The organism is Natronorubrum sp. A-ect3 (genome assembly GCF_041821125.1).
Classification (GTDB): Archaea; Halobacteriota; Halobacteria; order Halobacteriales; family Natrialbaceae; genus Natronorubrum; species Natronorubrum bangense.
Map to the genome: position 1 here is coordinate 1 of NZ_JBGUBB010000008.1, position 55910 is coordinate 55910.

General features: G+C 62.0%; 54 protein-coding genes. 16 read left to right on the forward strand and 38 right to left on the reverse strand.

Features of this window, described 5'->3' with window-relative positions; all coding sequences use genetic code 11:
* Window positions 1–241, forward strand: a 241-nt coding sequence (locus tag ACERJA_RS17115; protein ID WP_373609459.1) for a nucleic acid-binding protein, incomplete at its 5' end; no start/stop codon positions are given.
* On the opposite strand, the gene ACERJA_RS17120 is transcribed toward ACERJA_RS17115, so the two are convergent.
* The gene (locus ACERJA_RS17120) at window positions 238–987 is read right to left on the reverse strand and encodes a hypothetical protein (RefSeq protein ID WP_373609460.1); all 750 of its coding nucleotides are present in this window, start codon (window positions 985–987) and stop codon (window positions 238–240) included. The two genes, ACERJA_RS17115 and ACERJA_RS17120, sit on opposite strands and share 4 nt — an antisense overlap.
* A gap of 104 nt (window positions 988–1091) precedes the next feature.
* Here ACERJA_RS17120 and ACERJA_RS17125 point away from each other — a divergent pair, with 104 nt between their 5' ends.
* Entirely contained in the window at window positions 1092–1844 is a 753-nt protein-coding gene (locus tag ACERJA_RS17125) for a ribonuclease H-like domain-containing protein (RefSeq protein ID WP_373609461.1), read from the forward strand.
* 59 nt (window positions 1845–1903) lie between these two features.
* On the forward strand, window positions 1904–2314 hold the full coding sequence (locus tag ACERJA_RS17130) for an acyl-CoA thioesterase (protein WP_373609462.1): 411 nt from the start codon (window positions 1904–1906) through the stop codon (window positions 2312–2314).
* 30 nt (window positions 2315–2344) lie between these two features.
* Here the strand turns inward: ACERJA_RS17130 and ACERJA_RS17135 are convergent, their stop codons facing one another.
* On the reverse strand, window positions 2345–2635 hold the full coding sequence (locus ACERJA_RS17135) for a HalOD1 output domain-containing protein (protein WP_373609463.1): 291 nt from the start codon (window positions 2633–2635) through the stop codon (window positions 2345–2347).
* Window positions 2636–2941: 306 nt separating this feature from the next.
* On the opposite strand from ACERJA_RS17135, the gene ACERJA_RS17140 reads away from it, so the two are divergent.
* Window positions 2942–3349 (forward strand): MoaD/ThiS family protein, encoded by a 408-nt coding sequence (locus ACERJA_RS17140; RefSeq protein WP_373609464.1) that lies wholly within the window; start codon window positions 2942–2944, stop codon window positions 3347–3349.
* 62 nt (window positions 3350–3411) lie between these two features.
* Here the strand turns inward: ACERJA_RS17140 and ACERJA_RS17145 are convergent, their stop codons facing one another.
* From ACERJA_RS17145 to ACERJA_RS17175, 7 genes are all read right to left on the reverse strand, one after another.
* A complete protein-coding gene (locus tag ACERJA_RS17145; protein WP_373609465.1) occupies window positions 3412–5244 on the reverse strand; it encodes an acetyl-CoA carboxylase biotin carboxylase subunit in 1833 nt (610 codons plus the stop codon).
* 334 nt (window positions 5245–5578) lie between these two features.
* Window positions 5579–6403, reverse strand: coding sequence for a carbon-nitrogen family hydrolase (locus tag ACERJA_RS17150; RefSeq protein WP_373609466.1), 825 nt, complete (start codon window positions 6401–6403; stop codon window positions 5579–5581).
* Window positions 6404–6405: 2 nt separating this feature from the next.
* Window positions 6406–6852 (reverse strand): SRPBCC family protein, encoded by a 447-nt coding sequence (locus ACERJA_RS17155; protein ID WP_373609467.1) that lies wholly within the window; start codon window positions 6850–6852, stop codon window positions 6406–6408.
* Window positions 6853–6931: 79 nt separating this feature from the next.
* Window positions 6932–7156 carry a hypothetical protein gene (locus ACERJA_RS17160; protein ID WP_006067615.1) on the reverse strand — a complete coding sequence of 75 codons (225 nt, stop codon included), beginning with the start codon at window positions 7154–7156 and terminating at the stop codon, window positions 6932–6934.
* 93 nt (window positions 7157–7249) lie between these two features.
* Window positions 7250–7432 carry a hypothetical protein gene (locus ACERJA_RS17165; RefSeq protein WP_049889965.1) on the reverse strand — a complete coding sequence of 61 codons (183 nt, stop codon included), beginning with the start codon at window positions 7430–7432 and terminating at the stop codon, window positions 7250–7252.
* A gap of 104 nt (window positions 7433–7536) precedes the next feature.
* Window positions 7537–7896: a hypothetical protein gene (locus ACERJA_RS17170; protein ID WP_373609468.1), complete on the reverse strand. Its 360-nt coding sequence runs from the start codon at window positions 7894–7896 to the stop codon at window positions 7537–7539.
* Window positions 7897–7898: 2 nt separating this feature from the next.
* Window positions 7899–9443, reverse strand: coding sequence for an acyl-CoA carboxylase subunit beta (locus ACERJA_RS17175; RefSeq protein WP_373609563.1), 1545 nt, complete (start codon window positions 9441–9443; stop codon window positions 7899–7901).
* A 158-nt stretch (window positions 9444–9601) separates the two neighbouring features.
* Between ACERJA_RS17175 and ACERJA_RS17180 the strand changes: the two genes are divergently transcribed.
* Window positions 9602–10999, forward strand: a complete 1398-nt coding sequence (locus ACERJA_RS17180) for a sodium-dependent transporter (RefSeq protein ID WP_373609469.1) — start codon at window positions 9602–9604, stop codon at window positions 10997–10999.
* Window positions 11000–11025: 26 nt separating this feature from the next.
* On the opposite strand, the gene ACERJA_RS17185 is transcribed toward ACERJA_RS17180, so the two are convergent.
* Both ACERJA_RS17185 and ACERJA_RS17190 read right to left on the reverse strand, forming a co-directional pair.
* On the reverse strand, window positions 11026–11748 hold the full coding sequence (locus tag ACERJA_RS17185; protein WP_373609470.1) for an SDR family oxidoreductase: 723 nt from the start codon (window positions 11746–11748) through the stop codon (window positions 11026–11028).
* 85 nt (window positions 11749–11833) lie between these two features.
* Entirely contained in the window at window positions 11834–12283 is a 450-nt protein-coding gene (locus ACERJA_RS17190) for a response regulator (protein WP_373609471.1), read from the reverse strand.
* A gap of 285 nt (window positions 12284–12568) precedes the next feature.
* On the opposite strand from ACERJA_RS17190, the gene ACERJA_RS17195 reads away from it, so the two are divergent.
* Window positions 12569–13231, forward strand: coding sequence for a glycerophosphodiester phosphodiesterase (locus ACERJA_RS17195; RefSeq protein ID WP_373609472.1), 663 nt, complete (start codon window positions 12569–12571; stop codon window positions 13229–13231).
* Window positions 13232–13238: 7 nt separating this feature from the next.
* Here the strand turns inward: ACERJA_RS17195 and ACERJA_RS17200 are convergent, their stop codons facing one another.
* From ACERJA_RS17200 to ACERJA_RS17225, 6 genes are all read right to left on the reverse strand, one after another.
* Window positions 13239–13637, reverse strand: a complete 399-nt coding sequence (locus tag ACERJA_RS17200) for a secondary thiamine-phosphate synthase enzyme YjbQ (RefSeq protein WP_373609473.1) — start codon at window positions 13635–13637, stop codon at window positions 13239–13241.
* Between the two features lie 42 nt (window positions 13638–13679).
* Window positions 13680–14699, reverse strand: a complete 1020-nt coding sequence (locus ACERJA_RS17205) for a HEAT repeat domain-containing protein (protein WP_373609474.1) — start codon at window positions 14697–14699, stop codon at window positions 13680–13682.
* Window positions 14700–14774: 75 nt separating this feature from the next.
* On the reverse strand, window positions 14775–16802 hold the full coding sequence (locus ACERJA_RS17210; protein ID WP_373609475.1) for a SpoVR family protein: 2028 nt from the start codon (window positions 16800–16802) through the stop codon (window positions 14775–14777).
* Window positions 16795–18120, reverse strand: coding sequence for a YeaH/YhbH family protein (locus ACERJA_RS17215; RefSeq protein WP_373609476.1), 1326 nt, complete (start codon window positions 18118–18120; stop codon window positions 16795–16797). Before ACERJA_RS17215 ends, ACERJA_RS17210 begins: the two co-directional genes overlap by 8 nt.
* Entirely contained in the window at window positions 18111–20399 is a 2289-nt protein-coding gene (locus ACERJA_RS17220) for a PrkA family serine protein kinase (RefSeq protein WP_373609477.1), read from the reverse strand. The genes ACERJA_RS17215 and ACERJA_RS17220 overlap by 10 nt, the downstream gene beginning before the upstream one ends.
* A 1-nt stretch (window position 20400) precedes the next feature.
* On the reverse strand, window positions 20401–22473 hold the full coding sequence (locus ACERJA_RS17225; protein WP_373609564.1) for a PrkA family serine protein kinase: 2073 nt from the start codon (window positions 22471–22473) through the stop codon (window positions 20401–20403).
* Between the two features lie 635 nt (window positions 22474–23108).
* Between ACERJA_RS17225 and ACERJA_RS17230 the strand changes: the two genes are divergently transcribed.
* The 5 genes from ACERJA_RS17230 to ACERJA_RS17250 all read left to right on the forward strand — a co-directional run bounded on the left by ACERJA_RS17230 (window position 23109) and on the right by ACERJA_RS17250 (window position 26477).
* A complete protein-coding gene (locus ACERJA_RS17230) occupies window positions 23109–23558 on the forward strand; it encodes a DUF5820 family protein (RefSeq protein ID WP_373609478.1) in 450 nt (149 codons plus the stop codon).
* Window positions 23559–23642: 84 nt separating this feature from the next.
* Complete coding sequence (locus ACERJA_RS17235; RefSeq protein ID WP_373609479.1) at window positions 23643–24089, forward strand: UPF0179 family protein; 447 nt, start codon at window positions 23643–23645, stop codon at window positions 24087–24089.
* Between the two features lie 89 nt (window positions 24090–24178).
* Complete coding sequence (locus ACERJA_RS17240; RefSeq protein ID WP_006067600.1) at window positions 24179–24865, forward strand: PHP domain-containing protein; 687 nt, start codon at window positions 24179–24181, stop codon at window positions 24863–24865.
* Window positions 24862–26001 (forward strand): asparagine synthase C-terminal domain-containing protein, encoded by a 1140-nt coding sequence (locus tag ACERJA_RS17245; protein WP_373609480.1) that lies wholly within the window; start codon window positions 24862–24864, stop codon window positions 25999–26001. The genes ACERJA_RS17240 and ACERJA_RS17245 overlap by 4 nt, the downstream gene beginning before the upstream one ends.
* A 227-nt stretch (window positions 26002–26228) precedes the next feature.
* Complete coding sequence (locus ACERJA_RS17250; protein WP_006067598.1) at window positions 26229–26477, forward strand: amphi-Trp domain-containing protein; 249 nt, start codon at window positions 26229–26231, stop codon at window positions 26475–26477.
* 109 nt (window positions 26478–26586) lie between these two features.
* Here ACERJA_RS17250 and ACERJA_RS17255 read toward each other — a convergent pair whose 3' ends face one another.
* The 7 genes from ACERJA_RS17255 to ACERJA_RS17285 form a co-directional block, all read right to left on the reverse strand.
* Entirely contained in the window at window positions 26587–27681 is a 1095-nt protein-coding gene (locus tag ACERJA_RS17255; protein ID WP_006067597.1) for a P-loop NTPase, read from the reverse strand.
* 168 nt (window positions 27682–27849) lie between these two features.
* The gene (locus ACERJA_RS17260; protein ID WP_006067596.1) at window positions 27850–28188 is read right to left on the reverse strand and encodes a hypothetical protein; all 339 of its coding nucleotides are present in this window, start codon (window positions 28186–28188) and stop codon (window positions 27850–27852) included.
* Complete coding sequence (gene nrfD, locus ACERJA_RS17265) at window positions 28185–29552, reverse strand: NrfD/PsrC family molybdoenzyme membrane anchor subunit (RefSeq protein ID WP_006067595.1); 1368 nt, start codon at window positions 29550–29552, stop codon at window positions 28185–28187. Before nrfD ends, ACERJA_RS17260 begins: the two co-directional genes overlap by 4 nt.
* A complete protein-coding gene (locus tag ACERJA_RS17270) occupies window positions 29549–31324 on the reverse strand; it encodes a 4Fe-4S ferredoxin N-terminal domain-containing protein (protein WP_373609481.1) in 1776 nt (591 codons plus the stop codon). The genes nrfD and ACERJA_RS17270 overlap by 4 nt, the downstream gene beginning before the upstream one ends.
* 427 nt (window positions 31325–31751) lie before the next feature.
* Window positions 31752–32426, reverse strand: a complete 675-nt coding sequence (locus ACERJA_RS17275) for a helix-turn-helix domain-containing protein (RefSeq protein WP_373609482.1) — start codon at window positions 32424–32426, stop codon at window positions 31752–31754.
* A gap of 225 nt (window positions 32427–32651) precedes the next feature.
* Window positions 32652–33566: an alpha/beta fold hydrolase gene (locus tag ACERJA_RS17280; protein WP_373609483.1), complete on the reverse strand. Its 915-nt coding sequence runs from the start codon at window positions 33564–33566 to the stop codon at window positions 32652–32654.
* Between the two features lie 294 nt (window positions 33567–33860).
* Entirely contained in the window at window positions 33861–34838 is a 978-nt protein-coding gene (locus ACERJA_RS17285) for a transcription initiation factor IIB family protein (protein WP_373609484.1), read from the reverse strand.
* Between the two features lie 175 nt (window positions 34839–35013).
* Between ACERJA_RS17285 and gatC the strand changes: the two genes are divergently transcribed.
* Together gatC and gatA are read left to right on the forward strand one after the other, a co-directional pair.
* Window positions 35014–35292 carry an Asp-tRNA(Asn)/Glu-tRNA(Gln) amidotransferase subunit GatC gene (gene gatC, locus ACERJA_RS17290; protein ID WP_008164459.1) on the forward strand — a complete coding sequence of 93 codons (279 nt, stop codon included), beginning with the start codon at window positions 35014–35016 and terminating at the stop codon, window positions 35290–35292.
* 2 nt (window positions 35293–35294) lie between these two features.
* Entirely contained in the window at window positions 35295–36569 is a 1275-nt protein-coding gene (gene gatA / locus ACERJA_RS17295) for an Asp-tRNA(Asn)/Glu-tRNA(Gln) amidotransferase subunit GatA (RefSeq protein ID WP_373609485.1), read from the forward strand.
* Between the two features lie 92 nt (window positions 36570–36661).
* Here gatA and ACERJA_RS17300 read toward each other — a convergent pair whose 3' ends face one another.
* The 13 genes from ACERJA_RS17300 to ACERJA_RS17360 all read right to left on the reverse strand — a co-directional run bounded on the left by ACERJA_RS17300 (window position 36662) and on the right by ACERJA_RS17360 (window position 53732).
* Window positions 36662–37012 (reverse strand): hypothetical protein, encoded by a 351-nt coding sequence (locus tag ACERJA_RS17300; RefSeq protein WP_006067587.1) that lies wholly within the window; start codon window positions 37010–37012, stop codon window positions 36662–36664.
* Between the two features lie 72 nt (window positions 37013–37084).
* Complete coding sequence (locus ACERJA_RS17305) at window positions 37085–37873, reverse strand: NRDE family protein (RefSeq protein WP_373609486.1); 789 nt, start codon at window positions 37871–37873, stop codon at window positions 37085–37087.
* Window positions 37874–37911: 38 nt separating this feature from the next.
* Entirely contained in the window at window positions 37912–39468 is a 1557-nt protein-coding gene (menE, locus tag ACERJA_RS17310; protein ID WP_373609487.1) for an o-succinylbenzoate--CoA ligase, read from the reverse strand.
* Entirely contained in the window at window positions 39468–40565 is a 1098-nt protein-coding gene (locus ACERJA_RS17315; protein ID WP_373609488.1) for a mandelate racemase/muconate lactonizing enzyme family protein, read from the reverse strand. Before ACERJA_RS17315 ends, menE begins: the two co-directional genes overlap by 1 nt.
* Window positions 40562–41500, reverse strand: a complete 939-nt coding sequence (locus ACERJA_RS17320) for a 1,4-dihydroxy-2-naphthoate polyprenyltransferase (RefSeq protein ID WP_373609489.1) — start codon at window positions 41498–41500, stop codon at window positions 40562–40564. The genes ACERJA_RS17315 and ACERJA_RS17320 overlap by 4 nt, the downstream gene beginning before the upstream one ends.
* Window positions 41501–41596: 96 nt before the next feature.
* Complete coding sequence (locus ACERJA_RS17325; RefSeq protein ID WP_373609490.1) at window positions 41597–42247, reverse strand: cohesin domain-containing protein; 651 nt, start codon at window positions 42245–42247, stop codon at window positions 41597–41599.
* Window positions 42244–43494: a hypothetical protein gene (locus tag ACERJA_RS17330; RefSeq protein ID WP_373609491.1), complete on the reverse strand. Its 1251-nt coding sequence runs from the start codon at window positions 43492–43494 to the stop codon at window positions 42244–42246. The genes ACERJA_RS17325 and ACERJA_RS17330 overlap by 4 nt, the downstream gene beginning before the upstream one ends.
* A gap of 23 nt (window positions 43495–43517) precedes the next feature.
* Complete coding sequence (locus ACERJA_RS17335) at window positions 43518–44777, reverse strand: Tat pathway signal protein (protein ID WP_373609492.1); 1260 nt, start codon at window positions 44775–44777, stop codon at window positions 43518–43520.
* Between the two features lie 294 nt (window positions 44778–45071).
* Window positions 45072–46016, reverse strand: a complete 945-nt coding sequence (locus tag ACERJA_RS17340) for a 1,4-dihydroxy-2-naphthoyl-CoA synthase (protein WP_373609493.1) — start codon at window positions 46014–46016, stop codon at window positions 45072–45074.
* A 50-nt stretch (window positions 46017–46066) separates the two neighbouring features.
* Window positions 46067–49561 (reverse strand): PAS domain S-box protein, encoded by a 3495-nt coding sequence (locus ACERJA_RS17345; protein ID WP_373609494.1) that lies wholly within the window; start codon window positions 49559–49561, stop codon window positions 46067–46069.
* Between the two features lie 307 nt (window positions 49562–49868).
* Window positions 49869–51671 carry a 2-succinyl-5-enolpyruvyl-6-hydroxy-3-cyclohexene-1-carboxylic-acid synthase gene (gene menD / locus ACERJA_RS17350; protein ID WP_373609495.1) on the reverse strand — a complete coding sequence of 601 codons (1803 nt, stop codon included), beginning with the start codon at window positions 51669–51671 and terminating at the stop codon, window positions 49869–49871.
* Between the two features lie 4 nt (window positions 51672–51675).
* On the reverse strand, window positions 51676–53025 hold the full coding sequence (locus ACERJA_RS17355; protein WP_373609496.1) for an isochorismate synthase MenF: 1350 nt from the start codon (window positions 53023–53025) through the stop codon (window positions 51676–51678).
* 59 nt (window positions 53026–53084) lie between these two features.
* Window positions 53085–53732 carry a sulfite oxidase-like oxidoreductase gene (locus tag ACERJA_RS17360; RefSeq protein WP_373609497.1) on the reverse strand — a complete coding sequence of 216 codons (648 nt, stop codon included), beginning with the start codon at window positions 53730–53732 and terminating at the stop codon, window positions 53085–53087.
* Window positions 53733–53966: 234 nt separating this feature from the next.
* Between ACERJA_RS17360 and ACERJA_RS17365 the strand changes: the two genes are divergently transcribed.
* Window positions 53967–54266 carry a hypothetical protein gene (locus tag ACERJA_RS17365; protein ID WP_373609498.1) on the forward strand — a complete coding sequence of 100 codons (300 nt, stop codon included), beginning with the start codon at window positions 53967–53969 and terminating at the stop codon, window positions 54264–54266.
* Window positions 54267–54480: 214 nt separating this feature from the next.
* A complete protein-coding gene (locus ACERJA_RS17370; RefSeq protein WP_006067573.1) occupies window positions 54481–54702 on the forward strand; it encodes a ribbon-helix-helix domain-containing protein in 222 nt (73 codons plus the stop codon).
* Between the two features lie 27 nt (window positions 54703–54729).
* Here the strand turns inward: ACERJA_RS17370 and ACERJA_RS17375 are convergent, their stop codons facing one another.
* Window positions 54730–54918, reverse strand: a complete 189-nt coding sequence (locus tag ACERJA_RS17375) for a hypothetical protein (protein WP_373609499.1) — start codon at window positions 54916–54918, stop codon at window positions 54730–54732.
* A gap of 124 nt (window positions 54919–55042) precedes the next feature.
* On the opposite strand from ACERJA_RS17375, the gene hisF reads away from it, so the two are divergent.
* A complete protein-coding gene (gene hisF / locus ACERJA_RS17380; RefSeq protein ID WP_373609500.1) occupies window positions 55043–55858 on the forward strand; it encodes an imidazole glycerol phosphate synthase subunit HisF in 816 nt (271 codons plus the stop codon).
* The last annotated feature ends 52 nt before the right edge of the window (window positions 55859–55910 follow it).

Below are 55910 nucleotides of genomic sequence, written 5' to 3' on the forward strand. Positions count from 1 at the left end.
GGTAACCTGGACAAAGAGCACAGCCACACCGCCCGGCGTCCGCGAGCCGAACACGCTCGCAATCGTCGAGTTCGACGTAGAAGGGACGGCGGTGCGGGCGATCGTTCAACTCACGACCGACGACGTCGAGACTGGTGACGAAGTCGAGCCAGTCTACGTCGAGGAACTCCGCGAACCTGGCGCCGGCATTCGCGAACCTGAGAGTCAAGACTGGGACGGCTACCGGTTCGAGCCGGTTTAAGTAGCAGAGCTGGATCCGTCAGGATCGTCGTCATCGTCGTCTGCGGATGCGGACGTCTCGTCGTCGGTGACCTCGTTTTCGCCGTTTACATCGGTCTCAGCGCCGTCAGCCTCGCTCTCGTCCCCATACTGGTCTTTCAACGTCTCGAGTTCGGCATCGACGTCAACTCGAGAGTCGCGGTTGGCGGTGGTGTCGCCGTCCTGTAGTGTGTCGGGATGGCCCTCCTGAATATCGATCCGAACGGCGTCCGTCGCCGCCGTCTGTCGCCGTTCGACGTCGGCCCCGACGTCTCGTAGTCGGCTGTCGACGTCGTCGCGTAACTCGCGGGCCTCGGTAAGCAACTCGCGTGCGCCTTCGTCAGCAGGCAGTGTCCCATCGCTTGCGGCCTGCTGTAAGCGGGCTAAGACGCCGTCGAGCTGTGAGAGGGTTGTCTGCCGGAGCTCGCTGGCTCGCTTGCTCGTGGCGCTTGTCGCCTCGGTCGTTCGATCGCGAACGTCTCGCTCGGTCCGTGCGAGTGCAAGCGCCCGCTGGAATCCCTCGAGTGCCCGCACACTCGTCTTGAGGACGGCGATCGTCGTGGGTACCGCCACCTCATCGGTAAAGGCGAGGAGCTCTCGCGGCGTCGGCGGCCGCAGTGGCGGCTGGAACGGTCGGCGCTGGGTGGACTCGAGTTCCTGTTGGAGGTCATCGATCGTCCGCGTGAGTTCACGGACGGCCGCGAGGAGTTCGTCGTCGTGGTCGACCATACGCAGTCTACGGCGCCCGGTATGAAAAGCCGGACGGTGAGAACGACCGCCGATCTGGCGCTCGATCCAATCGCTTTTAGTTCACTCGCCACCCTGAAACTGGTGTGCGAATCGAGAACAGCTTCATTCCCGTCCACGGCGTCGGGGAGACCACCGAACGACGCCTCTGGCAACAGGGGATCACCCACTGGGACGAGTTCGACGGCAGCGTCGTCGGCGACACGGTAGCTGACCGGATCGAGACGTTCATCGAGGAAGGTCGAACCCACCTCGAGCGCGGCGACGTCGCCCCGTTCACCGAGGCATTGCCGGCAGCCAGCCGCTGGCGATGTTATGAGAACGTCAGTGAGCAGACCTGCTTTCTAGACATCGAGACGACCGGGCTCGACGCGGCGAGCAACGACGTCACAACTGTCAGCGTCCACCGCGGCGGCGAGACGAAAACGTTCGTCAACGGCCGCGATCTGACAGCCCGACGGCTCGAGGCCGAACTCGAGGCGTCGTCGCTGCTGGTGACGTTCAACGGCCAGCGCTTTGACGTCCCCTTCCTCGAGACGTGTTATGACCTCGACGTGCAGACACCCCACGTCGACCTCATGTACCCCTGCAAGAAAATCGGCCTCGACGGCGGCCTGAAAGCGATCGAGCGGGACCTCGGGATCGACCGCGACCTGCCCGACCTCAGCGGCCGCGATGCCGTGCGCCTCTGGCACGAGTACGAACGCGGCGACGACGGCGCACTCGAGACACTCATCAGATACAATCGCGCGGACACGCAGAACATGGAGCCGCTGATGGAGATCGTCACGGATCGCCTCCACGAGACCGTCTTCGAAGCTGCCTGTGCTGAGGAGTAACGCCCCATCTGTGCGTCGATAGGTACCTATACGGCGATTGATACCGTTTGCAGGCGATAATGAGCGACAGCGACGATAGCTACGACTATGTGGCGGAGATCGACGTTCGGCTCCGAGATATCGACTTCATGGGCCACGTCAACAACGCAACGTACGCGACGTATCTCGAGGAAGCCCGGCAAGCGTACTTCAGCGACGCCGTTGGCGTCTCACTGGTCGACGTGGGCACCGTCCTCGCGAACATGGAGATTGACTACAGTAGCCCGATCGAGGCCGACGCGGATGTCACTGTTGCACTTCGAGCGACTGAGATCGGCACCTCAAGTCTCCCGATAGAGTATGAGATTCGGGCTGATGGGGAGCAGGCGGCGACGGCACGAACGGTCCAGGTACTCGTCGACCGGGAGACAGGCAACTCGGAGCCGATTCCGGACGACTGGCGAACACGGATCAACGCGGCTGGTGACTAACGGTCGGGGACCGAGACACCGACGGCTGTCTTATCGGAGATCGTCTTGCTTGACGGCGCTGACCTCGCCGTCACTGTCGACAACGATCTGATAGCCACAGAACGGGAATTCGACGCGGCCGTCCGCACGTTTCGAACCGTCTTCTCGCTGTGCAAAGAGTGAATCGAGCGCTTCCGGATTGATGACATCGTACAATGCGTCGTACTCCGGCGGTTCGATATCCATCGGATCCACACCCTCTTGCTCGGCAACGGCAGCGATAACGTCGAAACTTACTGAGTGCACATCGGCAGTGTCTGAACGATCGACTGAGAGTAGCATTGGGCGGACTCTTACGGTCATCGAATATAAACCCTCTGGCGTCAACCCACTGTTTATGGACCGATCTGAGCTGTAATGTATACACCTGGCTGTTAATGTATATAATTTGTTCCTGGATAGTACTGATATTAGTATCGTCCTCTCCGTTGAATATATTTGAGAAGGAATATTCAATTTACAGGCACTCATTGTAGACAGACATCCCGTTCTCACTCCGTGCAAATTCGTCCGCCGCCGTTCGGTGACCGACGCGATGTCGAACATGTTCGCAACTGGAGTTTCACCAGTTGCGCTCGTCTTCCTCGTATGGCACCCGAAACGGCCCACGAGGAACGACGAGCACAAACGCAGTCACAAACGACCGTCACCGTCCGTTGTACCGGGCACATCCGCGATGCTGTCGGAACCCACGAACTCGAGTTCACGTTTGCGGGCGACCGGCTACGGGACTTTCTCGAGGCGTTTTTCGAGGTTCACGACGTCGAAGAGTTGCTCATCGCCGAAACGGAGGCTGATGCGACCGCCCACGGCTGGGCACCAGCGCCCGACGATTTGCCGGGTACCTGGCGCAAAAATCCCGAAGGTGAGCAGACCCGGACGTACGCCCGCGTCTGTATCAACGGTCGGTTCAACGAACACTACGAGGGGTTTGAGACGACACTCGAGGACGGTGACCGGGTTGCGCTGATCTATCCGTTCATGTTCTGTTGCTAAGGATCGCGTCTGTAGACGGCGTCAAAAATCGAAGTGGACGGCAGCGTCGCCAGCGAGACGGGTTACTCGAGGACGACCAGCACGTCGCCCATATCGACGCTCTGTTCTTCTTCAACGGCGATTTCGGTGACCGTGCCGCCGTTCGAGGCGACGATGTCATTTTCCATCTTCATCGCTTCGAGGACGACCAACACGTCGCCAGCAGCGACCTCGTCGCCGACTTCGACCTTGATGTCGAGGATCGTCCCCTGCATCTCGGCGTCGACGGTCTCGCCGTCACCTTCGATCTCGACCTCGTCGCTCGAGCCACCGGCAGGCTCTGGTCGGCTTGCCTGTGCATTACCACCAGCGTCGATGTCGCCGGCTGGGATCGCGGGCGCACCGTGTTCCTCGAGTTCGACCTCGAAGCGTTTGCCGTTGACTTCGACAGTGAACTCGCGTTCGACGCTCTCTTCGTCGTCGCCTGCGCCGTCACCGGTGTCGCCGCCCCACTGCTGTTGGGCGTCTTCGATGCGGCTCGGATCGAGTTCATCGTCGAGATACTTCGTCGTGTGTGTGCTCTCGACGAAGCGCTCGTCGGTGAGCATCAGGCGGTGGAACGGGATGATCGTCGGAATGCCTTCGATCTCGTACTCCCGCAGGGCACGCAGCGAGCGCTCGATACACTCGTCACGATCCTCGCCCCAGACGACGAGTTTGGCGATCATCGAGTCGTAGTCGGTGACGAGTTCGTCACCCTGGCGCAGCGCGTCGTCCATCCGAACGCCGACGCCGCCCGGTGGGTCGTACGTTTCGAGCGTGCCACCGGTCGCGGGTGCGAAGTCGTTGGCTGCGTTCTCGGCGTTGATTCGGAACTCGATCGCGTGGCCGTCGATCGAGACATCGTCCTGCTCGAAGTCGAGCTCCTCGCCGGCGGCGATTTTGAGCTGTCGTTTGACGATATCGATCCCCGTGATCTCCTCGGAGACGGTGTGTTCGACCTGAATCCGGGTGTTGACCTCGAGGAAATAGAAGTTCGTCTCCGGCCCGAGCGGGCCCTCGCGGCCGGGTTCTTCTTCGACGAGGAACTCGACGGTGCCGGCGTTGGTGTAGTCGGCTGCGGAGACACCACGACGGGCTGCTTCGCTGATCTTCTCGCGCAGTGCGTCCGACAGCGCTGCCGATGGGCCTTCCTCGATGACCTTCTGGTGGCGGCGCTGGAGCGAACAGTCACGCTCGCCGAGATGGCGGACGTTGCCGTGCTGGTCGGCGACGATCTGGACCTCGATGTGACGCGATTTCTCGAGGAAGCGCTCGAGATAGACCGAGTCGTTGTCGAAGTAGGCCTCACCCTCTCGCTGGGCGCTCTCGAGTTGGTCTTCGACGTCGCTTTCGTCTCGGACGACTTTCATCCCGCGGCCGCCACCGCCGCCTTCGGCCTTGATGGCGATGGGATAGCCGTGTTTCTCACCGAACGCCTTGACTTCCTCAGGGTCGGTAACGGGATCGGTCGTCCCGGGCACGATCGGGACGTCTGCTTCGTCCATGATCGATCGGGCCTTGGTCTTCTCGCCGAGGGCTTCCATCGAGTCGCCGGATGGGCCAACCCAGGTGATGCCCTCGGTTTCTTCGACTTTACGGGCGAACTCGGCGTTCTCCGCGAGGAAGCCGTAGCCGGGGTGGATGGCGTCGGCATCCGCTCGGCGTGCGGCATCGATGACGGCCTCGTGGTCGAGATACGAGTCGGCCGCACGCGCGGGGCCGACGTTGTACGCCTCGTCGGCGTAGCGGACGTGGCCCGAATCTTTGTCGGCTTCGGAGTAGATTGCAACAGTCCCGACGTTTAGCTCCTCGCACGCACGCATTACTCGAACGGCGATTTCCCCACGGTTCGCTACCAGAACCTTCCTGAACATTCCTGTGAGAACCAACGCGAAGCCCCTACGTTACTTTTTCGCAACGGGTCTGTCGAGGATGGATGTCACAGCCGATACCGAGAGCCGGGGCTGACCCGAACGGAGTGTGTAGCGTCATTTGTACGTCTGTGACAGTCTTCCCGTCTGAAAGGCGGTGCGAAGGTGAAGACGAAGATGAGGAGGCGGGTGTGGAGTCCGCTCGTTCCCGGGAAACGAGCGTGCGACGGGCCGGAGCGACGCGCAGTGCCGGTCGTGACGTGAAAAGCGCCGTAAACCGGCATCCGTACTATCGGGCCATAGAATAAAAAGACAGCGGTCGAATCGCCCACCGCGGCTACAGTCGTCGGTCGCGAAGCGCCGGGAACTCCTCCCGGACGCGAGTCAGCGCCCCGAGGTCGAGGTCGGCCATCACCAGCGCCGACTGGTCGCCGCTCGAGGCGAGCGTGGTTCCCCACGGGTCGTATGCGGTCGACCGTCCAAGCAGCGTCGCGTCCGCGCGCTCGAAGTGGCCGGAGCCGTTTATCGTCGCGACGAACGCCTGGTTTTCGATCGCACGCGCACGAGAAAGCGTCTGCCAGTGTTCGACGCGTGGATAGGGCCACGCACTCGGAACGAGGACGAGCTCTGCGCCGGCGTCGATCAGTTGCCGGTACAGTTCCGGAAACCGAAGGTCATAGCAGGTCGTCGCGCCGACGGTGACGCCACGGATCGTCGCCGTCTCGATTCGCTCGCCAGGGACGAGCAGCTCCGACTCCGCCGACTGGTAGCCAAAGAGGTGGTGTTTCCGGTAGACAAGCTGTCGTTCGCCGGTCGAATCGAACAGCACAGCGGTGTTTGCAAGCCCCTCGTCGGCAGGCGTTTCGACGGCCTCGGTCGCCGCTAGATCTTCGACGATACTCCCCGCGAGGACGGCAATCTCGTGGTCGGCAGCAGCCTCTCGCAACTGGGTAACCGTCTCCCCCTCGAGCGGTTCGGCGTGGCGCTCGTAGCTATCGAACGCGAAGTAGCCTACGTTGAACAGTTCGGGCAACGCCACGAGGTCCGCACCCCGGTCGGCGGCACGCGACACCGCCTCGAGTGCGCGCTCGACGTTCGCCTCGATTTCGGTTGCCTCGATGTGAATCTGGGCGAGTGCAACGCGAAGTGTCTCGTCAGCCATCATTATCGATCCTCGGAACGGGTCGTCTGCAGGTCACGCTCGAGCGCACGCCGGAGGTTCTCGAGTTCGCCGTCCAGGTTGCGTTTGAAGAACTTCTCGACGCCGGGGAGCTTGCCGTCGACGACGAAGTGGTTCTCGAGGCGCGTGCCGGTGTCGGTCTCGACGATCTCGTGTTCGCCGGTGACGGTCATCACCTTCGATTTGCCGACGAACTTGACGTACGTCGGCGGCTCTCGTGTGACGTCTTCGGTTTCGACGGAGACCGTTTTGCGCACGAGTGGAATCGGCAACTCGACGTGCCAGGTTACGTGTCGACCGTCCGGATCGTTGACGGTGTACTCCTGGACGACGCTGATTGCCCGCGCACGGTTTTTCGGATCGGCAATAAATTCCCAGACGTGCTCGGGAGCTGCCGACAGCTCGAACGAACGGTCGACCCGTACAGTCATGCTACTAACTGAGGCCGTCTGTAATAAAAAGACCGCGGCCCGAGGTCAAACACCGAACCCGATGTTTCGATCGGAATAGTCAGCTAAGTGTTACTTTCCAGGTGGTTGAACGAGCACGGCCCCACTTTTCGATATCGACATCGTCCGATTTTTCCGCAAGGTGGGGGAGCCGAACGCCGACCTGTTTTGATGAAAGTCCGATCGCGTCGGCGATGTTTTTCGCCCGGAAGTACTGTTCACCTCGGGCGGCACTCTCTCTGAGATACGAGAGAATTCGCTGCTCTTCGTCGGAGTAGTCGGTCATCGTCCGTACCCGTCCATACGGCGCCGTCGCTCTTAACTGTTGGCGGATGTGCGGTGGCCAATCGCCGGACAGAACCGGGATTGGGCGACGGTTCTAATAGAGGTGAATGCCGACGATTGCCAGCGCGCTAAAGATCATCGCTGCTGCAAAGCCCCATGCTGCGGTCATATCCGGTGCACCGGCAAACATCAACAGTGCACCAATGGTTGCGGCCGCACCAAGCGCAAGCGCCAGTCCAACATTCATATCCGTCGATGATTCGGATTCCGTGGCCATACCCGGGGATTGTGAGTGATGTGTCTTAATAGCATCCATTACGCGTCAGAATCACATCCACCTGAAACCACACGCAGGAACGACGGCCGGGTTCGCGACCCGACTCAGAACCGACTTGTCCGCCCGGCAGCCGACCACGGATCGGTCGGCGCATCGCGTGGGACGCGAACGGTCCGACTCTGGTGGGACTGGACGCGGCCAGCAAACGACCAGCGTCTACCATCCCACGTCTCCTCGCCGCTTGCCGCCGCTGCCGCGGCGACTGCGAGCGCGTGATCGTGAAGATGCGCCCCAACTGCAGCGGCGATTGCCGCCGCCTCTTCCTCGGAGGCATCGTCGGGAATGTCGAGTTCGATATTCGATAGGACGCCGTCCTCGAGTGTGGCGTTGCCTGCCGATGGCTGTGGGCCTGACTCGGCGGCGTGTCCGTCGTCGACTTCGACGTTCGACTGTTGTGATGTCATCCTTAGAGCGGGATGTTCCCGTGTTTCTTTTCCGGTTGCTCCTCGCGTTTCGTCTCGAGCATCTCGAGGTCCGCGATCAGGCGTGGGCGCGTCTCGGTTGGGACGATGACGTCGTCGAGGAAGCCTTTGTCCGTCGCTGTGTATGGGTTGGCGAACTCCTCGCGGTACTCTTCGATGAGTTCGTCTCGCAGTTCGTCCGGGTTGTCGGATTCAGCGAGTTCGTTCCGGTAGAGGATGTTGACGGCACCCTGTGGCCCCATGACGGCGATTTCGGCGGTCGGCCAGGCGTAGTTGACGTCTGCGCCGAGGTTCTTCGAGGCCATGACACAGTAGGCCCCGCCGTAGGCTTTCCGAGTGATGACCGTCAGCAGCGGCACGGTCGCCTCGGAGAAAGCGTACAGCAGCTTTGCGCCGTGGCGGATGATCCCACGGTGTTCCTGATCCGTGCCGGGCATGTAGCCGGGAACGTCGACGAATGTGACGATCGGGATATTGAACGAGTCACAGAAGCGGACGAACCGCGAGCCCTTCATCGAGGCGTCGACGGTGAGCGTACCGGCGTTGACTCGAGGCTGGTTGGCGACGACACCGACCGAGCGGCCATCGAGTCGACCGAAGCCGACGACGATGTTCTGTGCGAAGTTGTCCGCGACTTCGAAGAACGAGCCCTCGTCGACGACCGAGTCGATGACGTCAGTCATGTCGTAGGGCTTCTGTGGGCTCGGTGGGACGATGGTTTTGAGATCCTCGTCACGCCGATCTGGGTCGTCCCACGGCTCGACACGTGGTGGGTCCTCGACGTTGTTCTGGGGGAGATACGAGAGTAGCCGCTTGATGTCGTCGAGCGCCTGCTCTTCGCTCTCGCAGGCGAACTGGGCCACACCGGTCTTGCCGGCGTGGGTCATCGCCCCACCGAGTTCCTCGTGGGTGACCTCTTCACCGGTGACGGTCTTGGTGACGCCGGGGCCGGTGATGTACATGTGGCTCGTGTCTTTCACCATAAAGATGAAGTCGGTGATCGACGGCGAGTAGACCGCACCGCCCGCGCAGGGACCCATAATACCCGAAATCTGCGGGACGACGCCGCTTGCTTCCTGGTTCCGGCGGAAAATCTCCGTGAAGCCGGCGAGACTCTTGACACCTTCCTGGATACGGGCGCCAGCGGAGTCGTTCAGGCCGATAATCGGCGCGCCGACCTCCATCGCCATATCCATGACCTTACAGATTTTCTCGGCGAACACCTCACCGAGCGAGCCGCCAAAGACGGTAAAGTCGTGTGCGAAGACGAACACGGTCCGGCCGTTGACCTCACCGTAGCCCGTGACGACACCGTCGCCCGGCACTTTCTTCTCTTCCATGCCGAACTGGCTCGTCTGGTGGGTTCGAAGCTGGTCGAACTCCGTGAAGGTTCCGTCGTCGAGGAAGTAATCGATCCGCTCGCGGGCGGTCATCTTCCCCTTGTCGTGTTGTTTCTCGATTCGCTCTTCGCCGCCACCGAGGCGAGCCTCCTCGCGAAGATCCTCGAGTTCGTCGATGCGCTCTTCCATCGTCATGCTCGAAGCACCCCTGTCGGATTCATACGGGTTTCTGCGAGGACCAACAGGAAAAGGATTCCGTAACTCTTTCACGATTAATAACCGGACGAGGGGAACTGATAGGGGGGTCACAAAAAGTTATATATGACCGCCTTTTTAATGAGGTGGATATGGTGCAACGAGAAACGTGGGCAACGAGAACAGGCTTCATCCTGGCTGCAGTCGGGAGCGCAGTCGGATTGGGGAACATCTGGAGATTTCCGTTCGTTACGGGTGAGGGAGGTGGTGCAGCGTTCTTGCTGGTCTATCTTCTCTTCGTCGCATTGATCGGCTTCCCAGCGATTCTGGCTGAGTTCGTCGTCGGCCGGAAAACCGAACGAAACCCCGTCGGCGCACTGATGGAACTGGGTGGGAGTGCGTGGAAATACGTCGGTGGCGTCTTCGTTCTCACTGGCTTCGTCATCCTTTCGTTCTACAGCGTCGTCGCAGGCTGGTTCATCCGCTACTTCCTCGAGGGCTTTCGTGGAAGCTACGGCAGTCTGCTCGCGGGATACGAGGGTGCTGCAGCCGAAGCAGAACTCCCGGAAGCGGCAGTCATGTTCGGTGACGTGTCGACCGGTCTCGATGCGTTCGTCTTCCATACGCTGTTTATGGCGGTGACGATCGGCGTCGTCGCACTCGGCATCCGTCGCGGCATCGAACTCGCGGTGAAGGTGATGGTGCCAGCCATCATCGTGTTGCTCGTCGGAATGGCAATCTGGGTGGCGACGCTGCCCGAGGCCAGTGCCGGCTACTCGTACTATCTCTCGCCGGAGTTCGGCGTCATCGCCGACAACTGGGCGACGCTGCTGCCAGCGGCCGCCGGACAAGCCTTTTTCACGCTCTCGCTCGGGATGGGTGTGATGATCACGTACGCGTCCTACCTCGGTGAAGACCGCAATCTGACCAGAGACGGCACTGCGATCATCGGCTTCGACACCGGAATCGCGTTCCTGACCGGACTGGTCGTCTTCCCCGTCTTCTTCTCGGCAGGCATGACCGAACCTGGCGATGGTGGGCCCGGTGCGATTTTCGTCTCGATGACCGAGGCGTTTGCGACCATCGGCGGCGGCCACGTTCTCGGTCTGCTCTTTTTCGGCACGGTTTCAATTGCCGCGCTCTCGAGTGCGATCTCGTTGCTCGAGGTCGTGACGGCCTACGTCATCGACGAGAAAGGCGTTGATCGATGGAAAGCAGCACTCGGCATGGGCGGAATCATCTACCTGCTGGGTGTGCCAGTCACCTACGATCTGATCTTCCTCGACCTGCTCGATGGCTTCGCTGACGGTATCCTGCTGGTGTTCGGCGCACTCATGCTGGTGATCCTCGTCGGCTGGATCGCACCGAAAGTCGCCGTCGAAGAACTCGAGAAAGGTATCGGTGATCTCGGTGGACTCGGTCAGGCCTGGATCTGGGCGGTTCGCGTGCCGATCCTCCTCGTGCTGGTCATCACGCTGTATCTCGGCGTCGAAGGCTACGTCGGATTCCTCACTGGCGACTTCGCCGACTGGATCAGCGCGAACCTGTAACAGACGCCAACGCTTTTTTCCGGTTTTTACGCCTCGCCGTAGACGGGCACCGCAGCACCGCTTGTCACCGCCGCACCATCGCTACAGAGGACGGCAAACATATCCGCGATTTCGGCCGGCTCGACCCACGAGTCGTGATCAGCGTCGGGCATCATCTCCCGGTTCATCGGCGTATCGATCACGCTTGGCATCACGCAGTTCGCTCTGACCGTCCCGCGATTCTCCGCAGCAAGCGTCTCCGTCAGCAGGCGAATGCCGGCTTTCGTGATTCGGTAGGGACCATCGCCCTCGCCGCCCTCGAGTGATGACCGCGCACTCACGCTGACGATCGACCCCGACGTCTCCTGCAGATGAGGCAGGGCGTGTTTCGAGGCCAGAAACGCCGTCTTCAGGTTGATGTTCATCAGCAACTCGAACGCCTCGAGGTCGGTGTCCTCGATCGGGTCGCCGCCGCGCCACGTGCCCGCGATGTTACAGAGATGGTCGATTCGGTCGTGGTCGTCGACGATGGCTGAGACGAGCCGCTCGACATCGTCCTCGTCGGTCAGATCGGCCTCGTAGAACTGGACCCCCGAATCGGGGTCGAGCAGGCTGTCCTCGTCGTCGGGAGCGACGATGTCGACGGCACAGACGGTCGCGCCGGCCGTTCGGAATCGGTCGACGACAGCACTCCCGAGCGCGCCGCTTGCGCCGGTCACGACAGCAACAGTGTCATCGAAGTCGACATCGAATTCGGTGCGTGGTGACATACGACACTCTTCGACGCCCTCGCAGATTAATGACGGGGTGACCACCTACGGACACGACGAGTCGGTCGACCGATGGCACCGACGATCAGGGAGTTATCGGCGGTAACGCAGCCTGTTCGAACCAAAACCCCACAATGGCTTCGGCCATTGCAGCGTACTCGTCGGGAGCCGTCGGCCTAGTGAGACAGGCGTTCGCCGCGAGATCGTAACTCTCGAGGATATCCGTAGTGGCGCCCGAACCCGTTACCACGAGAACGGGCACCAGCCTGAGTTTCAAATCATCTTGAATCGTCTCGAGAAACTCGAACCCATCCATTTGAGGCAGATCAAGATAGAGGAGGATGAGGTCGGGAAGGGAGGCCGACTCTCGGTCGTGTCGCCTCGAGAGTAACTCGAGTGCATCGTCCCCATCGGTCGTCACGTGAATCCGCGTCTCGATCGAAAGCTGCTCGAAGGCGTCCCGAATCAGTTGGATCTCGCCAGTATCGTCCGCGACCAGCAGTAGTTCAGTCGGGTTCTCGAGTGGAGTGGTCATCAATCAGTCACCAGACACCAACACACCGTTGGGGACGCGTCGGAACGATCAAGAACTGTAATCACTCCCTCATAGCGACGGGACCCCATTAACGATATGTACTAAGTACTTTGGTACTCACACCACGTTTCGGCTGGAAACCAAGCGGCTGCGAGCAGTCCGGCCACTGAATCGTGGATCCACTACTGACCAGTGTGCGAGTGCCGACTGACAGGATTTCATACCGACGCAAGAACGCCGGCCCCAGCGAGTCACTAAAGCCACTTGCCACCCTTGTACCACCGAATGCGCTTGATCGCCCACCGTGGGTTTGCTGCCACGGCACCCGAGAACACGATCACAGCAGTCCAATCCGCAGCCGAGTACGCAGACGCCGTCGAGTTCGACGTTCGCCGCTGTGGCTCGGGCGAACTCGTCGTCATCCACGACGAAACAATCGACCGCGTGACCAGCGGCGCCGGTACTGTAGCTGATCTGACACTCGAGGAGTTGCAAGCCTACACCATCCTCGACTCCGGGGAACGAGTACCGACACTCGACGCAGTGCTCGATGCCCTCCCACAGGGGGTCGAGGTCAATCTCGAAATGAAGGCATCCGGGATTGCAGCGGACGTCCTCGAGGCCATCGCCGATGTCGAGAACCGCGTTGTCACGACGTCGTTTCTCCTGTCCGAACTGCGGGCGATCCGCGAACTCGATCCGGGCCAGCCGACGGGTCTCCTCGTCAACCGCCACCTCGAGATGCCCGTCACGACCGCCGTCGAACTCGACTGCGACGTTATTGGCGCGAACTACTGGCGATGTCTGTCGACGTGGCTCGTCCCGCGTGCGAAGGCCGTCGGTCTCGAGATCCACGCGTGGTCGCTCGAACGTCGTGCGGTAGCAAAGCTCCTCGAGTTGCGAGGCGTCGACTGTGTGTCGGCGGATCGACCGCTCCGGGTCGCATAAGGCTTGGCTACTCGCCGACGGTCGTCACTGAGACGGTTCGCGTTCGCGGGCCATCACACTCGACGAACAGCACCGACTGCCACGTCCCAAGTGCGAGCTCGCCATCTTCGACCGGAATCGTCACGTCCGGCCCGATAAGTGCCGCTCGGAGATGGGAGTCAGCGTTTCCGTCCAGCTGGTCGTGAGCGTGTCCTTCGTCGGGAACGAGTTCCCGGAAAAACGACTCGAGATCGCCACGCAGTCGCGACTCGTTCTCCTGAACGAGGAGTCCAGCGGTCGTATGTCGAACAAAGGCGGTCACAGTCCCTGACTCGAGGTCGTCTGGAACGGCGTCGGCGAGGCGGTCGGTTACGTCGACGGTCGTTAGCCAGGCGTCTGTCTCGACGGGAAACGTCGATTGGGGCATACGAGCGCTGATGCGGGCCAGCCTCGATTAGTTTGGGGTCAGTTAGGAGAGTCGATCCAACGCCCAGTCGGCCCGCTCACGGACAGTCGGTTCGGGATCCTCGCTTGCAAGCCTTGCGAGCCGATCCGTCGCCGTCTCGAGGCCCCCGTGGGCGAGTGCAACGCATGCGTTCGCACGCACGCGGTCGTAATCATCCTCGAGCAACGCGAGGAGCTGTTCCTGTGCAGGGTCGACAGCTGTCGGTGTCTCCACGGCGAGACGAGCCAGCGCCACCGCAGCATTGGCGCGTGTCGTCGGCTCGTCGTTCTCGAGTGCGGCCGTCAGCTCGGGCCGGGCCGGTTCGACAGCGCCGGGAACAGTGTGTGCCACATCGGCGAGACAGCCGATGGCGTTGTTCCGCAGTGCGTCGTCGTCGTGATCGATGAGTGCGATCGCGTGCTCGACGAACTCGAGTGTCGGCAACGACGCCTCGGATGTCGCTAGCCGACCCAGCGCAGAGAGTGCAGGCCCGCCTTTTCGTTCCGGATTCGTCGCAATCGCGTCGGTCAACACTGGTACGGCTGGCTCGATCGCCGCCGGCCGTTCTTTCGATAGCGCTGTGAAGACGCGAACACCCCAGCGGTCGTCTGTCGGTCGGTGGTCGGCTACCTCGACGATCGCCGTGACGTGATCGACGACCGCGGCTGGTTGCTCGGCTGCGATAGTCTCGAGACAGCGAAGGAGCTCACGTGTTGCCGGCTGGTCCGGATTCTCGGTGGCAAACGAGACGATTCCGTCGACCGATGGTGCGACATCCGTTGGTGACTCATCCGCAAGCTCTGCCAGACAGTAGGCAACGTCCTCGTGACAGTCGAGTGCAGGCTGCTCGAGGAGGCCTCGGAGCTTCGGGACGGTCGGAATACACGCGCTCGGCTGATCGGCTACGGCGTCGTGGATCGTCTCGACGGCTGCCCGTTGCTCGGTCGGTTCGTGCGTATCGAGTTGTGCGAGAACTGACGGGAGATCGAATGCCGACACCGCAGTTCGTCGCTGTTGGATCGCGTCGCCCCCTTCCCCATCCATAGTATCCCCAGCATGTGCGATCGACGGCAAAAGCTTTCGGGAATTGAACTGAACGCTACTGGAGAAAAAAACAGATCAGGCGAGCCACTCGTCCGGCTTCGTATCGTAATCGACGTCATCGGCCGCGAGATGGTCGACGTCCTCCCATGGGACGTCCTGAACCGTTGTGTCGGTACCGTCATATCTGATCAGTTTGCCTCGCTCTTCGGGTTCTGGTTCGCGGTTGCGACGCTTTGCCACTTCGATATCGTGTTCGTCGACCTCTTTGACGATCGTGAGCAGGTTCACCGGTCGACCCCAGAGTTCGAAGATCCGTTTGAGTGTCTCGCGAGCCTGGCCGAGATCGAGCATGACACCATTGTACTGGTGGCCCAACAGGAGTTCGTTCGCGTTGTTGTAGTTGCCGTCGTAGACTGCGATCGTCGGCTTCCCGAAGTTGGTAAACTGCAAGAGCAGCTTCTTTTTGACATCTTCGGCCGCATCGCTGGCAACATGGAACTGGCCGGTCGCCTGGGAGTGTTCGTAGGTGAAGTAGTTGTTCTCCGTGATGAACTCCTGGGTCAGGAACTCATCGAGGAAGGTGACGTCGTTGTGACTCTCACGAATGTCGAACATCCGATCCCAGCCCGCAGTGAACTCGACGTCTGCGAGTGCTTCCTCGACGGTTTCATAGCGCGCATCGTCGAAGAGGTAGCGGCCGATCTGTTCGATCTCCTGTTGACTCACTCGAGCCAGGAAGCCACGATGCTGGCGTTTGACAAGCGAGTAGTGGCGGCGAGCCAGCCCTTCGTACGTCAGGACTTTCCATGGATATCGGTCAATATCGATCTCGCCCTTGCGGGCTGCCGCGAGCGCCTCGTGGTCGACCCATTCCTCGGGGACGTCCTCGAGGTCGTCGAGCGTCTCGGGCGTGATCACATCGATCGCTTCGGGCGGCTCGAGCGTCTCGAGAACCGCCTCGAAGTCGACGACATCCATCAGATTCCGCCAGGAGACGCCCTCGACGCGCAGCAGGTGTTCTAAGACGTCCCGACGGTTCGTCCGGTTCTCGACGTACTCCCAGAGCTCCATCCCGAGGCTGTAGGGGTTGAGCCCGCCCGACGCAAGGACTTTCGCCATGTGGTCGGCGTAGTTCATGAACTCGTCGTCACCGGCGAAGGTTTCGTCGGTCATCATCGTCGACTCCCAGTAGGCCGCCCAGCCCTCGTTCATCACCTTCGTCATCTTCTGGGCGGCGAAGTAGTACGCCTCCGCGCGCATCATATCGAGGATGTCGCGTTGCCACTCCTCCATCTCGACTGCGCGTCCAGTCTCGTCGTCGTACTGTTTGCCGTGTTCACGGACGAACGCAAGGACATCTTTCTGGGGCGTCTCGGGGAAGCTGACGCTTTCGTCTTCGGCCTCGAGTTTTTCGAGCCACTCGTCGTCGAACACTTCGCCCTTGATCTCCTCGGAGAGGCCGAGTTCGTCCAGCTTTTCCGCGAGGTCTTCGTCAATCTCCTCAGCTGGACCATCGACATCGAGGCGACGTTCGAACACCTGATGCTGGTTGATGTTGTCCTCCAGCGAGAGACAGTGATCGATCCACTTCTCGACCTCTGCACGGTCGATCTCCGGATCGGACATGTATTCGTCGATCGCCCGGGCGTGGCGTTCTAACATGGCCGCGGCGTTGACCGCCGCCTGGTCGGCGCGGCCGCCGGTAAAGAGACCGAACCACTCGTTGTTCGCGAAGAAATCGGAGTGGGCCTCGACGTGCGTGATGACCGCCTTCTGGTCGGCGATCGTGTTCGACTCTTGGAGGAAGGCGTGAGCCGGATTATCGTTGTTGACGATCTCGAAGGCTTTCCCGCCCCCGTACTGGCCCTGTTTCTGTTGTTTGTCGTACTGCATCCCCCATCGCCAGTGTGGGTACCGACTCTGGAACCCGCCGTAGGCGATGAGTTCGTTCATCTCGTCGTAGTCGATGATCCAGTACTTGACCGCGTAGGGCTCGAGGCCGAGCTTTTCGGCTAGGTTTCTGGCCTCTGTCACCGGCTCCTCGAGTTCGCTGGCGATCGCCTGTTTGTGGAATCGATCCGCGTTGGAGTTGCGTTTAGTCATTTGTCTCACCCTCCGTCGAGAGGATCTCGTAGATCGCGTCGGTCACGTCGTCTTTCCCGTTGACGTACGCCACCGCGACGTCGTCGGCGTCGGTCCCGAAGTGACGTTCGAGTTCCTCCGCGTGGGTCGCGTTGATCGCGTTCCCGCTCGGCTGTGTCTCCACGTAGGCGTGGAGGTTCGCGGGAATCTGCTCTATCATCGGGATCACCCGCTCTTCGGTGTCGTTGCTCGAGTTCTCGGAGTCACCCGCCGCGAAGACGTAGCGGTTCCAGTCGCTCCAGGGATACTCCTCTAACAGCTCCGCCGCGAGTTCGTACGCGCTCGAGATTTTCGTCCCGCCGCCGGAGCGGATCCCGAAGAAGTCGTCGCGTTCGACCTGCCAGGCGTCGGCGTCGTGAGCGATGTAGATGAACTCGGCGTTGTCGTATTTCCCCTGGAGATACCAGTCCAGTGGCGTAAACGTCCGCTCGACGAGTTCGCGTTTCTTCTCGCGCATCGAGCCCGAGACGTCGCGGATGTTGACGACGACGACGTTCTTCTCTTTCTCCTCGATGATCTCGGGGTAGCGGTAGCGTTCGTCTTCACGCCGGAACGGGACGTGTTTGATCCCTTCCCGGCGAATCCGCTGCTGGACGCTCTCGCGTTCGACGTTCGCTTCGACCTCCTCGATCGAAGCCCACGTGCCCCGTTCCTCGTCGGGGACGGCGCTGTAGGCCTCTTCGACCCACGCCATCGACACCGGGAGGTTCTCGCCGCGGGCCCACTCGAAGACCTCGCGTGGCTCGATGCCCTCGACCTTACAGAGCTCGCGCAGGAACTCCTCGTCGAAGTCCATCGCGAGTTTGCGCTTGAGCCCCTCCTTGAACATCCGCTCGAAGTCGAGCGTGCTGTCGGGACCCGACCGGGTGAGGTCGGTAAACGGCCCTTCTTTCTCCTCGATCACGCGCTTGCCTTTCGGCTCTAAGTCGAGGCCGAGTTCCTCGTCGAGTTCTTCGGCGAACTCCTCGGGATCCATCTCGTAGTACTCGTGGTCGCCGCCCTCCTCGCCGGGCTCGCCGTCGTCGCCGTCGTCGTCGCCCGGCTGTGGCTGGGGCTGGCCGACCGGTTGGCCGGTATCGGGGGTTCCGCCGTCGCCCTGACCGACGCCACCCTGATCGCGCTGGTCGTACTCGAACTCCGGCAGCGAGACGATCTTGACTGGGATCTGGATCGATCCACGGCCGCCAGCGAGGTCGCCGTACTGGATGAAATCAGCCAGATCCTCGCGGCGCTGTTCGCCCACCTCACGGAATCGCTCGAGGTCGTCTCTCAGTCCCATCTGTAGCTCACCTGTCCCATAATGTGTCTGCTGGTCAGTTCGGCCGACGCTTCGGAGTAATCGAAGTGTTCGACCATCGTCTCGATCGTTTGGTCTTTGACTGTTGCCGTCTCCGTCCCGCTTGGTGGGTCATCCCACTGCCGGGGGTCGAAGTCCTCGAACGTTCGCTCGACGTCGTCCCAGTCGTGGCTCTCGAGGACGGATTTGATCACCGGAATCGCGGTGAGATCGACGTCTTCGACGGCGAAGTCCTCGTCGCGGTGCTCCCAGGCGTGGCGATTCAGTGACGTGATCACTTTCTCACGGCGGAAGTTCCGGACGCTCTCTCGTGGCCGGTTGCCGTCGTATTCGGCTTCGGAGAACCGACCGAGATGTTCGACCTCGAAGAGTTTCATTTTCAGGGGATCCGGCTCGACGCGCTCGCCACGGTCGTTGTACAGCGGTTCGTCGGTCTCCCACGCGTAGACGTTTTCGACGTACTCGGCGACGGTCTCCTCGTCGACGCGTTTGTCGTGCATGATCGCCTCGATGACGTCCGACTCCTGCCGGTCGAAGATGTAGTTTTTCACGGGGACGATTCGGTTTTCGAACTCCGAGCGCTCGCCCATCGAGAAGACGGGTGCAGCCGCAAGCCCCTCTGCCATCGTGTTCAGCACGTCTCGTGGCATCACGACGTCTTCGACCGACAGCTCAGGGTGGTGGCGGTCACGATCGGTCTGGAGAAGTTCTGCGAGTGTATCCCGCGTGTAGGTCACCGGGATCCCGTGTTCGCCGTCATGAGTTTCACTATCGAAGTTGAACTCGTCTTTTTCCCGGCGGGAGTCTCCCTCCTGGAGGTATCCCTGATCGAAGATCAACGCTTTGTCGACCAGATCGAGCCCGTTTGGCAGGCTCTCCTCGTCGAGTCTGGTGACGACCGCATACAGCGCGGCCGCCTCGATCGCGTGGGGTGCAAACTCCTGGTCGCGCGTCTCACCGGCCTGATCTTTGACTGTCACCGTCACTGGCTCGCGGATCCGTTCCTCGAGTTCGGCGTAGCTCTCAGCCTCCCAAACCGACGTCTCGTTGGTCAGTTCGCGGCGAATGAGCTCACACTCGAGGCTCAGATTCGTCAGGTAGCCAAACCGGTGTTTGTCCAGGCGGCGCTTGAGCGCCTTCAACGGGTCCATCCCGTTCCGGTCGGAGTGTTGGTTCAGTTGGGCCTCCAGATCGGGGTTCGAGATGATCAGCATCTGCGTGTCGACGTCCATCCCGATTCCTTTGTCCAGTTTGACCGACTGCTCGTCGGGGACGTTCAACAGCTTCTGGAGCAGGTCGGCGTGCTGGGCTGCGTCCTCGACGATCGTCAGGACGCTGTTGCCCTGCGAGAGGACGCCGTCGTAACTGAACGCCTGCGGGTTCTTTCGTCCCCGCGAGTCCAGTTCCTGCAACATGCCGTGCATCCACGAGCCGACGAGCCGCTCTTTCGGCGACCCATCGTCTTCGGAGTGGAGGACGCCCACACCCTGTCCGACGTCGACGACGTAGTTTTTCACCCGGAGGTGATCGTCGTCGGCAATCGCCGAGAACAGTGCCTCTTTGCCCTCTCGACGGTACTGTTCCTCGAGGAAGTCATACGCCTCCCGCGAGAACGGATCGAGCGCCGCATCGACCCGGACAGGAACATGGTCCTCGAGCGAGTCGTTGAGGTCGTCGAGGAGCGTCTCGCGAACGTCTTCGGGGAAGACCGACAGCGGATGGGCTTGCACCGGGCTTTCGTACCAGTGTTTGTCGTCCATCGCGGTCGGATCGCCGTCGCCGTAGCTCAGCCCACGGTTGTCCGGAGTGGCCGTCGTAATATTCCACTCAACCGTATATCGTCGTCCTTCGGGCGTTTTCGAGTACTCACGCAGTCCGTTGACCAGACAGCGCTTGAGCTCCGATTTGCCCGTCGCTGTCGGTCCCTCGAACCAGATGATCTTCTCGTCTTTCGCCCGGCCCGAAGCGATCGACCGAAGATCGTCAACGAACTCGTTCAACACCTCGGTGTTGCCCAAGATCGCGTGTTCGCCGTCGTTGTGTGGATCGTCGAAGAAGCGATAGCGCTCTTTCTCCTCGCCCTCTTCGACTACGGTTCGGGTGCCCGCGGCTTCGATCGCCTCGAGTAAGTACTTCGAGGCGTGGGAGGCAATCGTCGGGTTCTCGAAGATCCGATCGACGTACGCCGCGAGGCTCATCGGCTCTTCGTAGGTCTCTTCTAGCGTGCGGTCAGCCTCGGTGACGTAGTCGTTTCCAGTCATATTACTCTTCGATCTCTGCTTTGGCGACCTCCGCGCCAGCGAACTCGAGTACCTCTTTTGCTCCGTCCTCGGAGTAGCCCTGTTCGATCAGCGCGTCGATCCACGACGAGCGCTCGTCGTCATCGAACTCGTTGGCGCTGACCAGCGCCGAGAAGTTGATGTTGTGTTTCTTGTCCTCCCAGAGCTTTCGCTCGAGCGCGCGGCGCAGCCGCTCGTTGTCCTGCGGGTTGAACGCCTCACCCTCGCGAGCACGGCGGGAGACCCAGTTCGACACTTCCTGCCGGAAGTCCTCTTTGCGGTCTTCGGGAATGTCGAGTTTCTCCTCGACGCTTCGGAGGAACGTCTCGTCGGGTTCTTGCTCGCGACCCGTGAGTTCGTCCTCGATCGTGTCGTCGTCGATGTAGGCCATCACGTGATCCATGTACTTCTCGCCCTGGCGCTGGATCTCGTCGATATCGTAGGCCAGCGCGTGGCGGACGTCCTCGATCGCCCGTTCTTTGTACTCCTCGCGGACCGTCTCGAGGTAGCGGTAGTACTTCTCGAAGTTGTCTTCGGGGATCGAGCCGTGGTGCTCGAGATTCTCCTCGAAGAAGTTGAACACCGTCAGCGGCGAGAGGAAGCCCCGCGAGCGGTGTTTCGAGTCCATGATCGCTTCGGCGATCTCGTCGCCGATAAACCGCGGCGAGATGCCGACCATCCCTTCGCCGATCTCGGCTTTCGCAGCGGCTTCCTCGCGGAGCTTCTTGACGTCAATGTCGTCGCCCTCGTCGATCTCGTCGTTGTACGCTTTCGCTTTCGAGAGCAGATCGACCGTCTCGGTGTCGGGCTCTTCGATCCGGGTGAGGACGCCGAACAGCCCCGCCATCTCCAGGGTGTGGGGCTCGACGTTGATGTCGGGCACGTCGGCGTTGTTCAGCATCTTGTTGTAGATCTGGGACTCGTCCTCGTAGGAGAGGACGTACGGGAAGTCGATGCGTTTCGTCCGGTCGTTGAACGCCTCCATCTTCTCGTCGCCCTTTTTGTCCTTGTACTCGGGCATGTTCGTCCGGCCGACGATCACCTGGTCGATGTCGATCCGCGGGTTGTTCTTCGGTTTGATCGTCTGCTCCTGGGTCGCATGCAGGAAGTCATAGAGGAACTCCCGCTGGAGTTTGAGCAACTCCTCACCCGAGAAGATCCCTCGGTTTGCGTTACAGAACGCCCCGGAGTAATCGAACGCCCGCGGGTCGCTTTCCCCGTAGATGGCGATCTTCGAGTAGTTGACGTCGCCCGTCAGTTCGGTCTCGTCCTGATTTTTCTTGTCCTTGGGCTCGAACGTCTCGAGTCCCTGGCGCTTGTTCTCGTCGGCGATGAGTCGGATAATCTCGACGTGGTTCTCGAGGACGGCCTGGAGGTCGTCATCGTAGTACGCCAGCAGCTTGTCCATGTAGAACTCGCTTTCCGGATCGAGCGCCTGCTCGTTCTGGATGGTGTACGGCGCATCGAGTCGCTCGTTTATATCGTCGATTACGCGCTGGCGCTGCTCGACGGGCAAGAGCACGAGCGGGTCCTGGTTCATCGGCGACCGGACGGTGTCGTCGGCCGGATCCTGATCTTTGATGACGTCACAGAGGTTGGTCCAGCGGAACGTGTACATCCGCCCGTCCTCTCGCAGCGTGTAATCCTCGAAGTAGGTCCGGACCTGCTTGTCGAAGTGGGACTTCCCGGAGCCAACCGGTCCGAGCAGGAGCTTGATCCGCCGCTCTGGACCGAGTCGGCGAGCACCCGACTTGACTTTGTTCACGAACTCGTGAATCGACTGATGGATCACCTTCCCGTAGAAGGTGTTCTCACCGTCGTTTAGCGGGTCCTCCGAGGCGAGGTGGTACTCCACCCGGCCTTCGGTCTCGTCGTAGGACGTCCCGTAGTAGTCGAACATATCCGCAACTCGCTGGTGAGCGTTGCGGGTGATCTTTGGGTCCTCGTACACCGCTTCGAGGTACCAGTCGAACGACTTGGTCTCCCGCAGGTCTGCGGGCATCGACTCTTTGTAATCGGTACTGAGCTTCTCGAGTGTCTCGATGTCACCGGTCATGGTATCATTGCCAGTTGCGGTTTCCCCCGTCTGCATCGCCCCTGAGTAGATGGGGCGGTTCTAGAGCGGACGTCGTTCGACCAATCGCGGCACCGTGGTCGAACTGTCGGAATCCGTCGAACCGCATCAGCGACAGACACGCGGAACGACAACGTTTGGTTCGCGCTGTGAGTGGCAGGCTCACAGTGCGTTCCGAACCGCAGCGGGCGGCAGTCTGTCGTGTCATGTGTGGTCGGTTGCCACTCGTCGTTGCGCGGTTCCCATCTCAGGGACTCGGGCAACGATGCGTCGGGGACGAACGCGGAGTGGATCGATTGTCGGACGGATACCGATAGTGTTTAATGAGTGAGTAATCCAGCTACTTAGCCTTAGCCCCAAAAGATATTTATCAGGACCTTTTTCCAGGCAAATACTACCAGAACAGTAGACCGTTATTTGGTACCATACCGCTATTTCGAGCGAGTGTCATATAAATCGACGGCCTGCAATGGCCGGGAATGCTCGCGCGCGGTCGTCACACAAGTCATACTGCACGGCCCACGGTAGCCGAAGAAACAAGTCGATCCTCAGACGGACAGTAGTCCGCATCACGCGTTGGCGACGAAGATTTAGGGATGCCAGCGGTAGCCGAGAGTATGCCCGACACGCCGGCCGACGACGACATCGAACGCGCACTCTCATCACTTGCAGACGGGTGGACCATCTGGAACCATGGTGAGGACGGCCGACTCGTTCTCGCGTACCGTCCGGACGTCTTCAACGCCGACGACTTTCCGGCAGCCTGCCTGCCGACGCTGTATCTGACCCACGGCAAGCGAACCCGCCGCCCCGGCACCAATCCAACCAGCCGAACCGACGATACCGACTGGTACGTCACACTCTATCTCGAGCCGGACGTCTCCGCCGAGAACGAGCGATTTCCGACACAGAGTGACGCCGTTTCCCGAGCGCTCGAGTTGGCCAAAGCGTTCGACGACGGTGAGATCGACTACCGCGAGCTCTATCAGGTCCCCCGTGAGACGTACTTCGACCGATTAGACGAACTGACCGGCTCGGATGACTGCGACGAGCGATCCGATCACTGAACGACGTGACTCGCCTGCCACACGCTGTTCGTTCCCACCGGCCCGGACGTGAGTCTTAACCGCGGCCGGAAACTACGTGTTCCTATGTCGACCGTTACACTCATCGGGACGCGGCTCGCCGAGCCGGGGACCGAGTTCGTCTACCACGGCGAGGCCGATGCCTGTGCTGGCTGTCCATACCGGAGCCAGTGTCTCAATCTCGAGGCGAACACCAAATACCGCATCACGTCGATCCGGGAGAACGCCCAGACGCTCGAATGTGCCATGCACGACGACGGCGTTCGCGCTGTTGAAGTCGAACCCGTCTCGGTGCGCGCAAACATCACCTCCAAGGGCGCGTTCGCCGGCAGTAAAACGAGTCTCCCTGGCCCCTGTCCGTACATCGACTGTCCGAGCCACGAGTACTGCGAGCCCGACGCTGTCGAGTTCGATGAGGAGTATCGCATTCGCGACATCCTCGGCGACCCGCCACACGACGTCTGTCATCTCGATCGATCACTCGAGTTAGTCGAGCTAGACACCCAGGAGTAGGCGTCTCTGCCGTTCAAAGCTGCGTTCAGAGATGGACGAGACGGACCGGGGTGTTTTTGATCGATCCGATCTAATCGTGAGACATACCCGTGCTGTCGGTTGAACTCCACGCTCACTCGTCGTTGTCCTATGACGGTCGTGACCCGGTCGAACTGATCTTAGAACAGGCCGAAGCCGTCGGCCTGGACGCGATCGCCGTGACCGACCACGACGAAATCGATGCCAGCCTCACTGCCGTCGAACGCGCCCCCGAGTACGGGCTCGTCGGCATCCCAGCGATGGAAATATCGAGCAAGGCCGGCCACATTCTGGGATTCGGACTCGAGGAAGCCGTTCCACCGGGGCTTTCCTACGAGTCGACACTCGAAGCGATCCACGACCAGGGCGGACTCGCGGTGATCCCACACCCATTCCAGGAGTCGCGCCACGGCGTGATGGCTCGCATCTCTCGAGCGGAACTCGCCAAGGGTGATGCGATCGAGATCTACAACTCCCGGCTGTTGACCGGCCGAGCAAACCGGCAGGCCGAACGCTTTGCGACCTCCCGCGGGCTCCCCGTGACTGCAGGCAGCGACGCACATATCAGCGAGATGGTCGGCCAAGCAGTCACCCGCGTCGACGCCGAAGAACGCTCCGCCGACGCGATTCTCGAGGCGATCCGCCAGGGTCGAACCACCGTCGAAGGCAAACGAACGCCGTGGCGGATCAGCTTCCGGCAGGCAGCTGGCGGTGTCTCGCGACGTGTCAGAAACGGGTTCGTGGGGCTCTTTCGATGAGCCAGCCAGTCCGTGGAGCTGATCCCGACACCGTCTATGACGCACTCGAGAGCGGCGATGCGCTGCCGGGGACGGCCGGGTTCGCCGGCGAACTCGACGGGATGCTCGTCCGTGACGTCCTCGGTCGCGTCCCGCTGTACGTCGACGCCGAGCGCAATCTGGCGGACACCACAGCCACCCAGTGGGCGTTCGAGCCGACCGCCCTCGAGACGCCCGAACTCGTCCCACCAGGGACAGCGGTGGATCTGACCACAGCCGCGGCCGACCCCGAGCGTCGCTGGACGCTTCCTGACCCACCCATCGAAGCAGATCACGACATCGCCCTCGAGACGCTCTCGGACGCGATTCAGACAGCAGTGGACGAGGCGCGAACGCCAGCCCGCGACGTTGCCGTCGCCTTCTCCGGCGGTGTCGACTCCGCGCTGGTCGCCGAACTACTGGATGCACCGCTTTTCGTCGTCGGCTTCCCGGACAGTCACGACGTCGAGGCAGCCCGGACAGCCGCCGACGCGATGGGTCGGGAGCTGACCGTCGTCGAACTCGAGCCCGAAGCCCTCGAGCGAGCCGTTCCCGCGGTCGCCCGTGCGATCGGCCGAACGAACGCGATGGACGTCCAGATTGCCCTGCCGCTGTATCTCGTCGGCGAACACGTCGCCGCCGAGGGGTTCGACGCGTTGGCAGTGGGACAGGGAGCCGACGAGCTGTTCGGCGGCTACGAAAAAGTCGTCCATCTCGATCACCGCGTCGAAGCCGAAACGACCCGCGGAGCCGTCCGTGAAAGTATCGAAACACTGCCCAACCAGCTTCCACGGGACGTCCACGCGATCGAGGCGACGGGACTCGAGCCAGTTGCACCGCTGCTCCACGACGCCGTCGTCGACGCCGCGCTTCGACTCCCCGATTCGTTGCTGGCCGACGAGCGCGAACGCAAACGCGCGCTTCGGCTCGTTGCCGCCGACGTCCTTCCCGACGAAGTCGCCACACGAGACAAAAAGGCCGTCCAGTACGGGAGCCTCGTCGCCCGCGAACTCGATCGCCTCGCCCGACAGGCCGGCTACAAACGCCGGATCGACGACCACGTCACCAAGTACGTCCGGTCACTACTCGAGGCCGAGCCAGTTCCGCCGAAAGAGTGACGGCAACGTTGGAGCCGACCGTTCTCGTCGCTCTCGTGGCGAGCACTCGCCGCCGTTGTTATAGTACCAACTGCAACGATGTACACCTGATCGCACAGCCGTCGTGCGATCAGATATGCAGTGGCTACTATACTGGTTGATAGCTTCGCTACTGGACCGCGCTGATCAGCGTTCTGCCTGCCGATTCGCCGCCAATCTATTTATGTCCGCTCGGTGGTTGAATGCCTATGGCAGAGACAACCGACCACAGCCAGCAGGCGTCACGGGACGAAGCTGCAGACCTGGTACAGGAACTCGCTCAGGAGCTTCGAAGCGAGGGCGGTGCCGAGGTTCGAGTCGGAAACAAGATGTTGACGCTCTCACCGCCGCCAGAACTCGAGTACGGAATCGAAGTCAAAGAGCGCTCTCCAATGCTCGGTGGCCCTCGAGAGAAAGTGACCGTAACACTCGAGTGGAAACTCGAAACAGAAAGCTAACACGACGCCGTTGTGTCCGGTCGATGATCCGCTCAGCCAGTCGGAAGCGACAGCCCGCGATCTGATCGTCGCTGTCGGCTCGACCCAGCCGTCGACGCGTGGACGGTGACTAGTCTTCGGTTTCGGTCGGCAGTGCGTCGTCAGGTTCTCCGCCACCGACGTTTTCGGCGACCGTGCGGCGGTTGATCTCGCCGATACGATCGGAGACCTCTGCGACGAACTCCTCGACGGTCTCCTGGACGGGACTCGAGTCGTCTTTGACGAGTGCCCCTTCGCTGCCCTCAGCACCGAAGTCGGGGTGGATCGGGATCTGACCAAGCAGCGGGATGTCGTACTTGTCGACGATCTGTTGGGCTCCGTCAGTCCCGAAGAGATTGTACTCTTTGCCGGTGTCGGGCGCAATGAACGAGCTCATGTTCTCGACGACGCCCAGCACTGGCGTGTCGTGTTTGTTGAACATCTGGATTCCTTTTCGGGTGTCGTCGAGCGCCATCTCCTGGGGTGTCGTGACGACGACGGCGCCCGTCACGGGCATCGACTGCAACAGATTGAGTGTTGCGTCACCCGTTCCCGGTGGCAGGTCGACGATGAGGTAGTCGAGGCGACCCCACTCGACGCCTTCCAAGAACTTCAGCATGAACTTGTTGACCATCGGGCCACGAAGAATCGCAGGATCGTCCTCGTTTTCCATCATAAAGCCCATGCTGATAATCCGAACACCGTCCGAGCGCGGCGGGACGATGTCCTCGCTTGGCGTGACACCAGGCTCGCTCTCGACCGGCAGGATACGTGGGATGTTCGGGCCGTGAATGTCTGCATCGAGCAGGCCAACCATGGCACCACGCTTCTCGAGACCCGCCGCAAGGTTTGCAGCGACCGTCGTCTTCCCGACACCGCCTTTCCCGGAAGAAACGGCGATGACGTTGCGTACCCGTGGGAGCACTTCGTCGTCGAACCCGTGTTCCGAGCCGACGTGTGCTCGCAGGTCCGCCGTGAGTCCAGCCTCGCTGACGACCTCACGGATCCGGTTGCCCAGTTCCATCTCCGAGGGCGCATAGGGGGCGTTCAGCGCCAGCGAGATTTTGGCCGTCTCGTCCTCGATGGTGACGTCGTTGATCAGCCCAAGCGAGACGATGTCCTCGCCGATGTCTGGGTCTTCGATCCCTTCGAGTTCGATCTTGAGTTCGTGTTCTGTGAGACTCATGGGTGTGGTGTGCGTTACTCGAACGTAAGGCGACCGAACGGGATACGTGTGATGGTTTGAGAGTCGATCCGTGTATCAGTTCCGTGAACGACAGCGAACGCTGTGGGGCAGATAGCGTCGCCGATAAAAAACGAATCCTGGAAACCGGATCCAGGAACACCGCGTGGCTTACAGGAAGCCGAAGATCGGTGAGTCGTTGGATGGGCCGGCCGCACCGAGCGGCTCCGGCATCCCACCGTAGAAGACGAGACCGATGATCACCGTCAGGATGAACATCCCAATCCACATCTGTGCGGCGATGCCGACGAGATAAGAGACACCGAGCAGTCCGGTCTTGGTGTCTCGTGGCTCGCCAGCGAACCAGGAGATGACCATGATGTAGATCGGAACCAGAATGACGCCGAAGATCAGGTAGGTCCCGATGTTGGGGAATCCGGTTACGTCTCCAGTGGCTTCGTAGCCGTGGTAGAGGACTGTCTCGAGTCCCATCGAAAGTGCAACACTCATGCTTTCACCTCCGGTTCGGTTGCAGCGTCATCTGCGTCGTCGTGGCCGTGGTCATGGTCACCGTTCAGGTGTTCGATCGCGTGGAGTTCGACCACGGGGACGACCTTCGAGATGGCGAGGAAGAACAGCACAACCAGTCCGACCGTTCCGAGAAGCGAAGACAGTTCGATCACGCTCGGGAAGTAATCGCCCGGCGTCGCCTCGTAGATGCTGAACGTTGGGTACCAGAAGCCAGCGATGACAAAGTAGGTCTTCTCGACCAGCGTCGCGATCAAGACCAGGAAGGCAGCGGCGAGTGCTCGCGACTTACTGAACAGTGCCGGTCGAATCGTCGTCGCGAAGATGAACGCGAGCACGCCGAGCACCATCAGTATCGGGATGACATACATCGGGTGCGAGAGCTTCGAACCGGTTGCTGTCGCGAGATCGGTCGATGCCGCGAAGCTACCCGTAGCGAGCTGCTGGAGCTGGAGCCACAGGAACAGCAGGGAGAAGAATCCGAGCCACAGGAGCAGGCCGCGGAAGATGTCGTCAGTGATGATGTGATCCCAGTCGTAGGCGCGACGGAACGCATACGAAAGTAGGATGACACCACTGATCGCAGAGGTGAGTGCGATCGTGAGGAACTGTGGTCCCTGGACTGCGCCGAACCAGCCGGGGTAGGTCGGCAAGACGGCGAACAGCCACGGAATCACACCGCCGTGGAGCAGGAGCGGGGCCATGATGATGATCGCGAGTGCGAGCCACCAGACCATTCGCTCGACGACTTCGTCCTCTTTCTCGGTGTATCCGAGGGTCATGAACTTGTAGACTGGCTCGAAGTGGTCAGGCAGCTGGTCGCGCAGACGGGTGATGTCGTACCGAAGCGTCAGTGCGAGGTACGTCGCCGTCAGCACGAAGTAGGCCGTAATGACAGTCACGTCCCACACCAGCGGCGAGTTGTTGACCGTGATGTGGTAGTGACCGAGGACGCTCGTGACCATCCGGTCCGGGCGACCCATGTGCACCAGAATGTAGAAGCCAGCCGCGGAGAGGCCGGCGAGCGTGAGCATCTCTGCGAGTCGGGCGACCGGCATATACCGGTCCATACCGAGTAGGCGAACCGCAGCCGAGAGGATGATCCCCCCGTGAGCGATCCCGACCCACCAGATGAAGGCACCGATGTACAGTCCCCACGTCACACCGCCACCGGAGCCCCAGTCGGAGAGGCCAGTGACGGCCATCCCGTTGGCTAGCTGATACATCCAGCCAACGAGGAAGATGCCGAGTGCCAGTGCCGCGGCACCAAACAGCATGAAGAACTTCTTCGAGACGTTGTTAACTGGACGGAGAATGTCCGCTTCGGATGGTGTCTTGGTGCTCATAGCGACACCCCGAAGTCACCGACAGTGGACTCGTCGAGGACGTCCTTGCGGTTGTCCGTCTGACCGATGTCGTCGTACGCAACTGGTCCGTCGACCTGTTCGGCTTCTGGACCGGGCTCGTTGCCGACGTACGTGACGTTCGGGCTCGTTCCGATGTCCTCGAGCAGTTTGAACGTCGACGCTTCGCCGCCAGCGTAGGCCTCGAGGGCCTGCTGGGCGGTTTCTTCGTCGGTAATACCCTGTTCGGACACCCACGGCTCCTCTTCGCCGTCGAGAATCAGCAGCGCTTCCTCGACTTCGGCCGGGGTGATCTCGCGGGACTCGTAGCGGTCGACAACGTTCTGGATCCCGTCTTCGGCAGTCGTGATGACAGCGTCGATCGCGTCCAGTGCGGTGTCGTAGTTGTCCACGCCGTCGTCGCCGTCGATCAGGGCGTCGGCGAGCGATTCGAGTTCCTCGTCCTCGAGTTCGCCGAGTTCGTCGTCATCCTCGAGAATGTCGATGATGACATCGCGGAGTTCTTCGTCGTCGAGTGTCAGGTCGTCTTCGTCGAGTTCGCCCTGGATGAACAGTGCGGCTTCGATCTCGTCGTGGTCGCCGTCCTCGAGATACTCCATGTCGAGCAACTCGATGTCACCCTCGAGGAAGTCATACGACTCCTGGACGTGCTCGCGGTTGGGGCTCTGACCGTCGACCATCCGCTCTGCACGGGTCTGAACGACGTTCTGAAGGTAGCGCTGCGGTTTGCTGTCAGGGTCGTTCATGTCGCCGAAGTTGATCGCTTCGGGCGGACAGGCTTCCTCACAGGCCGTCGTTCCACGGTACTCGTCACCCATGTGTCCGTCCTGTCGGGTCGGACACATGGTACACTTACTCATCGTGCCACGTGGTGCGCGGCTGTCGACCCAGCGGTCACGGTCGTCGACCATGTGATCGCCGTCCATGTCGCTGTACATCTCTTCGATCTCGTCCGTCGAGACGTCAGGCTCGTCCCACTGGAAGTAGTTGACACCGTACGGACAGGCGACCTGACAGTAGCGACAACCGATACAGACGTCGTAGTCAGTCAGGACGAGGCCGTCCTTGTCACGGGTGTGTCGAGCCGTCGTCGGACACACTTTCTCACACGGGGCGTCAGTACAGTGCTGACACGGTCGGACGAGTCGCTGTCGACTCCCACCACGTTCGTCCGGATCAGCTCCTTGTCCTGGCTCCCGGTAGTCGAGGACGTACATCCAGTTGACGCCCTGGTCGGTCTGGTTCTCTTCTTGACAGGCCGTAACACAAGAAAGACAGCCGTCACAGCGCTCGAGGTCGATGACCATCCCCAGCTGGGTTCCCTCGTGAGAGTGGTCTTCACCGTCGTTGGCTGCGGCGAGGTCCGCCTCAGGGCCGTCGTCGACGGTGCCCCACGCACCGAGTCCGACAGCCGCTGCGCCGACCCCCATCTTTTTCATTGCCTCGCGGCGACTCTCTTCGCCGTCGCCCTCGAAAGCCTCGAGCATCCGCGTCGCAGTCCCCTTCTGCTCTTCCTGGGCCTGCTCGTAGGCTGCTTCGGTCGGGCGATCGTCGACGCCGAACTCCTCCATCACATCGTCGTGATACATTTCGTGGAATTCGGCTTCAGAGAGCTCGCCTTTGGTGACCCGCATCGCGTCCTGGGCCATCTCCATCCCGAGTTCGCTGTCGTACTCGGTCTCGTCGAGCATCTCCTCGAGTTCACCTTCCCACTCGTGACCGAGTGGGTGGAATGATTCGTCGTCCGTGCTCATTCTGGTCGAACACCTCCGGACGAGAATCCGTTCGATACAAAGTAGTTACACGCCGACACGTAATTGCATACGGTCATATGTGGATCCTCTACCCCGGACTCACAACTAGATGACGTTGAAGTATAGACCCGATTTCCATCGCGTGAGAATCGACACGAACATATTCGCCAGTATAAATACTATTCAGGGTATTCTCCCAGCTCAGGCCAACATAAACAGCTGTTATCACGGCACAAGACTGACAGCCCGGGTCGGTACCATCCCCGACAACTGCCGGGCCGTTTGTTACCGACTCGAGGGGACTCACCTCACGGAGCGTCTCCGACACGCTTGAAAACGCGCGTATCGTGACTGCGAGGCCAGGCAACGAGCGAGCTTCGGTTCGACACACCCACAACTCGGGCCGACATGAGACCGAGGTTCCCAGTTAGCTGCTCGCGAGTTGGTCCTCGAGTGGCTCCTCAGTATCGAGTTCGGGAAGATCCTCGACGAACCGTTTGATAATCCCCTCTTCTGCCCGGTGGAGTGTCTCGCTGCACGTAGACTTCGCAATTCCCAGATACTCTGCCAGCTCCGTCAGCGAGCAGCGTCGAGGCGTATCGTAGTATCCCTCTTCGACGGCAGCAGCGACGACCTCGAGCTGTCGATCCGAGAGGAGCTGACTCTCGTGGAGTCGTTCGCGGACGTGCTCGATCCGGTAGCTGAGGCCGAATCGGTCGAACTGTTCGGCGAGTCCAGCGAGACGGTCTCGAGAGCCGGTTACCTCGATCGTCGTCTTGCCGTCGACGACCTCGATCGGGAGTTCGATCGGCATCCCGGACTCCTGTGCGGAGAACAACAACAGTGGGGCCGTCGTCTCGAAATGAACTGTTGCCTCGTTTTCACTCGAATGGACGAGCGTGAGTTCGAGGATTTGGGGATGGTCACGCGTCGCTTCGATCACGTCGTCGACATCGGTGCCGGTGATTCGAACGAGCGCAAACCCGGTTTCAGCGCCGGGGACAGCCGCGAGAACCCGAAACGTCGCTGTCGGATACGTCGTCGACAGCTGCTGGATCCAGACCTGTTCAGGCATCGTGATTGTGAGTGTCGCCTGGGCCATACGAGCGTGTTATCGTTCGCCAGTATATACCCATGCTGCCGAATATAGTAACCCCGGTTCCCAGTGGCTGGGAAGCTTGCCAACACGACACAGTCGACCAGGTTCGTCACACGGCTGGTCGTCGAACACGTACCGGTCACCGTAACTGAGACGGGTTGTATCCTGAGAACAGAGACGGCTGCGAGCCGTCGACGGGCACGCCCCAACGACCTGCAGCAGGCGCTGTTAGTTGGTGGCCGAAAGCCACTCGAGCAGTAGTTCGGACAGCTGTTCCGGTCGTTCGTGTTGGACCCAGTGACTCGTCTCCGGCAGGAGTTCGAGACGGCTGGTTGCACAGCACTGGTCGCTGTCGACTGCCAGTTCGGTCGTCAGTGCAGTGTCGTCTTCCCCCCAGACGATCATCGTGGGTGCCTCGACTCGTTCCCGTGATAGTGTCGGCGGATAGCGAGCCGCCGCGCGATACCAGTTGAGCATTCCCGTGAGTGCGCCCGCTTTGTGCCACGCCTCGCGATACCGCGCCAGTTCGTCGTCCAGAAACGTCTCTGGCGCGGCAGTCTCGCTGAGTGCTCGCTCGAGCAGCCGAAAGTCCCGCATCCGGCAGAGACGTTCGGGGAGCCATGGAAGCTGGAAACAGAACACGTACCAGCTTCGGCGCAGCTGGGCGGGGTTCGAGAGAAGATGACGCCGATACACGTCCGGATGTGGTGCGTTGATGATTCCAAGCCGGTCGACCGTGGACGGCTGCCGGCGGGCGAGGTCCCAGGCGACCATGCCTCCCCAGTCGTGGCCGACAACATGTGCCTGTTCATAGCCCGCACTCGCGATGAGCGCGGCGATATCTCGCGAGCAGTCTCGGAGTCGGTACGATCGCACCCCCGTTGGTTTGTCGCTTAGATTGTACCCGCGCTGGTCGGGGACGAGTACACGGTAGCCGGCCTCGACGAGTGGGTCGATCTGCTGTCGCCAACTGTACCAGAACTCGGGAAAGCCATGGAGCAAGACGACCAGCGGCGCATCTTCGGCACCGGCTTCAACAGTGTGGAGCCGAACTCCGTTGACTCGTCTCACGGTCGATGCTGCGCCGCTCGTCGGCAAAAGCCTCGCATCTGTCTCGAGGCGCTCGGCCGAGCGCGATTCCATACACTGTGTGGCGACGAGGAGCGTGATACCGTTTTGGCTCGACGTCAGGTCCAGACACGGAGACAGTCGTTCGAGCAGAAATGCAGCTCGACCTGCGCTCCGGGCTCGTTCGAGACGTGGGCCGTCAGCGTGTACGCAACCTCCGCTGAGTCGCAGTTGTCACAACGCATACGAGACAGTTCACGAACAGTGATATTCAGTATGCTGTGAGTATCATCGTCTGGAGAATGGTAACCACGTCATACCACGGGTCAAGAACGTATTGCCAACGCGTGTCGGCGCTATCTGCCCTGGTCAGGCCGGAGCGTTGTCTTCGGCCTCGAGTAACTCGTGATACCGGTTTCGGATGGTGACTTCGGAGATACTGGCGACGTCGCTGACGTCGTTTTGGGTGACTTTCTCGTTGGTCAACAGCGCGGCGGCATAGACGGCGGCAGCAGCGAGGCCAACCGGTGACTTGCCGCTGTGGATGCCGCTTTCCTTTGCTGTCGACAAGAGGCTTCGAGCGCGTCGTTCAGTCTCATCCGAGAGATCGAGATCGCTGGCAAAGCGTGGCACGTAGCTTTCGGGATCGGCCGGCTGGACTTCGAGGCCGAGTTCTCGAATGACATAGCGGTAGGTGCGGGCAATCTCGTCTTTTTCGACGCGGCTGACGGCCGTGATCTCGTCGAGGCTGCGCGGTGTGCCGGCCTGACGGGCAGCAGCGTACAGCGAGGACGTCGCGACACCTTCGATCGAACGGCCCGGAAGCAGATCCTCCTCGAGGGCGCGTCGATAGATGACGGAGGCAGTCTCGCGGACGCTTTTTGGGAGGCCCAGCGCACTGGCCATGCGGTCGATCTCGCCGAGGGCTTGCTTGAGATTCCGCTCTTTGGAGTCCCGAGTCCGGAACCGTTCGTTCCACGTGCGCAGGCGCTGCATCTTCTGGCGCTGGCGATTCGAGAGGGACTTCCCGTAGGCGTCTTTGTTCTGCCAGCCGATGTTCGTCGACAGCCCCTGATCGTGCATCATGTTCGTCGTGGGGGCACCAACGCGGGACTTCTCGTCTTTCTCGCTGGCGTTGAACGCACGCCACTCGGGACCGTGGTCGATCTCGCCTTCTTCGACGACGAGTCCACAGTCGTCACAGACGGTTTCGGCGTGTTCGGTATCGGAGACGAGGCGGCCGCCACACTCCGGACACTGCTCTCGTTCGGCCGTTTGCTCACGCGACTCCTCCGACTCGCGCCGACTTCGCTCGCTGCTCCGCGTTCGAATCGTGGTATCAGTCATTGTGTATATTCACAACAATCGCTGGAAAACGCTCTATCGTGAACAGGATTGTAGGATTGTCGTCACTTAAATTCTTCGATAGTATCGCGAGAGGAACACGGGCAACAACCGACTTCCGCCGGTCGAACATTTCGCTATCGAAACCCTTACTCCCTACTGGCAAGTGCGAGCAAGCATGAGCGACGACGCTGTCAGTCCCGAGGAGGTCCGCCACGTCGCGGAGCTGGCTCGTGTCGGCCTCGCCGACGACGAGGTCGACCAGTTCACGCGACAGTTCGCGGACATCCTCGAGTATTTCGAGACGCTAGACGAGGTGCCCGAAGTCGACCGTGAGGCCGACCTGACGAACGTGATGCGACCCGACGAGGTCCGCGACTCGCTCGAGCGCGAGACGGCCCTCGAGAACGCCTCCGAAACCGAAGACGGCTACTTCAAAGGCCCGAACGTATCCTAATCATGGCTGACGATATTTTTATCACCGAGGAGACGATCGATGGCGCAGACGACGGCCCGCTCGCGGGAACGACCGTCGCTGTCAAGGACAATATTTCGACCGAAGGCGTCCGGACGACCTGTGGCTCGCGGATGCTTGAGGAGTACGTCCCGCCGTACGACGCGACGGTCATCTCCCGGCTCAAAGAGGCCGGCGCGACGATCGTCGGGAAAGCGAACATGGACGAGTTCGGGATGGGGACGACCACCGAGACCTCGTACTTCGGCTCGACGGACAATCCAGCCGCACCAGGGCACGTTCCCGGTGGCTCGTCGGGTGGCTCGGCCGCTGCCGTCGCCGCAGGTGAAGCTGACGTCGCACTCGGCTCCGATACGGGTGGTTCGATTCGCTGTCCCGCCGCATTCTGTGGCGTCGTCGGCATCAAGCCCACCTACGGGCTGGTCTCGCGCTACGGACTCGTCGCCTACGGCAACAGCTTAGAACAGATCGGCCCCTTCGGCAACACCGTCGAAGACGCCGCTCAACTGCTCGACGTCATCGCCGGCAGCGACGAGCGCGACGCGACGACCCGCGAGGCGCCGACCGATGGCGACTCGAGTTACGCTGACGCCGCCACCGGTGACGTTGACGGACTCAAGATTGGCATCCCCACGGAACTGGTTGAGGGTGCCGACGAAGGCGTCGTCGAGACGTTCTGGGACGCCATCGCCGACCTCGAGGCACAGGGCGCTGAGACCCAAGACGTCTCGCTTCCCGCTGTCGAACACGCTGTCGAAGCCTACTACGTGATCGCGATGTCGGAGGCCTCTTCGAACCTCGCGCGGTTCGACGGCGTTCGCTACGGCCACGACGCCGACGCTGATGGCAACTGGAACGAGGCGTTCGCCCAGACGCGCGAAGACGGGTTCGGCGACGAGGTCAAACGCCGCATCTTACTCGGCACCTACGCGCTCTCGGCTGGCTACCACGACAAATACTACAAGAAGGCTCAGGACGCTCGCGCGTGGGTCAAACAGGATTTCGACGAGGCGCTTGCCGAAGTCGACGTGCTCGCGTCGCCGACGATGCCGGTTCCGCCGTTCGAACTCGGTGAGAGTCTCGACGATCCGCTCCAGATGTACCTCGCCGACGCGAACACTGTCCCCGTCAACCTCGCCGATCTGCCGGCGATCTCGGTGCCTGCCGGCGAAACCGACGGCCTTCCCGTCGGGCTCCAACTCGTCGGGCCGGCGTTCGGCGAAGCACGCCTAATCCGGGCTGCAAGCGCACTCGAGTAAGGTACGCGAACCACAACCGAGCCGCTGCGCGTTCCCTATTCTCGAGGCACTCACCGAGAAAATCGTCGAAACGCGTCGGGACGTCGGTTCGACTACTGTTCGTACGCGAGGTTCATGATCCACTGCGAGAAGGCGTCGCTGTTGGGATCGACTTCTTCCTCACCGATAAACGGCGAGAGCATGTCACCGGCCATCAGCAGTCTGAAATCGAGGTCACGAGCGGTCGGTGTGATGTAGTAGGTGTTGTGGCCGTCGTACACCGTCTCCTCTCGGTCGACCAGTTCCTTCTCGACGAGTGACTCAACGATTCGACTCCCCTTTCGCGAGGAGACATCCAGTTCCTTCCAGAAATCGCTCTGATGAATGCCGCCAGTCTGGCGGACGAGTCCGAGTCCGGCCCGTTCGTCCTCGGAGAGTTCGGCTTCAGCCGCAGAAACGCTCACGGTGACCACCTCTCCGTACTCGTCGCTACAGGCAGGAGTGCGTCCATGTACGTATGAGATAGAGCGAGGCGCTTAAATGTGCCCTTCGACGTCGCACTCTGCCTCGACTTCGGATACTGCGTTCGACTCGAGCGAGACCGGTTCGTACGCCGTCTCACAGGGTGGGCCCGGCGCGAACGAATACTGTGTCGTCTCGGGGCCGAGGGCGATCAGCGACGACGACCTCGTGCCGAATCCATCGCGATGGAGGCAGACGCCGTACTCGTGGTCGCCGAGGACATCGCCGGCGCGCTCGAGCCACTGTGAAACTGACTCGTCACCGTCGACTGTCAGCGCCGCTCGGACCGCGTTCGCGTTGTCGGCCTGTTCGCGAGCGATGACGAGGCGGTCCGACGGGAGGTGGACGGTGTCGTTGACCGCGGCGTTGACGATGACCTGAACGCCGGGTTCGAACTCGATACGAGAGAGGTCGCCGTCCCACTGGTAGCAGTAGGCGGCTGACTCGTCGGCGACGACCAGATTGAAGCCGTCGTACTCGTCCGTCTCGGTTGCCGCCTCGATCGTTTCGGCTGCCGTCGCCGCGGAGTCGGCAGCGAGCACGTCAGCGACGAGCAGCCCGCGAGAGCGTTCGGCCGCGAGTTCGGCGTCGGTCCACTTGTTCGTGATCCCAGCGAAGACGCCGTGTTCGTTGTAGCCGATCCACGTGCCGCCGGCTTCGGTGTCTTTTGGCGCAACGGCCAGCGGCTCCTCACGGTAGACGCCGGGTGAAATCGACTCGCGCTCGAGGGCTTCGTCACGGTTGGCGGCGACCGCCACCGGCGCGTCATCGAAGACCTGCCAGGCGAGGGTCAGTGTACACACAGCCGATGAAAAGGGCGCGGTCGACTTATACTGTCGGCTCAGACATCGGTTCCCGTCTCACGAAGCCGGTCTCGAGCCGCCTCGCGATCGACGGTTCCCGACGCGGTTCGAGGCAAGGCGTCGGCGACACCGATCGTCTTCGGACGTTTGAAACCCGCGAGTCGTGTTTCGCAGTGCGAGCGAACCGACTCGAGATCGATCCCATCCCGGCCGTCCTCAGGGACGAGAAGCGCACCGACGCGTTCGCCCCATTCGGGATCGTCGAGGCCGACGACGGCGGCGTCTTCGACGGCCGGGTGGGCGCGGACCGTCTCGAGGACCTCGCCGGGGTCGACGTTCTCGCCACCGGTGACGATCCGGTCGCTCCGTCGGTTGAGCACCCAGAGTCGGCCGTCCTCGTCCGCGTAGCCGACATCTCCCGTGTGGAGGCCGTACTCGCCGACGGCGCCGTTCGTCCGTGCGGCCTCGAGATAGCCCGGCGTCACCGTCGGTCCGGAAACGACGAGTTCGCCCGGCTCTCCGGTCGGAACCGGCTCGCCAGCGTCGTCGACGACCGTTACGTCGGTGAACACCAGCGGCTGGCCGACCGTTCCCTCGTGGCTCGCCGTCTCCGCAGGCGTCGCCGTCGCGATCTGGGAGGCCGTCTCGGTCATCCCGTACGTCGGATACACCGGCACGTCGGTCGCCCGGCAGCGCTCGAGCAACTCGCTCGAGGCCGGCGCACCGCCGAGCAAGACGAATCGCAGGTCGTCGGCGGGCTCCCAGCCCGCATCGAGCAGTCGTTTGCACATCGTCGGCACCAGCGAGACGCCCGTGATCTCGTATTCGTCGAAGACGCGAGCTGTTTCGTGGCGGTCGAACGAGCGCTGGATGACGACCGTCGTCCCATACAGCGTCGACCGCAGGACGGGGGCCAGCCCGCCCATGTGATACATCGGGAGACAGCACAGCCAGCGGTCGCTTGGGTCGACGCCCAGCCGGAACGCGGAGGCGGTCGCACTTGCGACGAGGTTGCCGACGGTCAGCCGGACGGCTTTCGGCTCGCCGGCGGTCCCCGAGGTGAACATGATCACCAGCGGGTCGTCGCGCTCGAGCGAGACAGGGTCGACCGACGGAGCAGTATCCGATCCATCGGCCGGACGCAGCCGTCGCGTCCGCTCCCGTGTCGGCTTGTCGACGGTCAAGACGGTGAGAGAAATGGCCGGTGACTCGACTGCGGCAGCGACCTCGAGCGCCGCCGACTCAGTTACTGCCTCACAGACGACCGCCACGGGAGCCGTGCGCTCGACTTTCGCGGCCAGTTCGCTGGCGGTTTCGCGAACGTTCAGCGGGACGACCGTCACACCCGTCCGCATTGCGGCGAAAAAGACGCTGACGAACGCGGGTCTGGTGTCCATCAGGACAGCAATCCGTGGCTGCTCGTGATCCATCTCGAGGGTCTCGAGGACGTGAGCAACCTGCTCGACTCGCTGGTCGAGTTCCGCATACGTCTGCGTCACTCCCGTCTCATCGTCGATCAGCGCCGCCCGCTGTGGTGTCGCTGCGGTCCGATGAGAGAGCAGATCTCGAGTCGGCCAGTCGACCGGATCGCCCATCACTCCGTCCACACCCCTTCGACGCCGAGTCCTTTCGCCTGCGGAACGACCGCTGCCCCCTTCTCGAGCAACACGGGATCTCGACCGAGATCGGTGGCGAGCAGCGACGCCGTGGCCAGCCCACAGGCCGGCACGTTCGGGATCGATGCGGCGAGGTGGACCGCGCCCGTTCTGGCGACGACCCCATCGATCGTGGTCGTCACGATCGGGGTAACCTCGAGTTCCTGTACCCACGCTGCGATCTGGCGGGCGACGTCGATCCCGCCGAGCGCCATGGGCTTGAGCACGACGGCGTCGGCCGCGTCCGCCTCACAGATGGCGTCGACGCCGTGTTCAAGCAGTCCCTCGTCGAGGGCGATCGCAACCCCGTCTCCCTGCACACGCTCTCGGAGCGCGGCGTGGCCCTCGAGTGCGCCCGCTGGAAGTGGCTGCTCGAGGATCGAGACGCCGAGATCGGCAAGCGGCTCGAGCGCCGTTTTCGCCTCAGTGTAGGTCCAGGCTTCGTTCGCATCGACCCGCAGTTCGACGTCGGGACCGACAGCCTCGCGAGTCCGGCGGAGCCGTTCGACATCGGCCTCGACGCTTCTGTTTCCGATTTTTATTTTACAGCAGTCAAAGCCCCGATCGATGGCCTCGCTTGCCGCTCGAGCGGTTTCGTCGGGCGTCCCATCACCGATCGTCGCGTTGACCGGCACCCGGCCGATCATTGGGCCGCTTCCGATGTGTCGATACAGCGGTGTCGCCTCCTGGCTCGCTCGCAGATCACCGAGGGCGAGCGTAACCGCATGTCTGGCCGCTACCTGTCCGTCGACGGCCTCGAGTGCGGCGGCCGGCCCGTCTTCGATCGCGACGCTTGCGCGCTCGAGGGCTGTCTCACAGTCAGCGATCGATTCCGTCCAGCCCGGCAGCGGTGTCGCTTCGCCGTAGCCGACTGTCTGGTCGTCCGCGTCGGCAGTCGCCGTCACGCGGACCAGAAAGCCATCACGCGAGTCGATCGTCCCAGCGGCCGTCTCGAGTGGACTCGCAAGCTCGAGCGAAAACGACTGATACTCGAGTGTGCAGTCGAGTTCGCGGTCGACGTCAGCTCTGTCGTTCATGCTACCATCCCCACAGCGAACAGCACCGAATAGATGGCGAGCAGTTTCCCGGTGCCCTCGAGCGCGGGGTTGAGCGCCTCGCCGTCGGTGCAGGTCAGGACCGTTCGGGTGACGACCGCAGCGTAGGGCAGCGACACCAGCGGGAGCAACACACTGGGACCGAACCCTGCAGCGAGCCAGAACCACAGCGGCGTGATGTAAGCGAGTGTGAGGAGCGCAACGTACTCCACGCGACTCCAGCGGTAGCCGAGTCGAACCGCGAGCGTTCGCTTCCCGGCTTCGACGTCGGTTTCCCGGTCGCGGATGTTGTTGACGACGATAATGGCCGTCGAGATGCCCGCGATTGGGAGGCTCGCGACGAACGCCTCGAGCGTGACCGTCCCCTCGGGAATCGTCGTGGTGAGCGGTTCGACTGCTGTTACGGCCTGGACGTAGAACGTCCCCATCACGGCGACGATGCCAAAGAAGACGAAGACGAACAGATCACCGAGGCCGTGATAGCCAAGCGGGTAGGGGCCGCCGGTGTAGGCCCACCCACAGAAGACGCTTACCAGCCCGATGACGAGGATCGGGAGCCCGCCGATGTAGACGAGGTACGTCCCCGAGAAAATCGCCAGTGCGAACGTCACGATCGTCGCCAGTTTCACCTGTTCGGGCGGGATAATTCCTGCCTGCGTAACTCGAGTAAACCCCTCTCGGTCCTCGGTGTCAGCGCCCTTGATCGCGTCGTAGTAGTCGTTCGCGAAGTTGGTCCCGATCTGAATCAGCGTCGCACCGATGAAGGCCATCGCCGCCGGCAACGGAGCGAAGACGTCAGCATAGATTGCAAGCGCCGTCCCGACGATCACCGGAGCTGCAGCCGCAGGCAGCGTCTGGGGCCGTGCAGCAAGCAGCCACGCCTTCGTCCGTGAGATGTCGACCTCGGCCGTACTCATTACTCGAGTCTCCGACACGCGGACGTGTCAACGTTGGCATTGCGGTTGGCTGACTCGTTGCCAGCGACCCGGGCGTAGACCACTGCTGGTGCGTGGTCAGTCCAACCGACGGACAGCGAACACCAACACTGCACCGATCGCGATCAGTGCCCACGGGGCCACGAAGCCGGGCACTGGATCGTCGCCACCACTGGTTTCAGTGATGGAGATCGTCGCCTCTCGGTCGACGACTGCCTGCGGATAGTCGCTGATGAGCACCGCCGAGGCGTCCGTGATCTCGAGCGTTTCGTTCGTTGACGGGGCGTCTTCGTCGACCTCGAGGGTGATCGTCGCTGCCGTCTCGGTCGCTCTCGCACCGTCGCCTGAAGGCGTTCGCTCCTGGTCGATGGTAACCGTTCCAGCCTCGTCGTCGATCTCGACTGTGCCATCGACCTCGGCAGCCGAGTCGCCCGCGGCCAGCATCGGCCCGTGCTCGACGTCGGCCACGCTGAAGACGTCGGGATCGTATGCGACCGTCGCAGACAGCCTGTCGATGCCGTCACCGACGTAATCGCCATGGGTGCTCGCGATCAGCTCGATCGTGACGGTTTCGCCGGCGTCAGCCTCGGTCTCGCTCGGTTCGAAGTAGAAGATCGTCGCGTTATCGCCGGCACCAACGGTCATGGGAACGACCGCGCCGACCGTAAGCGTACAGACACACAGGGCGACGAGGACAATCGAGCGTCGGGCAGACATCGACCCGGTCATGATTCCGGGACGATGAACTCGAGCGGCGGCATCTCGAGAAACGCCGTCTCGTACCCCTGATGGCGGGCGACCTGTGGTGGCGACTCGAACGTGACCGTGACCGCGTCGCCCGGCTGGAGCGGCGCAAGCGACACGCCGTAATGGAGGTCGTACTCGCTGTCGAGCGTTTGCTCCAGCACCGTTCCATCCGCGTCGCCGACCGGTTCGCCGTCGCGTTCGACCGTCACGTGCATCGCCATATCCGCGAGCGGCACACGGTTGTACGGCGTCCGTGGCGAGACGAGCAGATACTGGTCGTCGCCGTCGGCGAGCCGAGAGCCGGACTCGAGCAACGTTGCGAAAATCGCGGCATCGCCGCTTCGAGGCAGGTCGGTGTCGACCTCGTCGGCTGGCTCGAGTCGGGTGCCGGGGTACGCGTCGGCTGGTGGCAGCGCGGAGTACGGGACGTGACCGTGGTCGTGATGGCCGTTATCATCGTTGTGGTGGCCGTCGTGGTCGCCGTGGCCGTGATCCATCGGCTCGAGCGCGCCGCGTTCGCCCCACTCCGATTCGTCGAAGTACTCGACGCCACCGACGACCTGCTCGCGGAACGCCTGGTCGTACTCGAACTCGAAGGTTACCGTCTCGCTGTCAGTAAATCGGCCCTCGAGGTCACCGGTCGTGCGCGTCGGGATCGGTGGGAGTTCGACCTCGACGGTGTAGGTGCCGTCGTCCTCGAGGGGGACGTTGTCGCCGAAATGAAAACCCATCTCCTGGGAGATCATGGGCCACGGCGAGTGTGGCGAGCCGACCCGATCGCCGTCCTGAGAGACGGTGATCGTGGCGCTGGTGTCGACCGGGAGGACGATTCCCGTCTCGTCGTCCCAGAGCGTGAACATCATGTGCACGCCACGCCCTTGTTCGGGATCGACGCGTTCGACGTCATCCTCGCCGGCACCACCGGTAACGAGCCAGAACGGATGCGGATACGACAGCATCGGCGCGAGCGTATACTCACCGGCCGTAATCGGCTCGAGCATCCGCATCGACTCGCGGTGGGTCGGACGGTAGACCGCTGCTGGCGGGTCTTCGATCACCGGAAATCGCGGCATGGCGTCGTCATCGGTCGCTGGGTCGTCCGTCTCCTCGTCTGCATCAGGATCGTCGCCGTCGGTTTCCAGACAGCCCGCCAGCGCGAGGATGCCGGTTGCTGCGCCTGTCCGCTGAACGAACGTCCGTCGATCGAGATCGTGGTCGTGGTCGTGCATGTGTCGTGGTGTGGTTGGAGGTCCTACTGTGGGTCGGCTCGCGGCAGTGCCCGAAGCGGGCGTGGTGGGAGCAGGGAGTTTCCACGTCGGTTGACGAAGAGGTAGCTGAGAATGCCGTTGTTCGCGTGCATTACATCCAGATCGGCACCCGTCATCGCCTCGCGTACGCGGACAAAATCGTCAATCCCGTGCTGGAGTGCAAGGAAGTGAAACCCCGGACTGTCTCCATCGACGGTGTTGAAATCCCGTCGCAACAGCGGTGGCTCGCCGTCGACTCTGGCTCGAGCGGCCTTCTGGGCGTGACCAACGACGCCGCGACGAGCATCTGCCTCGGTGGCGTCGATCCGCTCGTCGGTCAGGCCGTTCGTCGTCGTCAGCTTCTCGCCGACATCGCCAACCAGATCTTCGTCGGCGTGTTCCGGACTGAACAGCTTCCGAACGCGCATGGAGTGGCTGTCCTGCTCGAACCACGTCCGAAGCTGGAGATCCATCGACTCGATGTGTTGTGTCGTCGCGCCAGCAAACGGGCCGTCTTCGATCGTGACCCGGTCTTCAGTCGCCTGGTTGCGCTCGAATCCCGAGCGAAAGCCCATGAAAAACGGCGCGTCTTCTGGCACCGAGTCGGGAACACCCGAGACGTCGGTGTGTTCGGCAGGCAAGCCAGCGCCGACGAAGCCGGTCCGACGCTGGTCCTCGAGGCGTTCGAAGACGCCGTTCAGATCCGTTTCAACCTCGATCCCGTTGAGCTCGTCGTGGTCGCCGAACAGCCCTTCCTCAGCCTCGAGAACGACCTGTGAGTGGTCGCTCGCGAGGTGGACCACGGCGTCGAACTTGTCGACCGCTGGGTCCTCGCCAGCGACCAGCGCCGTCGGCTCTGGCAGGTCGACCGACTCGGGGAGTGCGTCGTCGAACCGGTCGAAGTACGCCGGCGTGTAGCCGATGGTGAACAACAGCCCATCGTTGCTCCACTCGTAGGCGCGCTCGAGCGTTTTCAGCGCGTCCTCGAGTTGGGCACGGCTTTCGTCGGTCGGCTCGTCGACCAACGACAGCGCCAGCAGGACGTGATGTTCCGGTGGCTCGACGTTGCCGTCGTCGTCCCGAGAAAGGGTATCGTTCCAGGCGTGTTGCCGGTCCGGGAGCGAGTCTGGATCGTCCGTTCCAGTGGGGACATCGACCGCGTCGCTCTCGGAGACACAGGCGGAGAGCGCAGTCGCGCCGCCGACAGCAACCAGCGTCCGGAGGTAGTCCCGACGGGGCAGCTCGGACCGATCGGGGAGTGTCACTACTGGCGGTTCCGGGCTGGAAGGCCCAAAGCGTTGTCCTTCCTGTCGAATCTACCGAAGCCAGTGACGGCGTTATGATCGAGAACAAGCCCCTTAATCAGGGCATTCTCGTTCCAGAAACGGCACTGCCGGTCGGACTCGAGACGACAGTCGGTCTCAGATAGCAGCAATATTCGCTTAGGCAGGGGCAGTCTCTGGATCGTGTCGCAGCCTCACAGTCGGGCTGGGTCCAGTTACTGCGGCGACTGCAAGCCGTCTTGTGGGTGAGTCGTCACGGTTGGACGGACGGTCGTATCAGTAGTGCCACGGGTAGTCGTCGAACTCGGGCTCCCGGCCCTCGACGAACGCATCCCGGCCTTCCTCGGCCTCGTCGGTCATATACCCCAGTCGGGTCGCCTCGCCGGCGAACACCTGCTGGCCAACCATTCCGTCGTCAGTCATGTTGAAGGCGTATTTGAGCATCCGCATCGCCGTCGGGCTCTTGGCGTTGATCCGTTTGCCCCACTCGAGAGCCGTCTCCTCTAACTCCTCGTGGGGAACAACCTCGTTGACCATCCCCATCTCGGCGGCCTCCTCGGCCGAGTATGTCTTCCCGAGGAAAAACACTTCTCGAGCCTTTTTCTGGCCGATCTGTTTGGCGAGGTAGGCCGAGCCGAAGCCGGCGTCGTAGCTCGCCACGTCGGGGTCGGTCTGGAGGAACTTCGCGTGCTCCTCGCTCGCCAGCGTGAGATCACAGACGACGTGCAGCGAGTGGCCACCGCCGACGGCCCACCCAGGCACGACGCAGACGACGACTTTCGGAATGTGACGAATCAGGCGCTGGACCTCGAGGATATGCAGTCGGCCCTGCTCGGAGGCACGCGCTCGCGGGCCCTGCCCGCTCGCGTCTTCCGAGGCGCAACGCGCCTCGCTCTCCTCGTCCCCGTCGTACTGATAGCCGTCCTCGCCCCGGACGGTCTGGTCGCCGCCGGAACAGAACGCCCAGCCGCCGTCTTTCGAGGAGGGACCGTTGCCGGTCAGCAGGATACAGCCCACGTCGGTCTGACGCTTGGCGTGATCGAGGGCGTCATAGAGTTCATCGACCGTTCCGGGCCGGAAGGCGTTGCGAACGTCGGGGCGGTCGAACGCGATCCGGACCGTTCCGGAGTCGACCGCACGGTGATAGGTGATGTCGTTGAACTCGTCGTTCAGGTTCGCGACCGGTTCCCACTGCGACGCATCGAAGCATTCCGAAACCATTGGTCGCAGTTGGTCCGCAGCGGATGAAATAGGTTCGTGTCGGCACCACCTCAGCGCGCAATCGGCAACCGAACGGTGAACACGCTGCCCGTGACCCCCTCGCCGTCGTCCTGTGTCCGCTCATCTGTGGCCCATCGCTCCGTTCTGTCCGTGACCCAGACGTCCCCGCCGTACCGATCGACGAGCGTTTTGACCAGATACAGCCCCAGCCCGGTTCCCTGACTCTCGAGGCCCTTCTCACCCTCCTCGAAGATCGTCTCCTTGCGTTCGTCGGGGATACCCGGCCCATTGTCCGCGATCCGGACCTCGACCTCGTCGCCTTCGACACTCGCAGACACCGTTATCACTGGAATCTCCGCATCGTTGTGTTCGATCGCGTTCGTCAAGAGATTCCGAAACACGGACTCGAGCATGTCGTCGGCGACGACCTCGAGGCGGGGAATCGCGCCCTTGGTCGTCACGACCGCGTTCTCGTAGGTTGACCGGACCTCATCAAGTTCGCGCTCGAGCGTGTACCGGAGCCGGACCTGTGTCGGTTCGGCATCGGCCTGTAACATCACCTCGGAGACGTCGCGGGCCGTTTCAGTGATCGCGACGGCATCACGTGCGCTCGCCACCACCTGCTCGACGTGCTCGCGGCTCGCCTCGTCGACTACTGCTTCGAGCATCTCCGCGTAGGCCAACACCAACTGGAGGTCGTTGCGGATGTCGTGACGGACGACCTGGTTGAGCACCTCGAGGTTGTCTCGCTGCGTTTCGAGCTGGCGTTCGTACTCCTTGAGTTCGGTCACGTCACGGGCATACCCCAGCACAGCCGCGTCGCCGGTCCCGGCGACCTCATAGGGGATCTTGGTCGTCTGGAGGATCCGTGTCTCGCCGTCGGCAGTGGTCAGCTCTTCTTCGGGAACGTACATCGGCTCGCCGGAGTCGATGACCGCGATGTCGTCTTGGTGGAACTGGCGGGCCTGTTCGATGTCGGGAAGTAGTTCGACATCTGTCTTCCCCGCGACGGCCGAGCGGGGACGGTCGTAGTAGTCGGCGGTCGTCTCGTTTGCGAGGATGTACTCTCCCTCATAATTTTTGACGAACAGCATGTCCGGCACGAGATCGATGATCTGCTGGAGTTCGTCACGCGCCTGCTCGAGCGCTTCTTCGTACTCCTTACGGTCGGTAATATCCTGGATCGTCCCGCGGATACGGACGGTTTCGCCAGCGTCACGCTGTGGATCGCCGCGGACGTGAACCCATCGAGCCTCGCTCTCGTCGGCAAGCCGAAGCTCGAGGTCGTAGGGCTCACCGGTGTCGACGGCCCGTTCGAACGCCTCTCGAATGATCGGCCGATCGTCCGGATGGAAGTGTTCGATGCCCTCGCCTGGCTCTGGCTCGTACTCCGTTGGCAGCCCGAAGATCCGACAGACCTGTTCGGTCCACCACCCTTGTTCAGCCTGTAAATCGGTCTCCCAGGCACCGATCGCTGCGATCTCCTGTGCCCGCTCGAACAGATCGCTCTGTCGTCTGCGCTCGCGCTCGCGCTCCTTGCGCGCCGTGATGTCACGGGAGAGTGCCAGAATCCGGTCGGTCTCGTGGAGCGTGATTTTGCTGATCCAGACCTCGACTGGGTACGTCGAGCCGTCTTTTCGACGGTGTCTTCCCTGGATTGTCGCCGTCTTCCCGACGTCCATAGTCGTCCACAGCTCACGGAGTTCCTCGAGGTCATCCCCAACCTCGAAGTCAGCGACTGACAGCGAGAGTAACTCCTCCCGGCTGTAGCCGAGGTCCGTGGTCGCTCGGTCATTGACGTCGACGATGGTTCCGTCCGTATCGTGGACGAATATCGCGTCCGGAGAGCGGTCAAACAGGACGCGCAACCGTTCTCGGCTGCGCTCGAGTCCCCGTTGGCGCTCCCGTCGCTCGGTGATATCGCGGACGACGCTGACAACACGTCCGTCCTCGAGGTGGGCAAGCGAGAGCTCTTTCGGGAAGGTCGATCCATCTGCGCGGACGCCGATTGCTTCGTCGCGCCACGCCCCGTCTTCGGCAAGCGTCGGGAAGACGTCGTCTTCGAACCGCTCGATCTCGCCGTCCGAGAGCAGCGTTCGCCAGTCGGTACCGATGAACGCCTCGCGATCGGCGTAGCCGTAGATCTCGGCGTAGGCTTCGTTGACGTAGATACAGTTCCCGTCGTCGTCGAGGATCGCCATGCCGTCCATCGACGCCTCCATCGCGGCTGCCTGCCCGAGTACACTCTGGGCTTGCTCCTGGTCGGTCATGTCGACAAAGAGCGCGTGTGTCCCGATCGTCTCGCCGGACGGGTCGCGCCGTGGCGTCGACTGGAGTTGCGTCGACAGCCGTTCTCCATCACGGGTGATGAGAATTCGTGTTTCAGTCGTAGACTCGCCTGCCCGCGCCCGCTCGTGGCCGCCGTTTGCGAGCGTCGCTGCCGACGAATCGGCGTACACGTCAGCGAGTGGCTGCCCGCAGAGCTCCTCGCGTGCATAGCCGAGTTTCCGTGCGAACCGTCGGTTGCAGTCGTCGATAACTGGCTCACCGTGTTCGGTCTCGGTGCGCGTCAGGGCCACCATCACCGGCGCTTCCTCGAACAGCTCCTGGTACTGCGCCTCGTACTGGTTTTGCAACTGAACGCGGTGGTAGGCGTGGGCAATCGTCTCTCCCAGCTCCGCCACCATCGCTTGCTCGTCCGCCTCGAACACGCCTGTCCGGTCCGCATAGACGTTCAAGACACCGTAGAGCCTGTTTTCGTGGACGAGTGGCACGGCAGCACTGGCCCGATAGCCACGTTCGAGGGCGTCCTCGCGCCACGGTTCGTACGCCGGATCCGCTTCGAGATCCTGCACAACCTGCAAGGAGCGAGTTTGAACCGCCAGCCCCGTTGGTCCCTGCCCAGTGGCTGTGTCGTCTGCCGTGATATCGATCCCGGAGAGATACTCCGGCTCGAGCCCTGCAGAGGCACGCGGAACGATCCGTTCATCGGTCTCCCGATACTCGCCGATCCAGGCGAACACGTACGGCTCGTCGTCGACAAACGTCTCGCAGACGGCAGCGCCGATCTCCTCGTGAGACGTTGCACGGACGAGTTTGGATTGGACACTCCGAACGAGCGCTGCGACACGCTCGTAGTTCGGTGCTTGTCGCGTGGCCGAGCGCTGCTCGATCGCGTCGATGAGCGTCCGGGCCAGCTGGTCGCTCTCGTCCGTCTCGTCGTCGAACGACAGATACTCCGTGACGTCGGCTGCAATTGCGGCGCTCGCCACTGCCTCCGAACCGTGTCCAGTGTAGAGCAAAAACGGACACGTTGGCTCGATCTCACGCACGCTCGTCAGTAGGTCGATCCCGTCCGTTCCGTGCAGCCGGTAGGCTGCTGCGACCCAGTCGATCGCCTCATTTTGCAGCAACTCGAGCGCGTCAGCGGTGTCTGTTGTCGAGCGGACCGCTATCCGGTCGTCCATGGACTTGAGACGTGTGGCCGTTCGTTCTAGCCGTCCGACGTCGTCGTCAACATGGAGAACCCGAATTGCAGCAGCCATTGTGGAATATACGGGCCGTTGATAATTGAATCCAGTGTTTCAGTCAGCAGGTCACGAACAGCATCAGTAATCGCTGTTTGATATCGCGGCTATCCATTTATGTGTCCGCCAATCACCGCCGATGATAGTCGCTCGTATGCTCTCTCAGGCGCTCGGCCACAACGAATAGCGCAGTCCAGCAAGCAGTTTGCCGTCGATCGCTGTGGCGATTACACTGATAACAGGACGGACGACAACGTCCTCGAGCGTCGACCGGATCACAACGGCACCTCTAGGTTGTGCAGTTTCCGATACCGCACTCGGATCGCTACGCACGCTCGTCACGGATCGACTCGCAAACTCGCTCTCTGAGCGTCTCCCGTCGCTGATGGTTCAGCTCCGAATCGAAGTCGACAGCGAGCACCTGCGTGCCCGCGCGCTCGAGCGAGCGACGATACGCCGTCGCGAAGTCGGCAGGGTCGACGCGCTCGAACTCGAGGCCATACAGATCGCCAAGCGCCTCGAACTCGAGGCCATGAGGTGTTTTGAACTGCTCAGTAAACGGCGGCTCGAAGTCTTCGATCGGGAGTTTATGGAAAATACCGCCACCGTCGTTGTCGAGCAAGACGATCGTGGCGTCGACATCACAGCGATCGACTGCGAGCAGCCCGTTCGAGTCGTGATAGAAGGCCAGGTCGCCGGTGACGAGCACAAGCGGCTCGTCAGTCGCACTGCCGGCGCCCAGTGCCGTACTCGTGATGCCGTCGATGCCGCTTGCACCACGGTTCCCGAGCACCGTGAGATCGGCCGGCCGTGGCCGACTGAACCGATCCGCATCCCGGATCGGCATACTGTTCGAGACGAAGACGGTCGCTGAATCGGGCGCGTCTTCGAACACGGTGGCGAGTACTGCGCCCTCGAACGGGTCGGCTTCGAGCGTCTCCGGCGCGAGGGCATCGTCACGAACGCCCCAGTGGCACTGTTCGGCGGTGTCGAATCCGGCCAGCCACTCGTTTTCGTCGTCGGCGGTGCTATCGGTCGAGCTGTCGACCGCCTCGAGCAACGCTTCGAACGCAGGTCCGGGAGCAGCCGCGAGCAGTTCCGTCGCAGTGAACGTCGCCTCGCGCCACGCGCCAGCGGGATCGAGCAGGAACTGGCGGGCGTCGCTGTCACGTAATGCGTGGCGCAGCGGCTTCGAGGTCGGCGAGGCACCGAATCGGACGACGACGTCCGGTTCCGGCAGCTCGCTGATGTAGCCGTCGTAGCCGCCGTAGACGCGGCGGTGGTCGGCGTCGGTCTCCACATGGGTTCCGAATCGGAGATTCGACAGCGGGTCCGCGAGGATCGGGGCCCCGATCCAGTCGGCAACAGCCACGACATGGTCGGGCTCGAGTCCGACGAGCGCTGCTGGGTCAGCCGGCCCTGCCACGATCAGCGGGCGCTTGGCGTCCTCGAGCGCCCGGACGAGCGGCCGCATTTGGTTGGCCTCGAGCGTCATCGATCCAGTCTCGGTCTCGATGAACGGCCCGTCTCGTCCCGCGCCAGCAAGCGTCTCCGCAAACGCCTCGGGGACCGCATCCGGCACCTCGAGTGGCTCGAGTGGCTTTCTGAAGGGGCAGTTCAGGTGAACGGGCCCTGGATCCGGCCCACCTGTTTCGGCGAGCGCTCGCCCAGCGGTCGTCCGAAGACTTCGAACCTTGCGCTCGTCGGCTTCGGGGTCGGGGAGTTCCGCATACCAGCGGACCGCGTCGCCGTAGAGTTTGACCTGATCGACCGTCTGGTTCGCGCCGCTGTCACGGAGTTCGGCGGGTCGGTCGGCTGTCAACACGAGCAGCGGCACGCGGGCCTGGTCGGCTTCCATCACGGCGGGATGAAAGTTTGCCGCCGCCGTCCCCGAGGTACAGACCAGCGCCGTCGGCTCGCCCGTCCGTCGAGTGCGACCGAGCGCAAAAAAGGCCGCTGAGCGCTCGTCGAGATGCGAGTAGACGTCGATCTCGGGGTGGGCAGCGAAGGCGACTGTCAGCGGTGTCGAGCGACTGCCGGGGGCGATACAGACGGCCTCGAGACCGCTTGTTACGAGTTCGTCGACGAGAACACGGCCCCACAGCGTCGCACGATTTGGTGCACTCATCGGATCACCGGAGTTCGTCGAGGATCGGGCGGAACTTGAGCTGTACCTCGTCCCACTCGTCGTCCGGGTCGCTGTCGGCGACGATGCCGCTGCCGGCAAAGAGCGTCACCGTGTCGTCGCTTGCGACCCCGGATCGGAGGCCGACCGCGAACTCGCCGTCACCGGCGGCGTCGAACCAGCCGACGGGCGCAGCGTACCAGCCGCGATCGAACGTCTCCGTGTCGCGGATGGTTTCCCAGGCTGCCACCGGTGGGACGCCACCGACAGCGGGTGTCGGATGCAACGCTTCGACGATCTCGAGGACGTGACGCTCGCCCTCGAGCGTCGCTGTGATTGGGGTCTGCAAGTGCTGAATCGTCGCGAGCCGCCTGATCGTCCGCTCGTCGACGGTGAGTTCGGATGCGAGTGGCTCGAGTTGGTTTCGAATCGCCTCGACGACGAGTTCGTGTTCGCGCTGGACTTTCTCGCTGTCGAGCATGTCCGCTGCGTGGGCGTCGTCCTCCTCTGGCGTCTCACCTCGTGGCACCGAGCCGGCAAGCGCCTCCGTCTCGACTCGGTTGTCGCGTTTCGAGACGAGGCGTTCGGGTGGCGCACCGAAGAACGTCCCGCCAGTATCGTTGGCGATCAGGAACCGGTAGCAGTTCGGATACTGCCGGCGCAGTCGCTCGAGCGTGCCGGGGACGTGAACGGAGTTCTCGAGCGTGACCGAAAGTGACTGGGCGAGGACGACCTTCGTGATCGTTCCCTGCTCGATCTGCTCGAGGGCGGCCTCGACCTGATCGGTCCAGTCTGTAGGCGAGGTCGTTCGCTGTGTCGAGGTGACGCCGGGCCCGGTTCCGCTTGGTTGCATCGCCGGGAGCGCTGCCAGCCGGTCATGCCAGCGCTCGAGGTGTTCGATTGCTTCCTCGGGGTGTGTCCCAACAGCCGTCAACCAGGTTCCGTCCTCGCTTCGGATGACGAGGATCTGTGGAACGACGAACGAAGCGGCGTCGAACCCGGTCCAGGGCGGGCCTGGCTCGTGTTCATCGTGGAACGAAAAGCCGCCGAACGCTCGTGGCCGAGCGACGTGGGGGCCATCGTGGTCCAGCGCGTCGAACGCCCGACTGGCCTGTTCTCGAATCCGGTCGAAACGGTCCGGTCCGCGTGCAGACATTCGGACGGCGACGCCTCGGCCGACGACCTCGAGGCCGCCAGGCGTGGCCCACAGGATTCGTGACTCCTGTTCGGCGTCAACGATCGCCCCAAACGAAACGTCCTCGAGTTCGCGACTGCGACTAACGAGGTCGGTCGGTTCGTCGACTGGCAGCGACTCAGTATCAGCCGTCAGTCGACGTCCACCCGACGATTGATCCATCAACCGCATCTCAGGACCGCCGCGTCTTCAGCCTAACTATTCCGGGAACGAATCGTGCACTAGCTGTACCGTTCTTCCTGCCAAGGGTCGGCCGTCTGTGAGTAGCCACGGCGCTCCCAGTAGCCGCGCTCGGGCGCTGTGAGGAACTCGACACCGTCGACCCACTTCGCCCCCTTGTAGGCGTATCGGTGGGGTGTGACGACCCGCAGCGGCCCGCCGTGGTCTGCCGGAAGCGAGTCACCATCGTGGCCCCACGCGAACAACACCCCCTCTCGAAGACAGGCCTCGAGCGGCAGATCGGTCGTGTAGCCGTCGAGCGCCGAAAACATGACGTGGACGGCCTGTCCAGACGGCGTCGGGTTGCCCGACGAGCGTCGCTCGTCAGTGTCGTCGATGACGCCGGCTCGCTTGGCGAGTTCCGAGAACGGAACGCCTGTAAACGTACAGTCGAACTTGCTCCAGCCGGTGACACAGTGAAAGTCCTGTTGGTGAGTCTCGCTTGGAAGCTGTTGAAACTCGTCCCACGAAAACGTGAGTTCGTCTTCGACGGCGCCGGTGACGGTAAACGTCCACGTCTCGGGGTCCCAATCAGGTGTGGGACCTTTTGACAGAACCGGAAACGCCGACGTTTCGCGCTGGCCCGGTGGCAGCCGTTCATCGCCGAACTCCTCGTAGAGATCCGTGACATCCGTGACGTCCTTGCTCATATGCGTCCGTTCGTGTCGACGATTGTAGCTGTGACGCCTCCAGTCGTGGAGTTTGGCCCAAGATGGAAGCGCATACTCGCCTCGAGTGAGACGAACAGCGGATATAAGTTCGTATTTCGGGGACGGCACGACGATCGAAACGGGTCGAAAGCGTCCGGCGGACGACACCATTCGAGCCCTTTCCTGCGAAACCCTCGCCATGCCTTAGTACGGTCTCGGCGATTTGGTTCGTGTATGGCGAGTAGACAGCAGATGACCGAACGAGAAGTCTCTGGACAGGCAGCAGAAGAAGTCGGCGAGCAAGCCATGGGCCCGGCAGCCCTCGCGTCAGCCGCATCGGTTGGACTGTCGTTGTACTACTTTTTCATCCGCGGGGACCGCCAACTCGGCGCGTTCGTCGGCCTCTGGCCACCGACCATCCTCGCGTTTGCGAGTTATTTCAACCAGCGGAAGATGCGCCAGCAACTCGACTCAATCACCCAGCCGGGAACGACGCTGCGAAACGCACTCGACTCGATGATGGGGAACAAGTAAGACGGTCACAACAGTCACGACGCCCGTCTCAATTGCCATCCTGAACCTACCCTCACAACCGATTTCGACTGGGTTTTTGCCGCTGGTTACCGCGAGCGACGGGCAGTGATAGCCACGCGACGCGGGTCCACACTGTTTCACGGTCGAGTGAGTTGCACACGCAGTGTGGAGTCCCCGTCAAACCTAAATACCCCCTCGCCGAAAGCCGAATCAGATGCCGAAAGTAGAGATCACCATACCGGAGCACCTCGAGATGCAGATCGCCCAGATGGTCGAACGCGGCGAGTTCGTCAACCGAGAAGAGGCAATCGAGGATCTCCTGTCAACGGGCATTAAGGCCTACAAGACCAGCGGACCGATGGACGAAGAAGAGGGCGCAGGAACTGGCCTCGAAGACGATGGCATGATGGGCCACGACGACGAGTACGTCTTCTAACACCGCGTCTTGCGTGACGATGCCGTTTTAGAGTGGAACTGTCAGCAGCGGGATCCCGAACGCGATCGCCACCCCGATCACCATGATGACGAAGCCGATGCCGACCGCGCTCGAGGAGTAGTCGCTCATCGGGGCTGTCGTTCGCTCGGCCTCGAGGTCGTGACCGACGTCGGCACCCGAGTCCGCATCCGCCGTCTGATCCGTGTTATCTACCATACGGGCGTGTTATCGACTCGCCACAATAAAGACATCCATCGCAATTAGCGGACACTACTGGGACGTAATTGCTCGAGACAGACCACTTTACTACCCGGGGTGCAAACCCTCGCGTAACAACCACATGACGCTGACCAAGCGAATCATCCCGTGTATCGACGTCGACCTAGACGAAGACGGGAACCCGGCAGTCTACACCGGCGTTCACTTCGAGGATCTCAAGTACACCGGCGATCCGGTCGAGATGGCCCGCGCGTACAACGAACTGGGTGCCGACGAGTTCGTCTTCCTCGATATCACCGCCTCGGCAGAGGGGCGTGAAACCATGCTCGACGTCGTCGAACAGGTCGCCGACGAGGTCTTTATTCCGCTGACCGTCGGCGGCGGCATCCGAACCACCGGCGACATCAAAGAGACCCTCCGCGCCGGCGCGGACAAGGTCTCGATCACGACGGGCGCACTCGAGCGCCCCGAACTGGTCAACGAGGGCGCGAAAGCGTTCGGCAGCCAATGTATCGTCATCAGCGTCGACGCCCGACGCCGCTACGACGAGCAGGGTGAGAACTACGTCGAGATCGATGGCGAATCCTGCTGGTTCGAGTGTACCAAAAAAGGCGGCCGCGAAGGGACCGGTATCGACGTCCTCGAGTGGGCCACAGAGGCCGAATCCCGCGGTGCGGGCGAGTTGTTCGTCAACTCGATCGACAAAGACGGCACGAAAGACGGCTACGACATCCCGCTGACGACGGCCGTCACCGAGACCGTCGACACCCCAGTCATCGCCTCGTCTGGCTGTGGCGGCCCAGAGGATATGTACGAGGTGTTCACCGAGGCCGACGCCGATGCCGGACTCGCCGCATCGATCTTCCACTTCGACGAACACTCGATCGAGGACGTCAAACAGTATCTCGACGAGCGAGACGTTCCCGTCCGGCTTTAGCCGGCACGCGGACACGACGAAACAGCGACGTTTTGGCCGTTTTCCGTCCCGA

What these genes read in the sequence shown, in the direction of transcription:
- ACERJA_RS17370 (WP_006067573.1), top strand. Translation starts at nt 54,481, where the DNA reads ATGCCGAAAGTAGAGATCACCATACCGGAGCACCTCGAGATGCAGATC.
- ACERJA_RS17150 (WP_373609466.1), bottom strand. Translation starts at nt 6,403, where the DNA reads ATGGCTGACGAGACACTTCGCGTTGCACTCGCCCAGATTCACATCGAG.
- ACERJA_RS17200 (WP_373609473.1), bottom strand. Translation starts at nt 13,637, where the DNA reads ATGCCCCAATCGACGTTTCCCGTCGAGACAGACGCCTGGCTAACGACC.
- ACERJA_RS17235 (WP_373609479.1), top strand. Translation starts at nt 23,643, where the DNA reads ATGTCGACCGTTACACTCATCGGGACGCGGCTCGCCGAGCCGGGGACC.
- ACERJA_RS17120 (WP_373609460.1), bottom strand. Translation starts at nt 987, where the DNA reads ATGGTCGACCACGACGACGAACTCCTCGCGGCCGTCCGTGAACTCACG.
- ACERJA_RS17220 (WP_373609477.1), bottom strand. Translation starts at nt 20,399, where the DNA reads ATGACTGGAAACGACTACGTCACCGAGGCTGACCGCACGCTAGAAGAG.
- ACERJA_RS17230 (WP_373609478.1), top strand. Translation starts at nt 23,109, where the DNA reads ATGCCCGACACGCCGGCCGACGACGACATCGAACGCGCACTCTCATCA.
- ACERJA_RS17330 (WP_373609491.1), bottom strand. Translation starts at nt 43,494, where the DNA reads ATGCACGACCACGACCACGATCTCGATCGACGGACGTTCGTTCAGCGG.
- ACERJA_RS17270 (WP_373609481.1), bottom strand. Translation starts at nt 31,324, where the DNA reads ATGAGCACGGACGACGAATCATTCCACCCACTCGGTCACGAGTGGGAA.
- ACERJA_RS17180 (WP_373609469.1), top strand. Translation starts at nt 9,602, where the DNA reads ATGGTGCAACGAGAAACGTGGGCAACGAGAACAGGCTTCATCCTGGCT.
- ACERJA_RS17325 (WP_373609490.1), bottom strand. Translation starts at nt 42,247, where the DNA reads ATGACCGGGTCGATGTCTGCCCGACGCTCGATTGTCCTCGTCGCCCTG.
- ACERJA_RS17215 (WP_373609476.1), bottom strand. Translation starts at nt 18,120, where the DNA reads ATGGGACTGAGAGACGACCTCGAGCGATTCCGTGAGGTGGGCGAACAG.
- ACERJA_RS17135 (WP_373609463.1), bottom strand. Translation starts at nt 2,635, where the DNA reads ATGCTACTCTCAGTCGATCGTTCAGACACTGCCGATGTGCACTCAGTA.
- ACERJA_RS17140 (WP_373609464.1), top strand. Translation starts at nt 2,942, where the DNA reads ATGGCACCCGAAACGGCCCACGAGGAACGACGAGCACAAACGCAGTCA.
- ACERJA_RS17355 (WP_373609496.1), bottom strand. Translation starts at nt 53,025, where the DNA reads ATGGATCAATCGTCGGGTGGACGTCGACTGACGGCTGATACTGAGTCG.
- gatC (WP_008164459.1), top strand. Translation starts at nt 35,014, where the DNA reads ATGAGCGACGACGCTGTCAGTCCCGAGGAGGTCCGCCACGTCGCGGAG.
- ACERJA_RS17315 (WP_373609488.1), bottom strand. Translation starts at nt 40,565, where the DNA reads ATGAACGACAGAGCTGACGTCGACCGCGAACTCGACTGCACACTCGAG.
- ACERJA_RS17360 (WP_373609497.1), bottom strand. Translation starts at nt 53,732, where the DNA reads ATGAGCAAGGACGTCACGGATGTCACGGATCTCTACGAGGAGTTCGGC.
- ACERJA_RS17320 (WP_373609489.1), bottom strand. Translation starts at nt 41,500, where the DNA reads ATGAGTACGGCCGAGGTCGACATCTCACGGACGAAGGCGTGGCTGCTT.
- ACERJA_RS17245 (WP_373609480.1), top strand. Translation starts at nt 24,862, where the DNA reads ATGAGCCAGCCAGTCCGTGGAGCTGATCCCGACACCGTCTATGACGCA.
- ACERJA_RS17340 (WP_373609493.1), bottom strand. Translation starts at nt 46,016, where the DNA reads ATGGTTTCGGAATGCTTCGATGCGTCGCAGTGGGAACCGGTCGCGAAC.
- ACERJA_RS17280 (WP_373609483.1), bottom strand. Translation starts at nt 33,566, where the DNA reads ATGGAATCGCGCTCGGCCGAGCGCCTCGAGACAGATGCGAGGCTTTTG.
- ACERJA_RS17210 (WP_373609475.1), bottom strand. Translation starts at nt 16,802, where the DNA reads ATGACTAAACGCAACTCCAACGCGGATCGATTCCACAAACAGGCGATC.
- ACERJA_RS17170 (WP_373609468.1), bottom strand. Translation starts at nt 7,896, where the DNA reads ATGACATCACAACAGTCGAACGTCGAAGTCGACGACGGACACGCCGCC.
- ACERJA_RS17165 (WP_049889965.1), bottom strand. Translation starts at nt 7,432, where the DNA reads ATGGCCACGGAATCCGAATCATCGACGGATATGAATGTTGGACTGGCG.
- menE (WP_373609487.1), bottom strand. Translation starts at nt 39,468, where the DNA reads ATGGGCGATCCGGTCGACTGGCCGACTCGAGATCTGCTCTCTCATCGG.
- menD (WP_373609495.1), bottom strand. Translation starts at nt 51,671, where the DNA reads ATGAGTGCACCAAATCGTGCGACGCTGTGGGGCCGTGTTCTCGTCGAC.
- nrfD (WP_006067595.1), bottom strand. Translation starts at nt 29,552, where the DNA reads ATGAGCACCAAGACACCATCCGAAGCGGACATTCTCCGTCCAGTTAAC.
- ACERJA_RS17190 (WP_373609471.1), bottom strand. Translation starts at nt 12,283, where the DNA reads ATGACCACTCCACTCGAGAACCCGACTGAACTACTGCTGGTCGCGGAC.
- ACERJA_RS17345 (WP_373609494.1), bottom strand. Translation starts at nt 49,561, where the DNA reads ATGGCTGCTGCAATTCGGGTTCTCCATGTTGACGACGACGTCGGACGG.
- ACERJA_RS17225 (WP_373609564.1), bottom strand. Translation starts at nt 22,473, where the DNA reads ATGACCGGTGACATCGAGACACTCGAGAAGCTCAGTACCGATTACAAA.
- ACERJA_RS17365 (WP_373609498.1), top strand. Translation starts at nt 53,967, where the DNA reads ATGGCGAGTAGACAGCAGATGACCGAACGAGAAGTCTCTGGACAGGCA.
- ACERJA_RS17185 (WP_373609470.1), bottom strand. Translation starts at nt 11,748, where the DNA reads ATGTCACCACGCACCGAATTCGATGTCGACTTCGATGACACTGTTGCT.
- ACERJA_RS17285 (WP_373609484.1), bottom strand. Translation starts at nt 34,838, where the DNA reads ATGACTGATACCACGATTCGAACGCGGAGCAGCGAGCGAAGTCGGCGC.
- gatA (WP_373609485.1), top strand. Translation starts at nt 35,295, where the DNA reads ATGGCTGACGATATTTTTATCACCGAGGAGACGATCGATGGCGCAGAC.
- ACERJA_RS17260 (WP_006067596.1), bottom strand. Translation starts at nt 28,188, where the DNA reads ATGAGTGTTGCACTTTCGATGGGACTCGAGACAGTCCTCTACCACGGC.
- ACERJA_RS17160 (WP_006067615.1), bottom strand. Translation starts at nt 7,156, where the DNA reads ATGACCGACTACTCCGACGAAGAGCAGCGAATTCTCTCGTATCTCAGA.
- ACERJA_RS17250 (WP_006067598.1), top strand. Translation starts at nt 26,229, where the DNA reads ATGGCAGAGACAACCGACCACAGCCAGCAGGCGTCACGGGACGAAGCT.
- ACERJA_RS17255 (WP_006067597.1), bottom strand. Translation starts at nt 27,681, where the DNA reads ATGAGTCTCACAGAACACGAACTCAAGATCGAACTCGAAGGGATCGAA.
- ACERJA_RS17195 (WP_373609472.1), top strand. Translation starts at nt 12,569, where the DNA reads ATGCGCTTGATCGCCCACCGTGGGTTTGCTGCCACGGCACCCGAGAAC.
- hisF (WP_373609500.1), top strand. Translation starts at nt 55,043, where the DNA reads ATGACGCTGACCAAGCGAATCATCCCGTGTATCGACGTCGACCTAGAC.
- ACERJA_RS17275 (WP_373609482.1), bottom strand. Translation starts at nt 32,426, where the DNA reads ATGGCCCAGGCGACACTCACAATCACGATGCCTGAACAGGTCTGGATC.
- ACERJA_RS17175 (WP_373609563.1), bottom strand. Translation starts at nt 9,443, where the DNA reads ATGGAAGAGCGCATCGACGAACTCGAGGATCTTCGCGAGGAGGCTCGC.
- ACERJA_RS17145 (WP_373609465.1), bottom strand. Translation starts at nt 5,244, where the DNA reads ATGTTCAGGAAGGTTCTGGTAGCGAACCGTGGGGAAATCGCCGTTCGA.
- ACERJA_RS17375 (WP_373609499.1), bottom strand. Translation starts at nt 54,918, where the DNA reads ATGGTAGATAACACGGATCAGACGGCGGATGCGGACTCGGGTGCCGAC.
- ACERJA_RS17205 (WP_373609474.1), bottom strand. Translation starts at nt 14,699, where the DNA reads ATGGATGGGGAAGGGGGCGACGCGATCCAACAGCGACGAACTGCGGTG.
- ACERJA_RS17155 (WP_373609467.1), bottom strand. Translation starts at nt 6,852, where the DNA reads ATGACTGTACGGGTCGACCGTTCGTTCGAGCTGTCGGCAGCTCCCGAG.
- ACERJA_RS17130 (WP_373609462.1), top strand. Translation starts at nt 1,904, where the DNA reads ATGAGCGACAGCGACGATAGCTACGACTATGTGGCGGAGATCGACGTT.